The 54716-nt window shown below is 74.5% G+C and carries 50 protein-coding genes and 3 tRNA genes; 18 read left to right on the plus strand and 35 right to left on the minus strand.

Features of this window, described 5'->3' with window-relative positions; translation table 11 throughout:
* On the minus strand, positions 1–1774 hold a 1774-nt coding region (locus ABD220_RS13115), incomplete at its 3' end, for a chromosome segregation SMC family protein (protein ID WP_344123263.1).
* Between the two features lie 321 nt (positions 1775–2095).
* On the opposite strand from ABD220_RS13115, the gene ABD220_RS13120 reads away from it, so the two are divergent.
* The 3 genes from ABD220_RS13120 to ABD220_RS13130 all read left to right on the plus strand — a co-directional run bounded on the left by ABD220_RS13120 (position 2096) and on the right by ABD220_RS13130 (position 7122).
* Positions 2096–3121 (plus strand): 3-oxoacyl-ACP synthase III, encoded by a 1026-nt coding sequence (locus tag ABD220_RS13120; RefSeq protein WP_344123264.1) that lies wholly within the window; start codon positions 2096–2098, stop codon positions 3119–3121.
* Positions 3122–3256: 135 nt separating this feature from the next.
* Entirely contained in the window at positions 3257–5944 is a 2688-nt protein-coding gene (locus ABD220_RS13125) for an alpha/beta fold hydrolase (protein WP_344123370.1), read from the plus strand.
* Entirely contained in the window at positions 5941–7122 is a 1182-nt protein-coding gene (locus tag ABD220_RS13130) for an NAD-dependent epimerase/dehydratase family protein (protein WP_344123266.1), read from the plus strand. The genes ABD220_RS13125 and ABD220_RS13130 overlap by 4 nt, the downstream gene beginning before the upstream one ends.
* A gap of 22 nt (positions 7123–7144) precedes the next feature.
* On the opposite strand, the gene mutM is transcribed toward ABD220_RS13130, so the two are convergent.
* The 5 genes from mutM to coaD all read right to left on the minus strand — a co-directional run bounded on the left by mutM (position 7145) and on the right by coaD (position 10167).
* Entirely contained in the window at positions 7145–8086 is a 942-nt protein-coding gene (gene mutM, locus ABD220_RS13135; protein WP_344123268.1) for a bifunctional DNA-formamidopyrimidine glycosylase/DNA-(apurinic or apyrimidinic site) lyase, read from the minus strand.
* A 20-nt stretch (positions 8087–8106) separates the two neighbouring features.
* Positions 8107–8805 carry a ribonuclease III gene (gene rnc, locus ABD220_RS13140; protein WP_344123270.1) on the minus strand — a complete coding sequence of 233 codons (699 nt, stop codon included), beginning with the start codon at positions 8803–8805 and terminating at the stop codon, positions 8107–8109.
* A 5-nt stretch (positions 8806–8810) separates the two neighbouring features.
* Positions 8811–9014, minus strand: a complete 204-nt coding sequence (rpmF, locus tag ABD220_RS13145) for a 50S ribosomal protein L32 (RefSeq protein ID WP_344123271.1) — start codon at positions 9012–9014, stop codon at positions 8811–8813.
* 2 nt (positions 9015–9016) lie between these two features.
* Positions 9017–9529: a YceD family protein gene (locus ABD220_RS13150; RefSeq protein ID WP_344123272.1), complete on the minus strand. Its 513-nt coding sequence runs from the start codon at positions 9527–9529 to the stop codon at positions 9017–9019.
* A gap of 170 nt (positions 9530–9699) precedes the next feature.
* Positions 9700–10167 (minus strand): pantetheine-phosphate adenylyltransferase, encoded by a 468-nt coding sequence (coaD, locus tag ABD220_RS13155; protein ID WP_344123273.1) that lies wholly within the window; start codon positions 10165–10167, stop codon positions 9700–9702.
* A gap of 187 nt (positions 10168–10354) precedes the next feature.
* Here coaD and ABD220_RS13160 point away from each other — a divergent pair, with 187 nt between their 5' ends.
* Positions 10355–11587 (plus strand): aminotransferase class I/II-fold pyridoxal phosphate-dependent enzyme, encoded by a 1233-nt coding sequence (locus tag ABD220_RS13160; protein ID WP_344123275.1) that lies wholly within the window; start codon positions 10355–10357, stop codon positions 11585–11587.
* 220 nt (positions 11588–11807) lie between these two features.
* A complete protein-coding gene (locus ABD220_RS13165; protein WP_344123277.1) occupies positions 11808–12053 on the plus strand; it encodes a hypothetical protein in 246 nt (81 codons plus the stop codon).
* A gap of 88 nt (positions 12054–12141) precedes the next feature.
* Here ABD220_RS13165 and ABD220_RS13170 read toward each other — a convergent pair whose 3' ends face one another.
* From ABD220_RS13170 to thiL, 5 genes are all read right to left on the minus strand, one after another.
* Entirely contained in the window at positions 12142–13467 is a 1326-nt protein-coding gene (locus ABD220_RS13170) for a UDP-glucose dehydrogenase family protein (RefSeq protein ID WP_344123278.1), read from the minus strand.
* A gap of 89 nt (positions 13468–13556) precedes the next feature.
* Positions 13557–14156, minus strand: coding sequence for a 16S rRNA (guanine(966)-N(2))-methyltransferase RsmD (gene rsmD / locus ABD220_RS13175; protein WP_344123280.1), 600 nt, complete (start codon positions 14154–14156; stop codon positions 13557–13559).
* A 109-nt stretch (positions 14157–14265) separates the two neighbouring features.
* Positions 14266–16563 (minus strand): ATP-dependent DNA helicase RecG, encoded by a 2298-nt coding sequence (locus ABD220_RS13180; protein WP_344123282.1) that lies wholly within the window; start codon positions 16561–16563, stop codon positions 14266–14268.
* A gap of 12 nt (positions 16564–16575) precedes the next feature.
* Entirely contained in the window at positions 16576–17535 is a 960-nt protein-coding gene (locus ABD220_RS13185) for a DAK2 domain-containing protein (RefSeq protein ID WP_344123284.1), read from the minus strand.
* On the minus strand, positions 17525–18631 hold the full coding sequence (gene thiL, locus ABD220_RS13190) for a thiamine-phosphate kinase (RefSeq protein ID WP_344123285.1): 1107 nt from the start codon (positions 18629–18631) through the stop codon (positions 17525–17527). The genes ABD220_RS13185 and thiL overlap by 11 nt, the downstream gene beginning before the upstream one ends.
* Positions 18632–18695: 64 nt before the next feature.
* Here thiL and ABD220_RS13195 point away from each other — a divergent pair, with 64 nt between their 5' ends.
* Positions 18696–19187 carry a DUF3515 family protein gene (locus tag ABD220_RS13195; RefSeq protein WP_344123287.1) on the plus strand — a complete coding sequence of 164 codons (492 nt, stop codon included), beginning with the start codon at positions 18696–18698 and terminating at the stop codon, positions 19185–19187.
* Positions 19188–19318: 131 nt separating this feature from the next.
* A complete protein-coding gene (locus ABD220_RS13200) occupies positions 19319–19624 on the plus strand; it encodes a DUF4193 domain-containing protein (protein ID WP_344123289.1) in 306 nt (101 codons plus the stop codon).
* A gap of 24 nt (positions 19625–19648) precedes the next feature.
* Here the strand turns inward: ABD220_RS13200 and ABD220_RS13205 are convergent, their stop codons facing one another.
* Together ABD220_RS13205 and ABD220_RS13210 are read right to left on the minus strand one after the other, a co-directional pair.
* Positions 19649–20929: an ABC transporter permease gene (locus tag ABD220_RS13205; RefSeq protein ID WP_344123291.1), complete on the minus strand. Its 1281-nt coding sequence runs from the start codon at positions 20927–20929 to the stop codon at positions 19649–19651.
* Positions 20926–21702 (minus strand): ABC transporter ATP-binding protein, encoded by a 777-nt coding sequence (locus ABD220_RS13210; RefSeq protein WP_344123293.1) that lies wholly within the window; start codon positions 21700–21702, stop codon positions 20926–20928. Before ABD220_RS13210 ends, ABD220_RS13205 begins: the two co-directional genes overlap by 4 nt.
* A gap of 478 nt (positions 21703–22180) precedes the next feature.
* Between ABD220_RS13210 and ABD220_RS13215 the strand changes: the two genes are divergently transcribed.
* Both ABD220_RS13215 and ABD220_RS13220 read left to right on the plus strand, forming a co-directional pair.
* Positions 22181–22849, plus strand: a complete 669-nt coding sequence (locus ABD220_RS13215; protein ID WP_344123294.1) for a hypothetical protein — start codon at positions 22181–22183, stop codon at positions 22847–22849.
* Between the two features lie 208 nt (positions 22850–23057).
* Positions 23058–23660 (plus strand): class F sortase, encoded by a 603-nt coding sequence (locus tag ABD220_RS13220; protein ID WP_344123296.1) that lies wholly within the window; start codon positions 23058–23060, stop codon positions 23658–23660.
* A 39-nt stretch (positions 23661–23699) separates the two neighbouring features.
* Here ABD220_RS13220 and ABD220_RS13225 read toward each other — a convergent pair whose 3' ends face one another.
* The 6 genes from ABD220_RS13225 to leuC form a co-directional block, all read right to left on the minus strand.
* The gene (locus ABD220_RS13225; RefSeq protein WP_344123297.1) at positions 23700–24818 is read right to left on the minus strand and encodes a D-alanine--D-alanine ligase family protein; all 1119 of its coding nucleotides are present in this window, start codon (positions 24816–24818) and stop codon (positions 23700–23702) included.
* Positions 24815–25936 carry an NAD(P)H-dependent glycerol-3-phosphate dehydrogenase gene (locus ABD220_RS13230; protein ID WP_344123299.1) on the minus strand — a complete coding sequence of 374 codons (1122 nt, stop codon included), beginning with the start codon at positions 25934–25936 and terminating at the stop codon, positions 24815–24817. Before ABD220_RS13230 ends, ABD220_RS13225 begins: the two co-directional genes overlap by 4 nt.
* A complete protein-coding gene (locus ABD220_RS13235) occupies positions 25933–26682 on the minus strand; it encodes a lysophospholipid acyltransferase family protein (protein WP_344123301.1) in 750 nt (249 codons plus the stop codon). Before ABD220_RS13235 ends, ABD220_RS13230 begins: the two co-directional genes overlap by 4 nt.
* A 13-nt stretch (positions 26683–26695) precedes the next feature.
* Entirely contained in the window at positions 26696–28012 is a 1317-nt protein-coding gene (murA, locus tag ABD220_RS13240; RefSeq protein WP_344123303.1) for a UDP-N-acetylglucosamine 1-carboxyvinyltransferase, read from the minus strand.
* 171 nt (positions 28013–28183) lie between these two features.
* Positions 28184–28783: a 3-isopropylmalate dehydratase small subunit gene (gene leuD, locus ABD220_RS13245; RefSeq protein WP_344123305.1), complete on the minus strand. Its 600-nt coding sequence runs from the start codon at positions 28781–28783 to the stop codon at positions 28184–28186.
* Between the two features lie 32 nt (positions 28784–28815).
* Entirely contained in the window at positions 28816–30330 is a 1515-nt protein-coding gene (gene leuC, locus ABD220_RS13250; protein ID WP_344123306.1) for a 3-isopropylmalate dehydratase large subunit, read from the minus strand.
* Positions 30331–30444: 114 nt separating this feature from the next.
* On the opposite strand from leuC, the gene ABD220_RS13255 reads away from it, so the two are divergent.
* From ABD220_RS13255 to ABD220_RS13265, 3 genes are all read left to right on the plus strand, one after another.
* Positions 30445–31257, plus strand: a complete 813-nt coding sequence (locus ABD220_RS13255; RefSeq protein ID WP_344123307.1) for an IclR family transcriptional regulator — start codon at positions 30445–30447, stop codon at positions 31255–31257.
* Positions 31258–31487: 230 nt separating this feature from the next.
* Positions 31488–33254 (plus strand): NAD(P)/FAD-dependent oxidoreductase, encoded by a 1767-nt coding sequence (locus tag ABD220_RS13260; RefSeq protein WP_344123309.1) that lies wholly within the window; start codon positions 31488–31490, stop codon positions 33252–33254.
* The gene (locus ABD220_RS13265) at positions 33238–34092 is read left to right on the plus strand and encodes a hypothetical protein (protein WP_344123372.1); all 855 of its coding nucleotides are present in this window, start codon (positions 33238–33240) and stop codon (positions 34090–34092) included. Before ABD220_RS13260 ends, ABD220_RS13265 begins: the two co-directional genes overlap by 17 nt.
* A 40-nt stretch (positions 34093–34132) precedes the next feature.
* On the opposite strand, the gene ABD220_RS13270 is transcribed toward ABD220_RS13265, so the two are convergent.
* The 3 genes from ABD220_RS13270 to ABD220_RS13280 form a co-directional block, all read right to left on the minus strand.
* Positions 34133–35821, minus strand: a complete 1689-nt coding sequence (locus tag ABD220_RS13270; protein ID WP_344123310.1) for a GTPase — start codon at positions 35819–35821, stop codon at positions 34133–34135.
* Positions 35818–37581 (minus strand): dynamin family protein, encoded by a 1764-nt coding sequence (locus ABD220_RS13275; protein WP_344123312.1) that lies wholly within the window; start codon positions 37579–37581, stop codon positions 35818–35820. The genes ABD220_RS13270 and ABD220_RS13275 overlap by 4 nt, the downstream gene beginning before the upstream one ends.
* A 216-nt stretch (positions 37582–37797) precedes the next feature.
* On the minus strand, positions 37798–38673 hold the full coding sequence (locus tag ABD220_RS13280) for a potassium channel family protein (protein ID WP_344123313.1): 876 nt from the start codon (positions 38671–38673) through the stop codon (positions 37798–37800).
* A 159-nt stretch (positions 38674–38832) separates the two neighbouring features.
* Between ABD220_RS13280 and ABD220_RS13285 the strand changes: the two genes are divergently transcribed.
* The gene (locus ABD220_RS13285; protein WP_344123315.1) at positions 38833–40080 is read left to right on the plus strand and encodes a cation:proton antiporter domain-containing protein; all 1248 of its coding nucleotides are present in this window, start codon (positions 38833–38835) and stop codon (positions 40078–40080) included.
* Positions 40081–40134: 54 nt separating this feature from the next.
* Positions 40135–40686 carry a DUF421 domain-containing protein gene (locus tag ABD220_RS13290; protein ID WP_344123317.1) on the plus strand — a complete coding sequence of 184 codons (552 nt, stop codon included), beginning with the start codon at positions 40135–40137 and terminating at the stop codon, positions 40684–40686.
* 72 nt (positions 40687–40758) lie between these two features.
* Here ABD220_RS13290 and ABD220_RS13295 read toward each other — a convergent pair whose 3' ends face one another.
* The 7 genes from ABD220_RS13295 to ABD220_RS13325 form a co-directional block, all read right to left on the minus strand.
* Positions 40759–40953, minus strand: coding sequence for a DUF2795 domain-containing protein (locus ABD220_RS13295; RefSeq protein ID WP_344123319.1), 195 nt, complete (start codon positions 40951–40953; stop codon positions 40759–40761).
* Positions 40954–41089: 136 nt separating this feature from the next.
* Positions 41090–41365, minus strand: a complete 276-nt coding sequence (locus ABD220_RS13300) for an SHOCT domain-containing protein (RefSeq protein WP_344123321.1) — start codon at positions 41363–41365, stop codon at positions 41090–41092.
* Positions 41366–41515: 150 nt separating this feature from the next.
* Entirely contained in the window at positions 41516–42220 is a 705-nt protein-coding gene (locus tag ABD220_RS13305) for an esterase/lipase family protein (protein ID WP_344123322.1), read from the minus strand.
* Positions 42217–43008 (minus strand): alpha/beta fold hydrolase, encoded by a 792-nt coding sequence (locus ABD220_RS13310; RefSeq protein ID WP_344123324.1) that lies wholly within the window; start codon positions 43006–43008, stop codon positions 42217–42219. Before ABD220_RS13310 ends, ABD220_RS13305 begins: the two co-directional genes overlap by 4 nt.
* On the minus strand, positions 43005–44165 hold the full coding sequence (locus ABD220_RS13315; RefSeq protein WP_425552562.1) for a glutamate--cysteine ligase: 1161 nt from the start codon (positions 44163–44165) through the stop codon (positions 43005–43007). Before ABD220_RS13315 ends, ABD220_RS13310 begins: the two co-directional genes overlap by 4 nt.
* 336 nt (positions 44166–44501) lie before the next feature.
* The gene (locus ABD220_RS13320; RefSeq protein ID WP_344123328.1) at positions 44502–45167 is read right to left on the minus strand and encodes a DUF305 domain-containing protein; all 666 of its coding nucleotides are present in this window, start codon (positions 45165–45167) and stop codon (positions 44502–44504) included.
* 49 nt (positions 45168–45216) lie between these two features.
* Positions 45217–47325 (minus strand): heavy metal translocating P-type ATPase, encoded by a 2109-nt coding sequence (locus ABD220_RS13325; protein ID WP_344123329.1) that lies wholly within the window; start codon positions 47323–47325, stop codon positions 45217–45219.
* A 436-nt stretch (positions 47326–47761) separates the two neighbouring features.
* Here ABD220_RS13325 and ABD220_RS13330 point away from each other — a divergent pair, with 436 nt between their 5' ends.
* The 3 genes from ABD220_RS13330 (at position 47762) to ABD220_RS13340 (ending at position 50110) form a co-directional block, all read left to right on the plus strand.
* Positions 47762–48154: a hypothetical protein gene (locus tag ABD220_RS13330; protein ID WP_344123330.1), complete on the plus strand. Its 393-nt coding sequence runs from the start codon at positions 47762–47764 to the stop codon at positions 48152–48154.
* Between the two features lie 121 nt (positions 48155–48275).
* Positions 48276–49532 (plus strand): heparan-alpha-glucosaminide N-acetyltransferase domain-containing protein, encoded by a 1257-nt coding sequence (locus ABD220_RS13335; RefSeq protein WP_344123332.1) that lies wholly within the window; start codon positions 48276–48278, stop codon positions 49530–49532.
* Between the two features lie 146 nt (positions 49533–49678).
* Entirely contained in the window at positions 49679–50110 is a 432-nt protein-coding gene (locus ABD220_RS13340) for an OsmC family peroxiredoxin (RefSeq protein WP_344123334.1), read from the plus strand.
* Between the two features lie 340 nt (positions 50111–50450).
* Here ABD220_RS13340 and ABD220_RS13345 read toward each other — a convergent pair whose 3' ends face one another.
* Both ABD220_RS13345 and ABD220_RS13350 read right to left on the minus strand, forming a co-directional pair.
* The gene (locus ABD220_RS13345) at positions 50451–51425 is read right to left on the minus strand and encodes an NAD(P)/FAD-dependent oxidoreductase (protein WP_344123336.1); all 975 of its coding nucleotides are present in this window, start codon (positions 51423–51425) and stop codon (positions 50451–50453) included.
* Between the two features lie 52 nt (positions 51426–51477).
* Complete coding sequence (locus ABD220_RS13350; RefSeq protein WP_344123337.1) at positions 51478–51816, minus strand: DUF8129 domain-containing protein; 339 nt, start codon at positions 51814–51816, stop codon at positions 51478–51480.
* Positions 51817–52039: 223 nt separating this feature from the next.
* On the opposite strand from ABD220_RS13350, the gene ABD220_RS13355 reads away from it, so the two are divergent.
* Positions 52040–53491: an alkaline phosphatase PhoX gene (locus tag ABD220_RS13355; RefSeq protein WP_344123339.1), complete on the plus strand. Its 1452-nt coding sequence runs from the start codon at positions 52040–52042 to the stop codon at positions 53489–53491.
* Positions 53492–53569: 78 nt separating this feature from the next.
* Here ABD220_RS13355 and ABD220_RS13360 read toward each other — a convergent pair.
* From ABD220_RS13360 to ABD220_RS13375, 4 genes are all read right to left on the minus strand, one after another.
* Positions 53570–53645 (minus strand) — tRNA-Glu (locus ABD220_RS13360).
* Between the two features lie 135 nt (positions 53646–53780).
* Positions 53781–53856 (minus strand) — tRNA-Glu (locus tag ABD220_RS13365).
* 22 nt (positions 53857–53878) lie between these two features.
* Positions 53879–53950, minus strand: a tRNA-Gln gene (locus ABD220_RS13370).
* Between the two features lie 88 nt (positions 53951–54038).
* Positions 54039–54716: cupin domain-containing protein (locus ABD220_RS13375; RefSeq protein WP_344123341.1), on the minus strand; the 678-nt coding region annotated here is incomplete at its 5' end.

Genomic DNA, 54716 nt, shown 5'->3' on the forward strand with positions numbered 1-54716 from the left:
CGGCGGGCCGGGCCCCGGGCCGGTCGGGGGCCGCCGGGGGCGGGCCGGGCCGGTGCGGGGCGTCCGCGGCCACCAGCAGGTGCACCCGGCCCACGCCGTCGGCGCGCAGGGACTCGAAGACGGAGACGGCCGCGCCGTGGGAGCGCACGGCGAGGGCCTCGGCGAAGGGGCCCATGGCGGCGGTGACCGCCCGTTCCCACCCGGGCTCGACGTCGAGGAGATCGACCACGGCGCCGAGCACGGCGCCGGGGTGGCGCTCGAGGACGGCCGCGGAGCCGTCGGGCTGGCGCAGGGCGGCGCGCAGGGTCTCGGCGCGGGCGCGCTGGGCGTCGTGGGCGCGCAGCAGCTCCTGGGCCGCGGCCTCGGCCTCCCGTGCGGCGGCACGCGTCCGGGCGGCGGCCTCGGCGTGCTCCTCGTGCCGGGCGCGGGCCTGTTCGGCGGCGCCGGCCGCGTCCTGGGCCGCGAGCGCCAGGCTGTCGGCCTCGGTGCCGGCCTGCACCCGGCGCCGCCCGGCGTCGGCGTGGGTGGTGTGCAGGCGGGAGAGCTCGTTCTCCGCCGCCTCCACCCGCGAGCGGGCCGCCGCCACCGCACCGGTGAGCCGGGCCGTGCCCTCCCGGCGGTCGGCGGCGGCCCGCAACAGGCCGGTGACCACGCCGTCCTGATCCCGTGCCGCGGCCTCCGCGTCCTCGCGCTCCTGGATGGCCTCGGCGAGGGCGTCCACGGCGTGCTCGACCTGCTCGAGGAGCCGGTGCTGCTCCTCCCGGGTGCGGGCCGCCTGGGCGTCGAGCCGGTCGGGGTCCCGTGCCGGCTCCGCGGGCTCGGCCGTGGAGCCGAGCAGCCGCCGCCGTTCGGCCGCGAGGGAGGCGAGGGATCGGTAGCGCTCGTGCACCGCGGTGAGCTGGTACCACGTCTCCCGTGCGGCGTTGAGGGCGGGCGTCGCCTCGGCGGCGCGGGTCTCGACGTCGGCCTGGCGGGCTCGGCCGGCGTCGAGGGCCTGCTCGGCCTCGGCGCGCTCGGCGCGCAGCCGGCGCTCGACGTCCTCGTCGACCGCGAGGCTCGTGCGGGCCTGCACGAGGTCGTCGGCCAGCAGCCGGGCGCGGGCGTCGCGGACGTCGTGCTGGATCCGCTGGGCCCGGCGGGCCGTCCGGGCCTGCCGGCCCAGCGGGGTGAGCTGGCGGCGGATCTCGGCGGTGAGGTCCTCGAGCCGGTCGAGGTTGGCCTGCATCGCCTCGAGCTTGCGCAGCGTCCGCTCCTTGCGGCGGCGGTGCTTGAGGACACCTGCGGCCTCCTCGACGAAGCCGCGGCGCTCCTCCGGGGTGGCCTGCAGGATGCGGTCGAGCTGGCCCTGGCCCACGATGACGTGCATCTCCCGGCCGAGCCCCGAGTCGGAGAGCAGCTCCTGGATGTCGAGCAGCCGGCACGGCCGGCCGTTGATGGCGTACTCGGAGCCCCCGGAGCGGAAGAGCGTGCGCGAGATCGTGACCTCGGAGTACTCGATGGGCAGCGCGCCGTCGGTGTTGTCGATGGTCAGCGACACGTGGGCCCGCCCGAGCGGGGCCCGGCCGGCGGTGCCGGCGAAGATGACGTCCTCCATCTTCCCGCCGCGCAGGGACTTCGCGCCCTGCTCCCCCATCACCCACGCCAGGGCGTCCACCACATTGGACTTGCCCGAGCCGTTCGGGCCGACGACGGCGGTGACCCCGGGCTCGAACTCGAAGGTGGTGGCCGAGGCGAAGGACTTGAACCCCCGTACGGTCAGGGTCTTCAGGTGCACGGGGGTCCGGTCTCCTGGGGTGGGCGTGGCGGGCGGGGGTCGCCCCCACTGTACTCGCGGACCCGGACGGCCCCGCGGCCGCAGACGGGCGGCGCCGTCCGGGTCCGCGGGGCGGCCCGCACGCGGGGAGGTCCGGGCGGCGCAGACGGGCGCAGACGAGCGGAGAAGATGATCAGCCTACAGAGAAACGACCGGGCCCGGGCGGTCGCCGCGGGACCGGCCGGTAGACTGACGGCGACCAGCACGACCTGCCCTCCTTGCGACCGCGCCCTCCGTGGGCGGGCCGGAGCGGCGGCGAGACCCTAACGAAAGCCAGAGACCTTGACCGGTAATTCCTCGATCCGTCACCGCAACGCCGCCCTCCTGGCCATCACCAAGGTCGAGGCCGACGAGGCCGTGCCCTCGTCCCACGCCGACGAGGTCCTGGCGGAAACGTTCGCCCGGCTCAAGATGCCGAAGGGCCTGCTCGAACGGCTCGCGGGCGTGAACGAGCGGCGCGTCTGGGCCCCCGGACGCCACTTCACCGACGGCGCCGTGGAGGCGGGCGAGGCGGCCCTCGCCCGGGCGGGCGTGCGCCCGGACCAGGTGGGGCTGCTGATCAACGCCTCGGTGACCCGCGACGGCTACGAGCCCGCGGTCTCGGTGTCCGTGCACCACCGGCTCGGCCTGGCCCCCTCCGCCCTGAACTTCGACGTCACCAACGCCTGCCTGGGCTTCGTGAACGGGCTCACGATCGCCTCCACGATGATCGACTCGGGCGCGATCGACTACGCGGTCGTCGTCGCCGGCGAGGACCCGACCCCCTGGCACCGCGAGACGTACGAGCGGCTCCAGGCCCCGGGAGTGACCCGGGCGGACGTGGTGCGCGAGTTCGCCACCCTGACCCTCGGCTGCGGCGCGGCCGCCGCCGTGGTCGGCCCGGCCGAACGGCACCCGGAGGGCCACCGCATCGCCGGGTCCGTGACGCGTTCCGCGACCGAGCACCACGGGCTGTGCATCGGCGGCTTCGACGGCATGTACACCGACGCCACGGGGCTGCTCAAGCACGGCGTGGGGCTGCTCGCGGACGCCTGGCACGACGCGCACGAGGACGGCTGGGACTGGGCGGACATGGACCGCTACATCGGGCACCAGGTCTCCATGTCCCACACCAACAAGCTGTTCCAGGACGTCGGGATCGACCCGGAGAAGTTCCCGCTGACCTTCCCGTTCTGGGGCAACGTCGCGGCCGCGGCGCTGCCGATGACCCTCGCCCTGGAGGCCGAGCGGCTCCAGCCGCAGGAGCGGGTGCTGCTGCTCGGCGTGGGCTCCGGCCTCAACGCGACCTACATGGAGATCGACTGGTGAACCGCCGGCGCTGACGACGCGCCCGCACGAGACGCCCCCGCACGAGACGCACCCTCGAGGAGCCCCACGCCCATGGCACGCACACGACCGTCCACGACCCCGCAGCCCGGAGGGCCGGACGCGGCGCGGCTGCCCATGACGGAGGTGCCCCTGCCCGGGGTGGACCCGGCGTGGTCCCGCACGGTCACGGTGGCCTCGACCGCCCCCGTGGAGCCCGTCCCCGGCCGGCGGCGCCGCTGGCACGTCCTCGACAACGCGGCCTCCCTGGAGGCCGCCGGGCTCACCCCGCGGGGCACGGTCCTCGCCGTGCACGGCAACCCCACCTGGTCCTACCTGTGGCGCGACGTGCTCGCCGCCGGGACGGACCCCGCCAACCCCTGGCGGGTCGTGGCCGTGGACCAGCTCGACATGGGCTTCTCCGAGCGGACCGGGCTCTTCCGCCGCCTCGACGACCGGGTCCGGGACCTGGGCGACCTCACGGCCGAGCTCGGCCTGGACGCGAGCGACGGCCCCGTGGTCACCCTCGCCCACGACTGGGGCGGGCTCGTGTCCTCGGGCTGGGCCCTGGAGCACCAGGACGTCCACCGCGCCACGATCCTCACGAACACCGCCGTCCACCACGACAACGCCGAGCAGATCCCCGCCTCCCTGCGGCTGGCGCTGGCCCCGGCCGCGCACGGGCTGCTCACCGAGCGGACCACGAGCTTCCTCGACGTGGCCCTGGCCCTGGCCGACCCGTCCCTGCCCCGCGAGGTGCGCGCGGCCTACCGGGCGCCGTACACCACGCGCGCCCGGCGGGAGGCGATCCGCAACTTCGTGGCCGACATCCCCGTCGCCCCGGACCACCCCTCCCACGCCCGCTACGAGCAGATCGCCGCCGGCGTGGCGGCCCGCGACGTCCCCGCCCTGCTGCTCTGGGGCATCGGCGACCCCGTGTTCCAGGAGCGCTACCTGCAGGACCTCGTCCGCCGCCTGCCGCACGCCGACGTCCACCGCTACGAGGGCGCCCTGCACCTGCTGCCGGAGGACCGGGACGTCGCCACGCCGGTCATGGCCTGGCTCGCCGACCGCTTCGGTCCCGGCCCCCGCCGCCGCGAGCTGCACCTGCAGCGGCGCGCCACCTCCCGCGGCGACCACGTCCCGTTCTCCGCGGAGCTCGACGCGCGGCGGGCCGACCTCGGCCTCGCCGTCGTGGACATGGCGCCCAGCTCCGGTGACGCCGGCGCGGGGGCGCACGCGGCCCCGGTGCGGGCGAGCCTGAGCTGGGCCGAGCTGGCCGACCGCGTGGACCGCCTCGCCGCCGGGCTCACCGGCATCGGCGTGCGTCCCGGGGACCGGGTGAGCCTCATGGTGCCGCCGGGCTCGGACCTCACCGCGCTGCTCTACGCGTGCCTGCGCATCGGCGCCGTCGTCGTCGTGGCCGACTCCGGCCTCGGCCCCCGGGGCCTGACCCGCGCGCTGCGAGGGGCGGCCCCCGCCTGGCTCGTGGGCATCGGCAAGGCGCTGGCCGCGGGCCGGGCCCTCGGCTGGCCGGGCACCCGGATCTCCCTCGAGGCCCTCGACCCCGTGACCCGCCGCGCCCTCGGCGTCGCGCACGACGTCCCCGGGCTGCTGGCGTCCGCCCCGCGCCCGGACCTGCCCGCGCCGGACCCGGACGCGGACGCCGCGGTGCTGTTCACCTCCGGGTCCACGGGCCCGGCCAAGGGCGTCGTCTACACCCACCGGCAGCTCTGCGCCATGCGGGACGCCGTCCGCGGCACGTACGGCCTGACCGCCGGCACGGGGCTCGTCGCGGGCTTCGCCCCGTTCGCGCTGCTCGGGCCCGCCATGGGCGCCTCCTCGGTCACCCCCGACATGGACGTGACCGCCCCGAAGACCCTCACCGCCCGGGCCCTGGCCGACGCCGCCTCGGCCATCCAGGCCACGGCGGTGTTCCTTTCCCCCGCGGCGATCAGCAACGTCCTCGCCACCCGGCACGAGCTGGACGAGGGACAGCGGCCGGCCCTGGAGCTGGTGGAGCTCGTGCTCTCGGCCGGCGCCCCCCTCCCCGAGCCGCTGCTGGAGCAGCTGCAGGAGCTCGTGCCCGCGGCCACGCTGCACACCCCCTACGGGATGACCGAGGCGCTGCCCCTCACGGACGTGACCCTCGGGAGCATCCGGCAGGCCGGCCGGGACAGCGCGGGCTCCGCCGTGGCCGGCGCCGGCAACGGCGTGTGCGTGGGCACCGCCGTGCACGGCGCCGAGCTCGGGGTCACCGCGCTGCGCCCGGACGGCACCCCCGGCGACGAGATCACGACGGAGCCCGGGGTCACCGGCGAGATCGTCGCCCGCGCCCCGCACGTCAAGGACCGCTACGACCGGCTGTGGCACACGGAGCACCTCAGCACCCAGCTGCCCGGCTGGCACCGCACCGGCGACGTCGGCCACGTCGACGCCGCCGGGCGGCTGTGGGTCGAGGGCCGCCTCGCCCACGTCATCCTCGCCGACGGCGGCCTGCTGACGCCGGTCGCCGCGGAGCACGCGGCGCAGGCGACGCCCGGGGTCGGCCGCGCCGCCGTCGTGGGGGTCGGCCCGGCGGGCACGCAGGTGCCCGTGGCCGTCGTGGAGACCGTCCCCCCGGCCCAGCGCCCGGGCCCCGCCGACCCGCTGCTCTCCGGCGCGGTGCGCGCCGCCGTGCGCGAGGCCACGGGCCTGGACCTCGCGGCCGTGCTCGTGGTCCGCGAGCACCCCACCGACATCCGGCACAACTCCAAGATCGACCGAGCCCTGCTGGCCGGATGGGCGCAGGACGCCCTGGCCGGAGGAAGGATCAGGAACCCGTGAACGGCAAGCACCGCCAGGACGGCACGCACGACGAGAAGGTCCCCGCCTACGACGCCTCCGTGACGGAGGGCGCCCCGCGGGCCGGCACCGGCAGCCACGAGGTGGAGCGCGGGCGGCAGGAGCTCACGGGTGAAGGGCGCACGGTGCTCGTGACCGGTGCCTCCGGGATGCTCGGCGAGCACGTCGCCCGGCTGCTCGCCGCCCGGAACTGGACGGTCCGGCTGCTCCAGCGCCGGCACGCGCCGCTGGCCGACCAGCCGAACGTGGACGAGGTCCTGGGCTCCGTCGCGGACCCGGACGCCGTCGCGCGGGCCATGGAGGGCGTCGACGACGTCGTCCACCTCGCCGCCAAGGTCTCCTTCGCCGGGGACTGGGACGAGTTCGTGCGGACCAACGTCACCGGCACCCGCGTGGTCCTGGAGACCGCGCGGCGGTCCGGCGTGGACAACGTGGTGTTCGTCTCCTCGCCGTCGGTCGCCCACACGGGCGACCCCCTCGTGGGCGAGCCCGCCCGGACGGCGGACCCCGTGCGCGCCCGCGGCGACTACGCCCGGTCCAAGGCCGCCGCCGAACTGCTCGCCCTCGAGGCGGACGGCCGCGGGCTGCGCGTCACCGCCGTGCGCCCGCACATCGTGTGGGGCCCCGGGGACACCCAGCTGGTCGAGCGGATCGTCGACCGCGCGGCCAGGGGGCGGCTGCCGCTGCTGGACCACGGGGCGGCGCTGATCGACACCACCTACGTCGACAACGCGGCCGAGGCGATCGTGCGGGCCCTCGAGCGGATCGAGTGGGCGCACGGGCAGGCGCTGGTGGTCACGAACGGCCAGCCCCGCACCGTGGGCGAGCTCGTGGCGGGCTTCTGCCGGGCCGCCGGGGTGGCGCCGCCGGAACGCCGGGTCCCGGGCGCGGTGGCCCGCCTGGCGGGCCGGGTCATCGAGAAGGTGTGGGCGCTGCGGCCGGGGGCCGACGAGCCGCCGATGACGGCTTTCCTCGCCGAGCAGATGTCCACCGCGCACTGGTTCGAGCAGCGGACCACCCGCGAGGTGCTCGACTGGACGCCGGCCGTGACGGTCGAGGAGGGCATGGCCCGGCTGGCCGAGTACTACCGGACGCATCCGCTGGGCGCCGACGACGCCCCGATGCCCGCCACCGGGTCCACGGCCGCCGGGGGCTCCTGAGCACGCCCGCCGCGGGGCCCGGTCAGAAGCGGGCGTTGCGGGGCGTGCGCTGGCAGGCCGGGCAGCGGTAGGAGGAGCGGTTCATGAACTGCTCCCGCACGATCAGGGTGCTCCGTCCCGCCTCCGCACAGCGCGGGCAGGGCAGCGAAGCCCGGCCGTAGGCGGAGAGGGAGCGGGCGAAGTACCCGGACTCGCCGTTGACGTTGACGTACAGGGAGTCGAAGCTCGTCCCGCCCGCCGCCAGCGCCCGGTCCATGACCTCGCGCGCCGCCGCGAGGACGCGCAGCGTCTCGGGCCGCCGGAGCGTGTCCGTGGGCCGGGCCCAGTGCAGGCGCGCCTGCCACAGGGCCTCGTCCGCGTAGATGTTGCCGATCCCGGAGACCAGCGACTGGTCCAGCAGTGCGCGCTTGAGCCCGGTCCGGCGCCGGCGCAGCCGGTCGTGGAAGAGCCCCTCGTCGAAGGCGGGGTCCAGCGGGTCCCGCCCGATGTGGGCGGCCCTCACCGGCACCAGAGGGGCGCCCGTGGCCGAGCGGCCGCCCGGGGCGCCGTCGTCGGTGGGCACGAGCCGGTCGAGGAGCATGCCGCCGAAGATCCGCTGGTCCACGAAGCGCAGCTCCGCCGGGGTGCCGGGGCGCTCGGACAGGCCGAGCCGCACCTTCAGGTGCTTCTCGCCGGGCAGCTCGGCGTCCTTGACCAGCAGCTGCCCGCTCATCCCGAGGTGCACGAGCAGGGCCTCCCGCGGCGGGGCGCCGTCCGTGCCGGTCAGCGGCAGCCACAGGAACTTGCCGCGGCGCACCGCGTCGGCCACGACCGCGCCGTCGAGCTCGTCGGCGAAGGACACGGGGCCGGCCTCGTGGCGGCGCACCGAGCGCGGGTCCAGGACCTGCACGGACTCGATCCGGCGGCCCACCACCCAGCGCTCCACGCCGCGGCGGACCACCTCGACCTCGGGCAGCTCAGGCACGGGCGCTCCGGGGCGGGCGCTCAGCCACCGCGGCGGGCCACCAGGGTGGCGTAGGCCTGCGCCGCGGCGGAGCGCTCGGCCTCCTTCTTGGTGGTGCCGGTCCCCGTGCCGTGGTCCTGGCCCCCGACGAGCAGGTGCGCCTCGTAGCGGCGGTCGTGGTCGGGGCCCGTGCCCTCCACGGCGTAGCGGACGGGGCCCAGGCCGCGGGCCGCGGCGAGCTCCTGGATCTCGGTCTTCCAGTCGCGGCCCTCGCTCATCACGAAGCCGTCCTCCAGCAGGGGCACCACCAGCCGCAGCACGAAGGCCCGGGCCGCGTCGAGCCCGGAGCTCACGTACACGGCGCCGATCAGGGCTTCCATGGTGTCGGCGAGGATGGAGGCCTTCTCGTGCCCGTTCGTGCGCACCTCCCCCTTGCCCAGGCGGATGTGGGGACCCACGTCCAGGGACCGCGCGAGGTCGGCGAGCGTGCGGGTGCTCACCACGGCCGAGCGGATCTTCGCGAGGTTGCCCTCGGAGTCGTCGGGGTAGCGGTGGAAGATCTCGTCGGTGACCGCGAGGCCCAGCACGGAGTCCCCCAGGAACTCGAGCCGCTCGTTGTGGGCCTGCCCCTCGTGCTCGTACGCGTAGGACCGGTGGGTCAGGGCAAGACGAAGCGTCCCGGCGTCGATGTCGACGCCGAGACGCTCCAGCAGGTCCTGAGGTGTCGCGGTGGAGGTCACCGTGGTCAGGCGTCGGCCACCTTGCGGCCCTTGTACTCCAGGAACAGCGCGGTCCCGGCGGAGTCGGTCACGACCTTGGCCTGGTGCGGCAGGCTGTAGGTGACCTTGCCGTTCTCGACGGTCCTGACCAGCTTGGGCGCGGTCGCCTTCCACTGCGAACGGCGTGCACGGGTGTTGGCACGGGACATTTTCCGCTTCGGAACAGCCACGGCTATCTCTCTTCTCTCGGTTCGGTCGTCTGGGTCGAGGTGTCCTGCTCGAGCAGCCCGGACAGGGCGCTCCAGCGAGGATCGAGCACCTCGTGGTGGTGGCCCGGGTCGTCCTCCAGGCGCGCGCCGCACTGGGCGCACAACCCCTGGCAGTCCTCCCGGCACACCGGTTGGAACGGCAGCTGCGTGATCACTGCGTCCCGAAGCATGGGTTCGAGGTCGATGGTCTCGTCCTGAACTTCATACATCTGGTCGTCCTCGGACTCCTCCCCACCGTCGGCGGCGGGGTCGAAGACGTAGAGCTCCTGCACGTCGACGTCCAGATCGTAGTCGATCGGGTCGAGGCACCGGCTGCACTCGCCGTGGATGGCCACGACGGCCGTGCCGGAGACCAGGATCCCGTCGTGGACGGATTCCAGCCGGAGGTCCAGGTCGATGCCCGAGCCCTCCGGGGCGCCGATGAGTGCGTTGCCGAAGTTCTCCGGCGCGGGCACAACTTCCGCCAGGCGTCGCATCGTCCCCGGGCGGTGCTCGAGGTCCCGGACACCGATGGTGAGGGGCGAACTGTTCTCGCGACTGATGACTGACTCCTGGTGAAATTCCGACCGACAGACCATGTTAGCGTGCAGCGCCGCACGTTCTCAAACGGGCGCGGTCCGGGCGCGCCGGAAGGGGACGGGCTCCCTCAGCCCTGCAGGGCCCGCAGCACGGGTGCCGGCACGAACCCGGAGACGTCGCCGCCGAGGCCCTGGACCTCCTTCACGAGCGTGGAGGACAGGTGCAGGAACCGGGGGTCGCCGGGCAGGAAGACCGTCTCCACCCCCGTGAGGTGGCGGTTCATGGTGGCCATCGGCACCTCGTACTCGTAGTCCTCCCCCGAGCGCAGCCCCTTGACCAGGGCCACCGCCCCGCGCTGCGCCGCGTACTCCGCGAGCAGGTCTGCTCCCATGGGCTCGACGACGACGCCGGCGACACCGGCGAGGCTCTCCTCCGCCAGGGCCAGCCGCCGGTCCGCGTCGAAGCGGTAGCGCTTGTGCGGGTTGGTGGAGACCGCGACGACGACCTCGTCGAAGAGCGCCGCGGCGCGCGCGACGACCTCCACGTGGCCGTTGTGGAGGGGGTCGAAGGAGCCGGGGCAGATCGCGCGGTGCATGGCTGCCATCCTAGGGGCGCCCCGTCCCCCGGCGGCGCACGGCACGGGCCCCCGGGCGGCGTCGTGGTGGCCGCCGCCCGGTTGGTGCCGGGCCTCGCGGGGCCGTCGGGGCCGGCCGGGACCTTCGTGCGGCTCGGCGCCGGGCCGCCGCCCCTTGGTGCCGCCGCGGGACCCTAGACTGGCCGCCATGGATGCCACCGACGCCGCCGTCCCGTCCACGTCCCCGCCCGCCCCCCCGTGGGAGCGCATGGCCCGCGGGGGTGGCCTGCTGAGCGCCGACGGGGAGCTCACCGGGACCGTCTTCGAGGAGATGTCGCGGCTGGCGGCGCGCACGGGCGCCATCAACCTGGGCCAGGGCTTCCCGGACGTCGACGGGCCGCAGGAGATGCTCGGCGCCGCGGCGGCCGCGCTGCACGGCGGCGGCAACCAGTACTCCCCGGTCGCGGGGCTGCCGCTGCTGCAGGAGGCCGTCGCCGAGCACCAGCGCCGGTTCTACGGGATCGACCTGGACCCGGGCTCCGGGGTCGTCGTGACCGTGGGCGCGTCCGAGGGCCTGGCCGCGAGCCTGCTCGCGTTCCTGCGCCCCGGGGACGAGGTGGTGGTCTTCGAGCCGCACTACGACCTCTACGGCGCCGTCGCCGAGTTCGCGGGCGCCCGGCTGGTCACGGTCCCGCTCGAGCCGCCGCGCTTCGCCCCCGACCTCGACCGTCTCGCCGCGGCCTTCGGGCCCCGCACCCGCATGGTGATCCTCAACGACCCGCACAACCCGACCGGCACCGTGTTCGACGACGCCGTCCGGGCCCGCGTGGCCGCCCTCGCCGCCGAGCACGACTGCGTGGTGGTCACCGACGAGGTCTACGAGCACCTGCGCTACGCCGGCGGGCACCGTCCGCTCGCCGCGCTGCCGGAGGCCTTCGAGCGGACCCTCACCGTCTCCTCCGTGGGCAAGTCCTTCTCGGCCACGGGCTGGCGCGTGGGCTGGGTCAGCGGGCCGGCGCACCTGGTGGGCCCCGTGCGCGCCACGAAGGCCTATCTCACGCACAGCGCCGCCACGCCGCTGCAGATCGGGGCGGCCACCGCCCTGGGCCTGCCCGGCGGCTTCTTCGAGCAGCTCACGGAGGACTTCCGGCGGCGCCGCGACGTGCTCGTGCGGGGGCTGGCCGCGGCGGGCGCGGAGCCCTTCGAGCCGCAGGGCACGTTCTTCGTCGTGGCGGACGTGCGCCGGCTGTGCGAGCGGCACGGGGTCGAGGACGCCGAGCACCTGGCCCCGGTGCTGGCCGAGCGGGCCGGCGTGGTCGGCGTGCCCGTGCCGGCCCTGGCCTCCGCGGCGCACCGCGGGCTGTACGCGTCCTGGATGCGGTTCTCGTTCGGCAAGCGCCTGGACGTCCTGGAGCGGGCCGGGCGGCAGCTGGCCGGCTGAGCCGCTCCGCCGCAGGACCGTCACATCTGCTCAGCACCCTTGGCACCGCAGGAGCGGGTGGCTAGCGTGGAGCTGACGCGCGGCGCCCGCGGACACCGGGGGCACCGCGCGCCGGGCGGTCCGACGACGACCGCCGTCAGCGGGAGGCCGGACCGTCCCGCCGGATCCGCCCGCACGGGCCCACCGGTCTCCTTCCGAAGGACGTCTCCGAGGGGGAACCATGCCAGCAGGACAGGGCAAGAACATCCGGCGCGTGACCAGCGTCGACGTGATCCGCAGCACGCAAGGGGAAGGGAGCGCCGGCTCCTACACGTTCGAGCTGACCCTCGACGACGGCGTGGAGGAGTACCTGCTCGTCGTGCCCGAGGACGAGGCGAGCACGGTGGCCCGGCTCATCCAGCACAGCAGCTCGATGCAGCTGGACAAGAACACGGACGACCTGATCTTCGAGAAGTACGGGGACTGACCGCCCGCCCGCACGGTCACGGCCGCCGCGGCCGCGGCGGCCGTGACCGTGCGGCACAGAGCGCCCGGGGTCGTCCCGACGGGCGGGCTCAGACGGCGGCCGCCCGGCGGCCCAGGGCCCGGTAGGTGAAGCCCGCCGCGGTCCAGCGGTCGGGATCGAGCACGTTGCGGCCGTCGAGGATCTGCGGGACGGCGACCAGCGGGTCGAGCTGCTCCGGGGTCATCGTCTTGAACTCGGGCCACTCGGTCAGCAGCACCACGACCTCGGCCCCGGTGACGGCGGCCTCGAGGCAGTCCACGTAGTCCAGCCGGGGATAGCGCTTGGCGGCGTTGGCGTTGGCCTTGGGGTCGTAGACGGCCACCTCGGCGCCGATCGAGTGCAGCCGGGCGGCGATGTCCAGGGCCGGGGAGTCGCGCACGTCGTCGGAGTCCGGCTTGAAGGCCGCCCCGAGCACGGCGACCTGGCGGCCCACCACGGAGCCGCCGAGCATCTGGGTGACCGTCTCCACCGTGTGGCCGCGGCGGCGGACGTTGATGTCGTCGACCTCGGCGAGGAAGCGCACCGACTGCTCGACGCCCAGCTCCGCGGCCCTCGCCCGCAGGGCGCGGATGTCCTTCGGCAGGCAGCCGCCGCCGAAGCCCACGCCGGCGTTGAGGAACTTGCGCCCGATCCGCTCGTCGAGGCCGATCGCGTCGGCCAGGGTGCGGATGTCGCCGCCGACCGCCTCGGTGAGCTCGGACAGGGCGTTGATGAAGGAGATCTTGGTGGCCAGGAAGGCGTTGGCGGCGACCTTGACGAGCTCGGCCGTCTCGTAGTCGGTGACGATCAGCGGGACGCCGGCCTCCAGCTGCCGGGCGTAGACCCGGCGCATCACGGCCTCGGCGGCCGGGTCCTCGGCACCCAGCACCATCCGGTCCGGGGTCAGGGTGTCCTCCACGGCGTAGCCCTCGCGCAGGAACTCGGGGTTCCACACCAGCGCCACGTCCACCCCGTCGCGCGCGGAGGCCTTCGCCAGATCGGCCAGGCGGCGTGCGGAGCCCACGGGGACGGTGGACTTGCCCGCGATCACGCAGTCCTTCGTGGCGGCCGCGGCGATGGAGCCGACGGCGGCGTCGACGTAGCGCATGTCCGCCGCGAAGCTGCCGGGCCGCTGCGGGGTCCCGACCCCGACGAAGTGGACGTCGCCGAAGGCACCGGCCTCCTCGTAGCTCGTGGTGAAGCGCAGCCGGCCGGTGCCCACGTGCTTGCGCAGCAGCTCGCCCAGGCCCGGCTCGTGGAAGGGCAGCTCGCCGCGGGACAGGGCGTCGACCTTCTCCGGGTCCACGTCCAGTCCCAGCACCTCGAAGCCCATCTCCGCCATCGACGCGGCGTGCGTGGCCCCCAGGTAGCCCGTTCCCAGAACCGTGATCCTCATGGACGTCCTCCGTCTCTCCCGGGCCGGGGCCCGTGCTCGATGATGCCTGTCGAATCTTGTCAAAGCGCATGCGCCCAGCGGCGCAGGTGTCAGTCCGGCGCGCCGGTCGGCGGCGGGGATGTGACGTCCGTCTCGGCGAACCACAGGGTGGTCTCCCCGTGCCGCTTCTGCTCGAAGCGGCGCAGGCCGTCCGGCCAGGCGGGCTCCGGGGACCGGGTGGAGCGTTCGACCACCAGCACCCCGCCCTCCCGCAGCCGTCCCACCAGCGGCGCGAGGGCCGCGGCGAGCTCCGCGTCCGGGAGCGGGTAGGGCGGATCGGCCAGCACCAGGTCCCACGGCCCCTCGGCGGGATCCGCGAGGTAGGCGCCGACCGCCCCGTGCCGGACCTGGACGACGTCGTCGCGCCCGAGGGCCCGGTGGACCGTCCCGGCGTTCGCCCGGCAGACCCGTGCCGCCCCCGCGTGCCGCTCCACGAGGGTCACGGCGGCCGCGCCCCGGCTCGCGGCCTCGCAGCCGAGGGCGCCGGAGCCCGCGAAGAGGTCGAGGACCCTGGCGTCCCGGAGCATGCCCCACGCCTCGAGCCGCGCGAAGAGCGACTCCTTGACCCGGTCGGTCGTGGGCCGGGTGTCCCGGCCAGGCACGGACTGCAGGCGCAGTCCTCCGGCCGCCCCGGCGATGATCCTGCTCACGCGTGCTCCTCTCCTGCGCTCGACGGCCCTGCCGGCCGCGGCACAATGTTCTGCGGCACGGGCTCGGGCCGGTCCCGGCTCTGCGGGTCGTGGCTCTGCGGCACGGGGCTCAGCCCCGTTCCAGGAACGCCTCGGCGTCCGGGTCCAGGTAGCGCTCGATGGCCTCGGCCAGCTCCGGGTGCTCGAGCAGCTGCGGGTCCTCGCCGAGGATCGTCACGGCGTCCCGGCGGGCGCGCTCGATGAGCTCCGCGTCGTCGAGGGCCCGCAGCAGGCGCAGGGTCGAGCGGCCCCCGGACTGGGCGGCGCCGAGGATGTCGCCCTCGCGGCGCAGCTCGAGGTCCGCCCGGGCCAGCTCGAAGCCGTCCGTGGAACCGGCCACCACCTCGATCCGCTCCCGCGACGGGTGCTCGGCGGGGCGCCGGGTGACGAGCAGGCACGTCCCGGCGTGCCCACCGCGCCCGATCCGGCCGCGCAGCTGGTGCAGCTGGGAGATGCCGAACCGGTCGGCGTCGACGATGATCATCAGCGTGGCGTTGGGCACGTCCACGCCGACCTCGACCACGGTGGTGCACACCAGCAGCTGCACGCCCCCCGCCGCGAACTCCTCCATGATGCGGGACTTGCGGTCCGTCTCGAGCCGGCCGTGCAGCACCTCGGCGTGCACGCCCGCCAGGGCCGGCTCGGCGGCGACGAGCTCCGCTATCCAGGTGACGGACGCCATCGACGACTCCGACTCCTCGTCGTCGGCGGCCGCGGCGAGGGCCGACTCCGCGAGGGAGGCGTGGGGCGGGGGCTCGTCGTCGTCGCCGATCTTGGGCGCGACGACGTAGACCTGGCGGCCCGCGTCGATCTCCTCCCGGGCGCGCCGCCACAGGCGCCGTTCCCAGCCCGGGTGCTCCACGAGCCCCACGGTGTGGGTGGCGATCGGCTGCCGTCCCGCCGGCAGCTGGTTCAGCACGGAGACGTCCAGGTCCCCGAAGACGGTCATCGCCACGGTCCGCGGGATGGGGGTGGCGGTCATCACGAGCAGGTGCGGGGGCCGCCCGGCCTTGTCCCGCAGCCGGTCGCGCTGCTCGACGCCGAAACGGTGCTGCTCGTCCACCACCACCAGTCCGAGGTCGGCGAACTGGACGACCTCCGAGAGCAGGGCGTGGGTGCCGATGACGATCCCGGCCTCCCCCGACGCGATCCGCAGCAGGGCCCGCTTGCGCGCCGCGGCGCCCATCGACCCCGTGAGGAGCACGACCTGCGTGCCGTCCGGGTCCCCGCCGAGCTGGCCGGCCTGCGCGAGCGGGCCCAGGGAACGGACCACGGAGCCGTGGTGCTGGGCGGCGAGCACCTCCGTGGGGGCCAGCAGCGCGGCCTGCGCACCGGAGTCGACGACCTGCAGCATCGCGCGCAGGGCCACGAGCGTCTTGCCCGAGCCGACGTCGCCCTGGAGCAGGCGGTTCATGGGGTGGGTGCCGGCGAGCTCGGCGGCGAGCTCCTCCCCCACGGCGCGCTGCCCGGCGGTGAGCTCGAACGGCAGCCCGGCGTCGAACCGGGCGAGCATCCCGCCGGGAACGCCCGGGCGGGCGGTGGTGGGGTGCGCGGCGAGCTCGGCGCGGCGGCGGGCCAGGGCGCACTGGAGCAGGAACGCCTCCTGGTAGCGGAACCGGCGGCGCGCCTCCCCGTGGGCACGGGTGTCCCGGGGGCGGTGGACCTGCCAGTACGCCTCCTCGAGCCCCATGAGCCCCTCCCGCTCCCGGATCCCGTCCGGCAGCGGGTCGGGGACCGCCCCGAAGTCCACGACGGGCAGCAGCGAGTGCACGGCGCGGGCGATCTTGTCCGTGGTCAGCTTGGCCGTGGCCGGGTAGATGGGAATGGGCCGGCCCGCGCGCTCCTCGGCGGTCTCACCGGCCTCGGGGGCATCCGGGTCGAGGATCGCGTAGTGCGGGTTGGTCATGGTCACGGCGCCGTTGTACAGCCCGACCTTCCCGGAGAACAGGGCGTGCGTGCCCGGGGGCAGGTCCCGGGCGGCGGTCCAGGCGTTGAAGAAGCTCAGCCGCATCGTCCGGCCCGGGCCCGGGTCGTCGTCGGCGAAGAGCCGCTGCGGGTCGGAGGAGGCGCGGTCGGTGATCACCACGTCCGTGATGGACCCGCGGCGGGAGCGCATCTGCCGGGTGGAGGCGTGCACGACCTCGGCCACGATGGTCACCTGCTGGTCGATGCGCAGCTCCGAGAACGGGGTGAGCTCGCCCCGCGGCATGTACCGGCGGGGGAAGTGGTCGAGCAGCTGCCCGATCGTGGACACCGAGAGCTGCCGGGCCAGCTGGTCGGCCGTGGTGCGGCCCAGCAGCCGGGCCAGCGGCTGGTCGAGCTCGGGGACCGGGTCGGGGAACGCCCGGCCGCCGTGGGATCGGGTCATCTCAGGGGTGCCTCATCCGTCCGCCTCCGAGAGGGAGGTGACCGTGAGATTGACGGCCTTGCCGCGGGCGCCGATCACCGTGAGGGCGTCCTCGGGCCGCGGCACGTGGACGTGGACGCGCCACCGGTAGCCGTCCCCCGTCTCGGTCACCGCGCTCATGATCACGCTGGTGCCCACCTCGCTGAGCTCGTGGCGCAGCTCCGCGGCGTCCAGCGGAGTCAGCTCCACGGTGCACATCACCTCCACCCCGCCGTGCACGGCGTGCGGGGCGTCCTGGGCGCGGGCGGCCCGGGCCTCGGCGGCGTCGATCAGCGCGTCGAGGGCTTTCTCGTCGCCGGCGTCGTCACCGCCCACGGTGCGGGCCAGCGCGTCGAAGACCACCAGCATGCCGAGCGCGCCGGCGTCGACGGTGCCGGTCTCCCGGAGGATCTCGAGCTGGTCCGGGGTCACGAGGACCGCGGCGCGGGCGGCGGTGCTGACACCGGCCAGGAACTCCTTCAGCTGCTGGTTGGACCCCTCCTCCACGCCCTGCGGCACGGGCACGGCGGCGGCCGCCTCCAGGACGGAGAGCATGGTCCCGTCCACGGGGTCGGTCAGGACGCTCCAGGCGCGCACGTGACCGGCGTGGAGGGCCAGCCGCACGGACTCGGCGGTCATCCTCGTGCTCCCCTCGAGGGAGCGGCCCACGGCCGTGAGAAAGACGGAGAACAGGGTGCCCGAGTTGCCGCGGGCCTCCTCGAGGGCGGCCTGCCCGGCGAGGGAGAGCAGCTCCCCGACGTCGCCGGTCTCGAGCACGGCGGCGGCCTCGGCGGCGGCGCGCACGGTGGTGGCGAGGTTGGTCCCGGTGTCGGCGTCCGCGACCGGGAAGACGTTGAGGGCGTTCAGGACGGGGCTGTGGCGCACGAGATCACGGTGGGCCAGGTCGAGCCACCGCCGCATGACGGCCGCGTTCGATCCGATCCTATGGTTCAAAGTGATCCCATCCTTCGCCGACCGGGTGCCCGAGAGCGAGGTGCGGCGCTCGTCCGTCGACCAGCACCCGGGGCAGGGTGTCGTCGTGCGCGGGGGGTGCGGGCGCACACGAGCCTATCGCACGGAACATGCCGGGCAGCGGCGTGCCCCGGGGGAACACGGCGAGCAGCCCGTGGTCCTCGCCCCCGGTCAGCACCCAGTCGCGGGGGTCCGCCCCGAGGAGCCGGGCGGCCGGGCGGAGCGGCTGGGCGAGGTCGGCCACGGCCGCGCCGTCGAGGTCGACGACGACGCCGCTGGCGGCGGCGACCCTCCCGGCGTCGCGGAGCAGGCCGTCGGAGAGGTCGATCATCGCGGTGGCCCCGGCGCGGGCGGCCGCGGGCCCGGCGGGCACGGGCGCGCACGGCCGCAGCTGCGCGGCCGCGAGCCCGTCCAGGAGCTCGTCCTGGCCGGGCCGGTAGCGGCGGTCCTCGAGCAGCGCCACGCCCGCGGCCGCCCGCCCGGTGGTCCCGGCGAGCGCGACCGTGCCGCCTTCCCCCGCCCCGGACCGGCGCACCGGGTCCCGGCCCTCGAGGTCGCCCGTCACCGTGGCCGTGACCGACAGCTCCCGGCCGGCGCCCAGGTCCCCGCCGACCACGGCGCAGCGGTCCGCGCCCATGGCCTCGAACCCGTCGACGAGGCCGCGGGCGAAGTCCTGGGGCCAGGACACGGGCGTCCCGGGCGGCAGCGTGAGCGAGACGACGACGGCCGAGGGGACGGCGCCCATCGCGGCGACGTCGGCGAGGTTCTGCGCCGCGCACTTCACGCCGGTGTCGTAGCCGGTGGTGACCGCGCCGCCGGGCCAGGCGAGCCGGAAGTCCTGGTCCTGCACCTGGGTGTCCGTGGTGATCACGTACCGCCCGTCCGGGGCCGCGACCACGGCGCAGTCGTCGCCGGGGCCGAGCAGCACCTGGTCCGCCCCGGCAGGCGCGGCGGCGGGCCGCAGGAGCAGCGGGAGCACGCGCTCGAGCAGCTCGGCCTCGGAGAGCTCCCCGACGGTGGGCACCGGCCCAGGCGGGGCGTCGGGCACGAGGGGCTGCTCCGCTGGGGGTCGGGTCATGGCGCTCATCCTAACGAGGGCCCCGGACGCGGGAACGGAGCCGCCCGAGGATTACGCTGGGGGCATGCCCTCGTCCTCCCTGTCCCGATCCGCCCGTGCCGTGCTCGGGGCGGGCGCCCTGGTGGCGGTCCTGACGGGGTGCTCCCCCGCCGTCACCGTGGACCCCGCCGAGAACGCCGCCGACCCCGGGTGCGCCCCGGCGATGCTGGCCATGCCGGAGACCGTCGGCGAGCACGACCGGCGGGAGACCACGAGCCAGGCCACCACGGCCTACGGCGAGCCCACGGCGGCGGTCGTGCGGTGCGGGGTGACACCGCCGGGGCCCACCACGGACGCCTGCTCCTCCGTCAACGCCGTCGACTGGCTGATCCGCCAGGACGAGGACGGGAGCACGTGGACCGCCACGACCTACGGCCGGGACCCGGCGGTCGAGGTGGTCTTCGACAGCGCCGCCGTGGCCTCCTCCACCCTGCTCGTGGAGCTGGGCTCCGCGGTGGAGCAGATCCCCGCCGAGCGCCGCTGCCTGGACCTCCAGGACACCGTGGAGGGGCTCTGACCCGCAGGCGGGCCGGAGGCCGCCGTGACCTCCGCCGCGGCGGCCCGGGGGCTCGGGAATAGGCCCATGCCCCGCCGGGTTGTGGCGTGGACACGCACGCGACCGCACCACGCCCAGAAGGAGGCACATCCGTGGCAACCGATTACGACGAGCCCCGCGTCAAGCCCGAGGACGAGCCCGCCAACGAGTCCCTCGAGGTGATCCAGGCGCAGCGCAGCGCCACCGCGCAGAGCCCGGCGATCGACGTCGACGACTCGGACACGGCGGAGGGCATCGACCTGCCCGGGGCGGATCTGTCCCAGGAGGAGCTCCTGATCCAGGTGGTGCCCGAGCAGGACGACGAGTTCACCTGCATGTCCTGCTTCCTGGTCCGCCACCGCAGCCAGCTCGCCCGCGAGAAGGACGGCGTCCGGTACTGCATCGAGTGCGAGGGCTGAGACCTCCGGCCCGGGCGCGCCCGGTCACTCGTGGCGCAGGGAGGCGATGGGATCCTTCCGCGCGGCCCGGACGGCGGGGATCGTCCCGGCCAGGAACGCGATCCCCATCACCGAGAGCACGATCAGTGCCACCCGCCACGACTCGAACGCGAACAGCGACAGCCCCGGCAGCCCGGACAGGAACCCGTCGGCCAGCGCGCCGCTGAGGACCGACCCGCCGACGACACCCGTGACGGCGCCGACGACCGCCCCGAGGAACCCGATGAAGACGGCCTCGAGGGAGAACAGGCCGAAGACCCTGCCCCCGCTCATGCCCATGGCCTTCATCAGGCCGATCTCGCGGGTCCGCTCCTGCACCGACATGAGCAGGGTGTTGACGATGCCGAGCCCGGCGGCCACGAGCGCGATGACCGCGCAGGCGTTGAGGATCCACACGATGGCGTTGATGACGGTGCGGAACATGCCGAGCTGGTCCTCCACCGTCAGCCCGAGCATGTCCTGGTCCTCCAGGCGGGCCTGGATCCCGGGGGCCAGCGCCATGTCCTCGACCGTGACCGTGGCCATCGCGAAGCTCTCGGGGACCTCCTCGGGGGCGCCGCTGACCTGGTAGTCGTAGAGCCGCTCGTTGAAGGAGTCCGACGGGATGGGGTTCAGGGAGGTCCCGACGAGGCTGGCCTGAGTCACGCCGGAGATCGTGGCCGGGAACGCCCGGTCCTGCTCTGCCATGTTGGTCATCACCACGTCGACGCGGCCTCCGACGGCCTCTCCCGCGGAGGAGAAGCCCAGGTCGGCGACCCAGCTTTCGGGGACCGCGATCTCGTCCCGCCCGGTGGCCGGTGCTCCGCCGGCCACCATCTGCAGGCCCACGGCGTCCACGGGGATCCCCGGGGAGAGCTGGTAGCGGCCGCCGTCGGCGGCCTCCAGGTAGGTGGGGGCCACGGAGTACATGGGCTTCACCGACCGCACCCCGTCGATCTCCTCGATGGCCTCGATGTCCTCGGGCGTCAGCCCCTCGAAGGACACCCCGAACCCCGTCCGGATCCGGGTGGTGTCCGGATCGTACTCCCGGGGACCCGAGGTCGAGGACAGCTCGATGAGGGGCTGCGACTTCTGGACGTAGAGGGCGTCGGAGTCGCCGAACGCCGCCACGGTGTCGTCGATGTACCGGTTCACGCCCGTGCCCATGCCGGACGTGAGGGTCAGGGCGAACGCACCGATGAAGACGGCGAGCACGGTCAGGGTGGCGCGGATCCTGGCGCGCCGGGTGTTGGCGACCGCGGAGCCGAGCAGGTCGGGCCATCTCACCGGGCGCCCCCGGCCGCTGCGACGACGACCTCGTCGCCCGTCCCGCCGTCGCCCGTCCCGCCGTCACCCGTCCCGCCGTCGGCGGCAGGGGCGGGGGCGTCCACGACGAGACCGTCGTGCAGGTGCACCTGGCGGCCGCAGCGCCGGGCGAGGTCCTCGTCGTGGGTGACGACGACCAGGGTGATGCCGCGCTCCCGGTGGAGGTCGAACAGGAGGTCCTGGACCGCCGCACCGGTGGCCGAGTCGAGGTTGCCCGTCGGCTCGTCCGCGAAGATCACGCACGGGTCGTTGACCAGGGCGCGGGCGATCGCGACCCTCTGCTTCTGCCCGCCCGACAAGTCGGTGGCGCGGCTGGCGGCCTTCTCCGCCACGTCCAGGCGCTCCAGCACGTCCAGGGCCCGGCGCCGGCGCGCGGCCGGACGGACACCGGCAATCCGCAGGGGCAGGACCACGTTCTCCAGGACCGTCTGGTCCGGGGTCAGGTAGAACTGCTGGAACACGAAACCGAACGCGGCGTTGCGCGTCTCGTTGAGCTCACGGGCGGTCATCGACGCCGCCGGCCTGCCGTCCAGGGACACCGTGCCGTGGGTCGGCGCGTCGAGCAGCGCGAGCAGGTGCATCAGCGTCGACTTGCCGGAACCGGACTTCCCGACGACGGCCACGGACTCCCCGTGCCGGATCCGCAGATCCACGCCGCGCAGCGCGGCGAAGCGGGTGTCCCCCCGGCCATAGATCTTGATCAGGTTCTCGGCCTCGAGCACCGCGGACGTCATCGGATTCCCCCCTGTCGGAGCGCCCGTCCCCCCGGACGGCCGCCGCGGGACCACGTCCCTCCCCCATCATGTGCACCAGCTAACGGCAGTGGCGACCCGATCCGTGTCCCCACTAGTGCTGTCCCGCGGCGGCACGACCGGGGATCGTCCGGCGCCGGCATCCCCGGACCACCGGCCGGGACGGGCCCTGCGGAGGTCTCCGCGGCCGGCGCGGGGCGTCCGACTCCTCCCGTCACGTAGCAGTTCGCCCTTGCTAATGCCGGCTGGTGGACGATAGTTAACAGCACAGCTGTTCTTCGGCAGGGGTTCCGGCCCCGGGGGCGGACGCACGGTCCGTCCGGGCCGAACGACGAGCCGCACGGCGTGCCGGGGGTCCGTCCGCGCGGGGGCGCGGAAACGATCCCGGTGGGACCGTGCGGCGTGCTGGCGGTCCTGGGGTGGGCCCGGGCCGACGACGGGATACAGGAGACACATCGACATGACAACTACGAGAAGACTGGCTGTTGCCGGTGCCTCGGCGAGCGTGCTGGTGGGGGGCCTGTTCCTGGGCGTCCCGTCGGCCGTCGCCGCACCGGGCGACGCCCCGCCGGTCGACGCCCCACCGGGCGCGGCCGCATCCGCCGAGGGGGCCGGCGCCGTGGTGGAGCTGCCGGCCGCGGTGCCCGCGGACGTCCCGGCCGCCGCGCTCCTGGGCGCCGAGGCGGCTCCGCCGGCGGAGGCCCCGGTCCCCGGGCCGGCACCGGTCGTCGCCGACGTGGCCGCGCCCGACCTGCCGGCCCCGCCACCCGCGGACGTCCCGGCCGCCGCGCCTGCGGACGTCCCGGCGGCCGCGGTGGTCCCGCCGGCACCGGCGGAGGCCCCGGCCCCGTTCGTCGCCGACGTGGCGCCGGAGGCACCGGCGCCGGCCGACGCGGCACCCGTCGCGCCGGCCGGGTCCGCGGTCCAGCAGGCCGCGGTCCCCGAGCTCGCGCCCCAGGAGGTCGCGGGGGCCGCGAACCCGGGGCTCAACGTGGACACGCGCCTCACCGCCGCCCCGCTGGGGCAGTCGGCCGGGGCCGGGGTGATCGTGGGCCTGCTCGCGGTGGCCGTGGCCCTTCCCGGGGCGCTCGCGCTCCGGGCCCGGCGGCTCGGGCGCAGCACCACCTGAGCCGCGTGCCGTGCCGGTGGCGCCCACGGGGCGGCACCGGCACGGCACCGTGCCCGGTGCGACCGCACCGGGCGGCAGGACCCGGCCGAGCGGCCCGGGACGGGACGACAGGGCGGCGCCACCGGACATGGACCGGACAGGGCGGTCCAGGACGGGCCCGAGTTCCGGGACGGCCCCGGCGCACCCGGAACGAGGAGGACGGCACAGCATGGCAACGAGCACCGTGGCGGGACCACCGCGCTCCGGCCGGGCCCCGGAGCGGGATCCGCTGGCCCGGCGCGCGGCCGTGCTGACGCTGTGCGCCGCCCTGCTGTGGGTCGCGCTGATGAACCAGTGGTTCCTCGCGCAGACCTTCCTGGGGCACGTGCCCTCCGCGGCGTCGCCGCTGCGCCTGAGCATCGACTCGGCCGGCTTCGACGCCGACGTGCTGCCCTACGACCCGACGGACGAGGACCTCGCGGACGGCTCGCTCGTGCCGCCGCAGACCTACAGCGGCTACCGGCTCACGCCGTACGGGATGCCGGGCGAGGGGTCGACGAACACCACGTACATCGCCGGGCACAGCTACGACAAGGTGGAGCTGCCCTTCAACAAGCTGAGCGACCCCGCCCTGGTCGGCGAGGAGCTCGAGGTCGAGACCGTGGACGGGACCCTGGACTACGTGGTGGACTCGGTGACCACCTACGAGAAGGACACGCTCAAGGACAGCGACATCTGGCGGGTCGTGCCGAACCGCATCGTGCTCATCAGCTGCTACACCCAGGACGCGGTCGGCAAGAACGTCGTCGTCACCGCGTCGCCCGCTTCCTGAGCCGCGGGCACGCCTGCGCCCCCGGCTCGGGCCGGCGGCTCAGCGCAGCCCCACCGGCCGTTCCAGGGCGAGGCCCAGGAGCTCGTCGATCAGCTCCGCGTAGTCGAGGCCGGACGCAGCCCACATCCGCGGGTACATCGAGATCGGCGTGAACCCCGGCATCGTGTTGATCTCGTTGATGACCACCCGGCCGTCGGGGGTGTAGAAGAAGTCGGCGCGGCACAGGCCCTCCCCGTCCAGCGCCTCGAAGGCGGTCACGGCGTTGCGGCGGATCGTCCCGATCGCCTCCTGCGGCAGGTCCGCGGGGCAGCTGAGCCTCGCGGAGGCCTGCGAGACGTACTTCGCCTCGAAGTCGTAGAACGCGTGCTCGTCGACGATCTCGATCTCGCCCGGCATGGAGGTCCGGGCGGCGCCGGTCCCGCGGCCCTGGAGGACGGCGCACTCGATCTCCCGGCCCACGATCCCCGCCTCGACCACGAGCTTGCGGTCGTGCTCGCGGGCGGTCTCGATCGCGGCGTCCAGCTCCTCGGCGCAGTCCACCTTCGTGATGCCGAAGGAGGACCCCGCGCGGGCGGGCTTGACGAAGACGGGGAAGCCCAGCGCGGCGATGCGCTCGCGCACGCCCCGGGGGTCGAGGGCCCACTGCCGGTCGGTCACCACGGTGTAGGGGCCCACCGCCAGTCCCGCCGCCTCGAAGGCGAGCTTCATGAAGTGCTTGTCCATGCCCACCGCGGAGGCGGTGACGCCGCAGCCCACGTAGCGCAGGTCCGCGAGCTCGAGCAGGCCCTGCAGGGTGCCGTCCTCGCCGAACGGGCCGTGCAGCAGGGGCAGCACCACGTCGATGTGCCGGTCCCGGCTGACGGTCTGCCCGCAGGGGCCGTCCTGGCGCACGATGAGCTCGCTCTCCCCGACCTTCAGCGGCAGGCTCACGAGCTCGTCGCCCACGGGCAGCTCGGCGATCGGGTTCGCGTCCAGCAGGGCCTCCAGCTCCTCCTGCGGGCAGAGGAACCACTCGCCGGAGGTGGCGATGCCGACGGTCACCACGTCCCACTTCTCCCGGTCGATGGCGCGCAGCACCCCGCGCGCCGTGATGAGGGAGATGGAGTGCTCGCTGGAGCGTCCGCCGAACAGCACGGCGACGCAGGGGCGGGGGGTCATGGGGCGGTCCCTTCGGATTTGATCTCTCGGCCCAGCAGCAGCGGGGCGACGTCGTCGATGGTGATCTCCTCGCGGAGGATGTCCACGACGGCCCCGGTGATGGGCATGTCGACGCCGTGGCGGCGGGCCAGGGCGAGCACGGCCGGGGCGGACTTGATGCCCTCCGCGGTCTGCGTCATCTCCTCCTGGACCTCCCCGGGGGTGAGGCCCAGGCCGAGGAGCCGGCCCGCGGTGCGGTTGCGGGACAGCGGTGAGGAGCAGGTGGCCACGAGGTCCCCCAGCCCGGCGAGACCGGAGAGGGTCTCGAGCCGGCCGCCGAGGGCGAGCGCGAGCCGGGTGGTCTCGGCCAGCCCGCGGGTGATGATGGAGGCCTTCGAGTTCTCCCCGAAGTGGCGGCCGTCGGCGATGCCCACGCCGAGGGCGATGACGTTCTTGACGACGCCGCCGATCTCGGTGCCCACCACGTCCGTGTTCGTGTAGGGACGGAAGTAGCGGGTCCGGCAGGCGTGCGCCACCCAGGTGGCCAGCTCCGTGGCCGGACCGGCCACGACGGAGGCCGTGGGCTGCTCCTCGGCGATCTCCATGGCCAGGTTGGGCCCGGAGAGCACGCACGTGCGCTCCCGCCAGTGCTGGGAGCCCAGGCCGGTGTCCCGTCCCAGCTCCTCGGCGACCACCTCGCTCATCCGCATCCCCGTGTCCCGCTCGAGACCCTTGGCGAGGGACAGCACCACGGCGTCCCGTTCGAGGTGCCCTGCCACGGCGGCCAGCTGGGCCCGCAGCGACTGGGCGGGCAGGGCGAGGACCACGAGGTCCGCCCCGCGCACGGCGGCGACCAGGTCGGCGGTGATCTCGAGGCGCTCGGGCAGCCGGATGCCGGGGACGTAGCGGTCGTTGACGCGGGTGCGCGCGGTGTGGTCCATCGCGGTGGCGCTGCGTCCCCACAGCGCCACGGTCCGCCCGATCGGCTCGGCGCGGGCGTGCGCGGACTCCCGGGCGCTGTCGGCGAGGATCTTGGCGAAGGTCGTGCCCCAGGACCCGGCACCGAGGACGGCGATCCGGCGCGGCCCGGCCACGGGCAGGCCGCCGGGGAGCGCTGTGGTCGTCCCGGGCCGCGTCACAGGCCGACTCCTCGGCGGCGGTCCCGGAGGGCGGCGGGCGCGTCCGTCCCGCGCAGCACCGCGAGCTCCCGGGCCACGGCGTGCATGACGGCGTCGGTGGCCTCCTCGAGCCGTGCCGCGTGCCGGCCCACCGGGCGGGTCAGGTCGGGGACGTCGTCCCGCCACGGTGAGAGGTCCACCGGCGGCCCGATCCGCACGCGCACGTCCTTGCGGGGGAAGAGACTGACCGTGCGCCGGCCGGTGGAGCGGTCGTGGTCGAGGATCTCCTGGTCCCCCCAGTGCGCGACGGGGACCACCGGGACCCCGGTGGCCAGGGCCAGCCGCACGGCGCCGGTGTGCCCGGTCATCGGCCAGCGGTCGGGGTCGTGGGTGAGGGTCCCCTCGGGATAGATCACCACGGCGCCGCCCGAGGCGAGCTCCGCGCGGGCGGCCGTGAGCGCCGCCGCGGCGTCGGCCGTGCCGCGCAGCACGGGGACCTGGCCCGTGGCCCGGAGCACCGCCCCGACCCCGGGGGCGCGGAACAGCGACTCCTTCGCCAGGAACCGCGGCATGATCCCGTTGTCGTAGAGCGTGATGGCGACCGTCAGGGGATCGAGCTCGGTGAGGTGGTTGGGCACCACGATGAACCCTCCCCCGGGCGGCAGGTGCCGCTCCCCCGTCCAGCGCAGCCGGGCCACCAGCCGGTAGGCCGGCTTGACGGCGCCCGCGAGCACGCGGAACAGGCGGCGGTTCGAGGTGCGGCTCATCGGCGGGCCCGGCTCACTCGCCGTCGAGCTCGAACGAGGCCCCGAGCCCCGCCAGCTTGTCGGTGAAGTGCTCGTAGCCGCGCTTGATCAGCTCGACGCCCGTGACGTGGGAAACCCCCTCGGCCGCCATGGCGGCGATCAGGTGGGAGAAGCCGCCGCGCAGGTCGGGGATGTTGATCTCGGACGCCTGCAGCGGGGTCGGCCCGGAGATCACGGCCGAGTGCACGAAGTTGCGCTGCCCGAAGCGGCACGGCACGGAGCCCAGGCACTCGCGGTGCAGCTGGATCGTGGCCCCCATCCGGTTGAGGGCCCCGGTGAAGCCGAAGCGGTTCTCGTAGACGGTCTCGTGGACGATGGACACGCCCTTGGCCTGGGTGAGGGCGACGACGAGCGGCTGCTGCCAGTCGGTCATGAACCCCGGGTGGACGTCGGTCTCCACGATGAGCGGATTGAGGTCCCCGCCGGGGTGGTAGAAGCGGATGCCGTCCTCGGTGATGTCCAGGCCGCCGCCGATCTTCCGGAACGTGTTGAGGAACGTCATCATGTCGGACTGCCGGGCCCCGGCCACGAAGATGTCGCCGCCGGTGGCGAGCGCGGCCGAGCCCCAGGAGGCGGCCTCGATGCGGTCGGGCATGGCCCGGTGCCGGTAGCCGGTGAGCTCGGGAACGCCCTCGATGCGGATCACCCGGTCGGTCTGGACGGTGATGATGGCGCCCATCTTCTGCAGGATCGCGATCAGGTCCATGATCTCCGGCTCGGTGGCCGCGCCGCGCAGCTCGGTGTGACCGTCGGCCCGGGTGGCGGTGAGCAGCACCTGCTCGGTCGCGCCGACCGAGGGGTAGGGCAGCTCGACCTTGGCGCCGTGCAGGCCGTGCGGGGCGCTCATCCGGATCCCCGACTCGAGCTTCTCGACCCGGGCGCCGAAGTGGCGCAGCACGTCGAGGTGGTAGTTGATGGGCCGGTCACCGATCTTGCACCCGCCGAGGTCGGGGATGAACGCCTCGCCGATGGCGTGCAGCAGGGGCCCGCACAGCAGGATCGGGATCCGGGAGTCCCCGGCGTGGGCGTCGATGTCCGCGTGCCGCGCCGTGGTGACGTTGCTGGGGTCCAGGGCCAGCCGGCCGTCCTCGCGCCCCACGTCGACCCCATGCAGCGCCAGCAGGTTGGTGACGACCTGGACGTCCTTGATCTCGGGCACGTTCGCCAGGACGGACGGTGTCGAGCCCAGGAGGGCAGCCACCATGGCCTTGGGGACGAGGTTCTTGGCACCTCGCACGGTGACCTGCCCGGACAGGGGGATCCCGCCCGTGATGTGCAGTGCGCTGCTCATGACCTTCCGATCTGCTGTTGCCGGGCCGCCCCCGAGCGGGAGCGGCACCCGTACAGTGTAGGTTCCCCGGCGCGGGCCCTCGCACAGGGACGGGCGTCGTGCGTGTCCGGGACAGCACGACGGCCCGGCGGGCCGCAGGGGCTCCGCCGGGCCGTGCCGGGCGTGTCGGGGTCAGGTGCGGGCGGGCAGCGTGGTCGGCTTGAACGCGGGACGGGCGGCCTCGAACGCGACGATGTCCTCCTCGCGCTGGAGGGTGAGGCCGATGTCGTCCAGGCCCTCCATGAGCCGCCAGCGCGTGTAGTCGTCGATGGAGAACGGCACGGTGACCGTGTCGCATGTCACGGTGCGGGACTCGAGGTCGACCTCGATCTCGGTGCCGGGGTGCTCCTCGATCAGCTTCCACAGCAGCTCGACGTCCGCCTGGTCCACCTGCGCGGCGAGCAGGCCCTGCTTGCCCGAGTTGCCGCGGAAGATGTCCGCGAACCGCGAGGAGATGACGACCTGGAAGCCGTAGTCGCGCAGCGCCCACACCGCGTGCTCGCGGGAGGAGCCGGTGCCGAAGTCGGGCCCGGCCACCAGCACGGAGCCGTGCCGGTAGGGCTCCTGGTTGAGCACGAACTCCTCGTTCTTGCGCCAGGCGGCGAACAGGGCGTCCTCGAACCCGGTCTTGGTGATCCGCTTGAGGTAGACGGCCGGGATGATCTGGTCGGTGTCCACGTTGGACTGGCGCAGCGGGACGCCGACACCCCGGTGGGTGGTGAACTTCTCCATGGCAGGACCTTTCTGGGCTTCGGGTCGAGGGCTCAGGCGCCGGTGGACGCGAGGTCCGTGGCGGCGCCGGCGGGCTCGAGGTCGGACGGGGAGGACAGCGTGCCGCGCACGGCGGTCGCGGCGGCCACCACGGGCGAGACGAGGTGGGTGCGCCCGCCCTTGCCCTGCCGGCCCTCGAAGTTGCGGTTCGACGTCGAGGCGCACCGCTCGCCGGGGGCCAGCTGGTCCGGGTTCATCCCCAGGCACATGGAGCAGCCCGCGAAGCGCCAGTCCGCGCCGAACTCCTTGAACACCCGGTCCAGGCCCTCGGCCTCGGCCTGCAGCCGCACCTTCGCGGAGCCGGGCACCACCATCATCCGCACGTTCTCGGCCTTGGCGCGGCCCTTGACGATCTCCGCGGCCGCCCGAAGGTCCTCGATCCGGGAGTTGGTGCAGGAGCCCAGGAAGACGGTGTCCACCCGGATCTCCTTCATGGGGGTGCCGGCGGCCAGGCCCATGTACTCGAGGGCCCGGCGGGCGTTGGCCTTGTCGTTCTCGTCCCCGATGTCCTCGGGATCGGGGACGGACCGGGACAGCGGGACGCCCTGGCCGGGATTGGTGCCCCAGGTGACGAACGGCTCGAGCTCGTCCGCGTCGAGGAAGACCTCGGCGTCGAAGACGGCGTCCTCGTCGGTGCGCAAGGTCCGCCAGTACTCGACGGCCGCGTCCCAGTCGGCGCCCTCGGGCGCGTGCGGCCGGCCCTGGACGTAGGCGAACGTGGTCTCGTCGGGGGCGATCATGCCCGCGCGGGCCCCGGCCTCGATCGACATGTTGCAGATGGTCATCCTGGCCTCCATGGACAGGGCGCGGATGGCCGAGCCCCGGTACTCCAGGACGTAGCCCTGTCCGCCGCCGGTGCCGATCTTCGCGATCACGGCGAGGATGATGTCCTTGGCGGACACCCCCGGGCGCAGCGTGCCCTCGACGTTGATGGCCATGGTCCGGAACGGGGCCAGCGGCAGCGTCTGGGTGGCCATCACGTGCTCGACCTCGGAGGTGCCGATGCCGAAGGCCAGCGCGCCGAACGCGCCGTGGGTGGAGGTGTGGGAGTCACCGCAGACCACGGTCATCCCGGGCTGGGTGAGGCCCAGCTGGGGGCCCACCACGTGCACGATGCCCTGCTCGGCGTCCCCGAGCGGGTGCAGGCGCACGCCGAACTCGGCGCAGTTGGCCCGCAGGGTCTCGATCTGCTTGCGGGAGGTGTCGTCGGCGATGCGGGAGAAGATGTCCTGCGTCGGCGTGTTGTGATCCTCCGTGGCGATCGTGAGCTCGGGACGGCGCAGCGGACGGCCCGCCAGGCGCAGTCCCTCGAAGGCCTGCGGCGAGGTGACCTCGTGGAGCAGGTGCAGGTCGATGTAGAGCAGGTCCGGCCGCCCGTCCTCGCCCTGGCGCACGAGGTGGTCCGCCCAGACCTTCTCGGCGAGGGTGCGCCCGCCCGCGGCCCCGGAGGCCGTGGCGGGGGTCGTGGCGGGGGTCGTGGCGGGGGTCGAGGACTGGTAGTCCGGCATGGCGGATCCTTCCGTGCTGCCTGTGCGAGGTGTTCCCTCCATGGTCGGCGCCCCGGCCGCGCCGGGCCAGCTTTCCGGCTTGCTTCTCATATTCTGAGACGGCAGTATCAGTGCATGGACACATCTGGACACATGGACCCGTCCGGCGCCCCGCTGGGCACGCCGCTCGGCGGGCAGGGCACCGGGGAGGCGCTGGCCCTGGCCTCCACCACCGCGCCCAGCGGTGTGGGGGTGGTCGACAAGGCCGCCACGATCCTCGACGCCCTCGAGGCCGGCCCGGCCACGCTCGCGCAGCTGGTGAGCGCCACCGGACTCGCCCGTCCCACCGTGCACCGGCTGGCCGTGGCCCTGGCCCACCACCGGTTCGTGGGCCGGGACATCCAGGGCCGGTTCGTGCTCGGCTCCCGGCTCGTGGAGCTGGCGTCCGCGGCCGGCGAGGACCGCCTGATCGCCGCAGCCGGCCCTGTCCTGATGAACCTGCGGGACGCCACCGGGGAGTCCGCGCAGATCTTCCGCCGGCAGGGGGACTGGCGCGTGTGCGTGGCCTCGGCCGAGCGGCCGATCGGGCTACGGGACACGATCCCGGTGGGCACGCAGCTGTCGATGAAGGCGGGCTCCGCCGCGCAGGTGCTCGTCGCGTGGGAGGACCACGACCGCCTGCTGGAGGGCCTGCGCCACGCGCGGTTCTCCGCGACCGTGCTGGCCGGGGTGCGCCGCCGGGGCTGGGCGCAGTCGCTGGGCGAGCGCGAACCGGGGATCGCCTCCGTCTCGGCGCCGGTCCGCGGGCCCTCGGGCCGGGTCATCGCGGCGGTGTCGATCTCCGGGCCGATCGAACGGCTCACCCGGCAGCCGGGCCGGCTGCACGCCGAGGTCGTGGTGCAGGCCGCGCGCCAGCTCACGGAAGCGGTCCGGGCCACCACCCAGTAGCCGGGGCCCGCCCCGCCCTCGACCCGCGGCGGGGCGGGCTCCTGCGGTGGCCGGTCCCGGTGGAGGCCGCTGCCGCAGGACCGGGCCCCCGGGCGCCCCCGGCGTGCTCCGCGCCGCCCCCGGGCTGCGTGCCCCGGCCGCCGGGCCCGGGCGAGGAGCTCTTGTTCCCGCGGTGCGGCGCGAGTAGCCTGAGCGCCATCCGACCAGGGACCCACCAGGAGGTGGCGGCCATGGACGATTCGGCTCCGGTCATGCTGTTGGCAACCAAGGACCCGGTCTCCCGGAACATCCTGGGCAGCGAGCTGCGCCGGCGCTACGGTTCCGACTACGAGGTCGTGGTCTGCAACGACTACCCCCACGCCCGGGCGGTGCTCGCCGGCCTCCGGCACTGGAGACGCACGGTGGCCCTCATCGTCGGGTGCTACGGCCCGGCCGACCGCGCCGGGTTGGACTTCCTGCGCCGCGCCTACGCGGATCACCCGGCCGCCAAACGGGCTGTCGCGGTCGTCTGGGGCGACTTCGCCAGCGCCCCGGCCGTGTTCCGGGCCCTCGCCCAGGGCCACGCCGATCTGCTCGTGCTTCGTCCCGAGCAGCCGCGGGACGAGGAGTTCCACGGCGCCATCACCGACGCCCTCGACGACTGGCACCTCGGCCAGGGGGGAGGCTTCGAGGCGATCCGCCTGATCGGGGAGCAGCACGACGAACGCACCCACGCGCTGCGGGACATCCTCGGCCGCGACCACATCCCGGTGGGCTTCTACCCGGTCGCGTCCCCGGCGACGCAGCGGATGCTGGAGAGCCTGGGCCTGCACGACCCCCCGCTGCCGGTGCTGGTGCTGCAGTTCACCTCGCCGCCGACCGTCCTGGTGAATCCCGGCGACCCGGAGATCGCCGACGCGATCGGGGTGAACCGGCCACCGCCCACGGACAAGGTCTTCGACGTCGCCATCGTCGGGGCCGGCCCGGCCGGGCTCGCGGCGGCGGTGTACGCCTCGTCCGAGGGCCTCTCCACGATCGTCGTGGAGCAGCAGGCGGTGGGCGGTCAGGCAGGCACCAGTTCGCTCATCCGCAACTATCCCGGTTTCTCCCGCGGGGTGAGCGGCGCCCACCTCGCCTACCGCGCCTTCCAGCAGGCCTGGGTCTTCGGCACCTACTTCCTGTTCATGCGGCAGGTGCAGAGCCTCGGCGCGGACGGGGCCGTGCGCACGGTGGCGACGTCCGACGGCGGTGTCGTGCGGGCCCGTACGGTCGTGGTGGCCACCGGGGTGGACTACCGCCGCCTCGGCGTGCCTCAGTGCGAGGAACTGGTCGGCAGGGGCGTCTTCTACGGCGCCGCGGTCTCCGAGGCGCCGTCGCTGGTCGGGCAGGCGGCCTGCGTCGTGGGCGGCGGGAACTCGGCCGGTCAGGCGGCCCTGCACATCGCGAAGTACGCGAAGCACGTGACGCTGCTGGTGCGGGGACCGACCCTGGCCGCCAGCATGTCGAGCTATCTCATCGCCCAGCTCAGGGCGACCAGGAACGTGATGATCCGCTACGGAACCGAGGTCGTGGGCGCCCGCGAACGGGACGGGGGCCTCGCCGCCATCGAGGTCGCCGCCACGGGGCGCCCCGGCGGCGCGGCCCCCGAGGAGATCGAGGCGGCCGCGCTGTTCGTGCTGATCGGTTCGGTGCCGCGGACGTCGTGGCTGCCCGAGACGGTGCAGCGCGACCCCGCCGGGTTCCTGCGCACGGGCGGCACCCGGGAGATCGAGGACGCCGTCTCCGGCGGACCGGCGAGGCCGCCGCTGCTCCTGGAGACCAGCATGCCCGGGGTCTTCGCGATCGGCGACGTCCGGGCCGGCTCGATCAAGAGAGTGGCGACCGCCGTCGGGGACGGCGCCACGGTGATCTCGCTCCTGCACGGCTATCTGGCCCAGCACCCGCCGACCGCCCCGGCCCCGGCGGGGACCCCGCGGGCCGCGCCGCAGAAGCCGGCCGGTGATGCGCTCCCCGGCTGATGCCGCGCCGCTGGTCCCGTCCATGCGGCGCCTGCTCCGCACCGCCGCCTTCCTGGTGTTCCTCGCGGGGCTGCTGCTGTACGTGTTCCCGCTGCGCACGGCGGAGTGGTTCGCCTGGACGATCGACCCGCCCATGACCGCGGTCTTCCTGGGCGCGGCGTACTGGTCGAGCGCCGTCCTGGAGGTGGCCGGCGCGCGCTCCGCCGGCTGGGACCGGGCGAAACTGGCCGTCTGGCCCGTGTTCGTCTTCACGGCCCTGACCCTCGGCGTGACCCTGCTCCACCTCGAGCGGTTCCACCTCTCCCCCGACCACCCGTTCCTCGCCCGGGTCGCGACCTGGACCTGGCTGGTCGTCTACGCCGCCGTGCCCGTGGCGATGCTCGTCATCGGACGGGTGCAGGCGCGGTCCCGGCCGCCGGCCGCCGCTGCCGGGACGGAGGCCCGGGCCCCGCTGCCCACCGGGCTGCGGCTGCTCCTGGCGGGGGTCGCCGCCGTGCTGCTGCTCGCCGGGGCCGCGCTCCTGCTCCTGCCCGCGCAGGCCGCGACGCTGTGGCCGTGGACCCTGACCGCGCTGACGGCCCGAGCGGTCGGGGCCTGGCTGGTCGGCCTCGGGTGGGCGGCCGCGTACGCGCTGTCCAGGGGCGACGCGCGCACCGTCCGCCCCCTCGGCCTGAGCGCCCTGGCCTTCGCCCTGCTGCAGGTCGTGGCCCTGCTGCGCCACGGCGACGTCCTGGAGTGGGCGGGCGCGCCCGCCGCGGGCTTCGTGATCGTCCTGCTCGCCATCGGCGTCGCGGGCGGATGGATCCTCGCGCTCCGCCCGGCCGGCGGCCGCGGCTGAGAGCGACTCCCCCGGCACGGTGTGGGCGTCGATCCGCGGTTCAGCCGCGCAGGACGGCCAGGGCCCTCCGGAAGGCGGCGAAGGCCTCGAGCTCCGACCGCACGGGGTCGACGACCGTGCGCCGGCCCGCCTCGGCCACCGACGCCCGCAGCCGGCGCCGCACCGTGCGCTCCCGCATCCGGGCACCGAAGCCGGCGAGGACGCGGCCGGTCAGGGCCACGAAGATCCCGAGCACCACCCCGGCGAGGACGAGCAGCGTGGGCACGGGCAGCGGGAAGCCCTCGACGTACGGGGGCGGCGGGACGGGGATCTGGAACCACTCGAGCAGGAACAGCCCCAGCAGCCACACCAGGCCCGCGACCACCGCGAGCATCGCGAGCCACTGGACGACGTCGAAGACGAGCCACCACCAGGAGTTGCGCCCGGCCCGGAAGTCGGTGCGGGCCACGGCCTGGTCGATCGCGTCCGGCAGCTTCTGCTCGTGGGTGCGCGCGGCCTGCCGGACCGACCGGGTCCACGGCTCCGCGGCCCCGTCCGCGGCGTCGTGGGCGAAGGTGCGCACCGCGGAGTCGGCCGCCGCGCGCTGGGCGGCGCCCATGGGCGGCAGGGACGTCCGGTTGACCTCCGGGTTCACGGTCTCGCCCCGGTCGAGGTTCAGCCGACGCAGGGGGTCCTTGCGGAACTTCAGCAGCCACCGGGTGGCGATCCACCCGGTGTGGCCCGCGGCGTGCAGGGCGTAGGACCGCCCGGCGGCCCGGGCGATCCCGGGCACGTTGGCGGCCTGCGCCAGGCCGTCGGCGAGCCGCTCCTGGGCCGCCTCCGTGATCCCGGCCGGCTCCCCCTCGCCCGAGGCCTCGGCGAGCCGCTCGGCGGCGTCGTCGACGTCGGCGTCGAGCCGGGCGCCGGCCGCGGCCTTGCTGTCGGCCACCTGGCGGATCCGGGCGCGCAGCGCCTCGACGCCCTCGCCCGTCACCGCCGAGACGGCCACCGGCTTCGACAGCCCCGTGGTGGGCAGCCCGTCCTGGGCCACCAGCTCCTCGAGGGAGGCCATCACGGCGGGGACCTCTCCGGGCGGCAACCGGTCCACCTGGTTCATCACCACCATGGTGACAGCTCCGTGGCGGGCCAGCGGCGCGATGAACTCCTGGTGGATGACCGCGTCGGCGTACTTCTGCGGGTCCACCACCCACACCACGACGTCCACCATGCCGACGAGGCGCTGCACGATCGTGCGGTGGTGCAGGCTCACGGAGTCGAAGTCCGGCAGGTCCAGGAGGATCAGCCCGCCGGCTCCCCCGTCGACCGGCGCGCCCGCGAGCCGCTCCTTGACGCGCGCCCACCGGCCGGTGCCCCCGTGCTCGGCGGGCAGGGGCGTGTCGACGTGGTGGCGCTGGGAGACGCCGAGCCAGTCGAGCAGGGCCTCGCTGCCCGGTTCGCCCCAGACGGCGGCCAGGGGCTCCGAAGTGGTGGGGCGGCGGGCCGCGGCCCGGGCGATGTCCCGGCCCACCACCGCGTTGAACAGGGTGGACTTCCCGGACCCGGTCGCCCCGAAGAAGCCCACCACGGTGTGGTCGGCGGACAGGGAGCGCCGTTCGGCGGCGCGGTCCAGGACGGTGCGGGAGGCGGCCACGGCCTCCTCGTCGAGCCGACCGGAGGCCAGCTCCGTGGCGCGCGCGAGCGCCGTGAGCCGTTCGGAGAGGGTCGGGGCCGCCTGCCGGGAGGGGCTCACCGGCCCTCCCCCAGCGTCCGCCCCGCGGTGCGGATGCGCTCGGCCACGGCGGCGAGCTCGCCGGCCTCCGGGTGCCCGTCCAGGACGTCGAGGCGCCGCAGGAACACGGACGCCTGCTGGTCCATGACCGTGTGGATCCGCGACTCGAGGTTCTTGCGGGCCTCCTCGGCCATCCGCCGCACGGCGTCCTCCCCGAAGACCGCCTCGAGCAGCTTGGTGCCCACCACGCCGGAGCCGCCGGCGATGCCGACCTCCAGCCCGGTGAGCCCGCCCGTCATGGAGAACACGCCGATCATGAGGATCACCGTCAGGGCGTTGACGCCCAGGGACATGGCCCGCGCCTTGGTCCGCTTGTCCGCGCCCTCGCGCTGGATCAGCTCCATGAGGTCGCCCTGCCAGGCGCGCACCTGCTCGGCCGTGCGCTCGCGGAAGTCCGGGGGCAACGAGCCGAGGTCGGACCCGCCGAGCAGGACCCGGCCGGCGGGCTCGTCCTGCCAGCGGCGCTCCGCGGTCTCGGAGGCCCGCGCGGCCTCCTCGACGATCACGGTCTGCAGACCGGTCTCGATGGCCTCCTCGACCTGGACCTCGGGCGCCGGCCTCCCGCTGAGGAAGGCGGTGAGCCGGTCCCGCATCCGGCCGATCCCCGCCTCGAGGTTGCGGAAGAACTCGCCGGTGCCCACGAAGTCCTGCCAGCGGGCGAGCACCTCTCCGCGCAGCAGGGCCCCGTCGCGGGTCGACTCGATGACGGCGGCGAGCGCCTCGTCGAAGGCGCGGTCCACGTCGTTGCGCAGCTGCGCCTCGACGCGCTGCTGGGAGAGCACCGCGGTCGCGGCCGCGCCCGTGCGCTCGGCGATGGAGCGCACCGCGCCGCCGAGGGTCCGGCGGGCGATCTCCGAGCGGGAGGCGGCGTCGCGCCCCAGCTCGGCCAGGAAGTCCACGACGGGGTCGACGACGTGCGGCGGGAGCATGCCCATCTCGTTGAGCGGTGACTCCGGGACGGTGAACAACGGGGCGTCGCCCAGGCCCTGCTCGGCGAGCATCCGCCGGAGGTCCTCCTCGATCTCGACCTCGAGCCCGCGCGGGACCCGGTCGAGGACCACGGCCACCGTGATGTCCCGCTGGGCGGCCTCGACGAGCAGCCGCCACGGCACCGCGTCGGCGTAGCGGTTCGCGGTGGTCACGAACAGCCACAGGTCGGCGGCGGCGAGCAGCTGCCCCGCGAGCCGGCGGTTCTCGTCGGAGATCGAGTCGACGTCCGGGGCGTCGAGCAGGGCCACGCCCTCGGGGATGCGCGGATCGGCGAGCAGCACGAGGGCCTGGCCGTCGGCGGTGCCGGGCAGCGCGGACGGGGAGGCGGTGTCCGCGGCGGTCGAGCCGGCGGGGGTGACCTTCTGCGCGTGGATCCTGCTCAGGTGCGGGAGCACCCGCTGGGTCGCGAACGCGTCGGCGTCGCGCGGGTGGTGGATGAGGATGGGCTGCCGGGTGGTCGGTCGGATGGCGCCGGCCCGGGTCACGGGGTGGCCCACGACCGCGTTCACCAGGGTCGACTTGCCGGCACCCGTGGACCCGCCGACCACCGCGAGCAGCGGCGCGTCGAGCGAGCGCACCCGGGGCAGCACGTAGTCGTCGAGCTGGGCGACGGCGCGGTCGATGTCCTGCCGCTCGCGCAGCACGTCGGTCGTGGACAGCGGGAGGGTCGACGCCGCGAGCAGCGCCCGCGCGTCCTCGAGGGCGCTCAGGATCTCGGTCTGGTCGGTCACAGGCCCATTGTGCCAGTAAGCCTGCTGTGCACCTACGGCCCGCCGGGTGCGCACGCCCTCCGGACGGCCATCCGGCCACGGACGGGTCGCTCCCCGCGGGGCCGGTGCGCTCGAGGGCGCCGGGGCCGCCCGCAGCGGGTGCCCGCAGCGGGTGCACGCCGCGGCCGTCCTGGACCGCGCCACCGGCCCAGCGGGGGCCTGCATCCCGGCCGCGGGTCAGCGGCGCGGGGCCCGCAGGTGGTCCGCGGCGTAGGCGGCGAAGATTTCCCCGGGTGCCTGTCCCGTGTGCAGGAAGTCCTCCCGCAGCTTCAGCCCGAGCTGCTCCAGGGCCAGGTCCAGCCGCTGGGCGCTGCGGCGCAGCTGCACGCTGTCGGCCTGCGCGGCGCGGTCCCGCAGCACGAGGGCGTACGGCAGGTGGCGGGCCAGGGAGAGATCCGGGTCCTCCTCCTGGAAGTAGTACGTCTCGCTGTGCTGGGTGAGGTCGACCCTGGCCCGCAGCACCTCGGCGGTGAGCGCGTCGAGCGCCAGCGCGGAGGCGCTCGGGTCCTCCTCGCCGATGCCGTCGGCGTAGCCGACGTCGGCGAAGGACTTCAGCTGGAGGGCCAGGGCGCGGCGGCGGGACAGCGGCGGATAGATCTGGGTGAACCACGTCAGGGCCGCCGTCAGCAGGGCGAACCCGGTCAGCGCCTCGAGCGGGGTGGCCAGGCGGATCCAGGGGTCGGTGGCCACGACGTCCCCGAAGCCCAGCGTCGCGAGCGTCACCAGGGAGATGTAGAGGGCGCCCACGACGTCGGGGTAGTCGCCCGGGTCGACCCCGGGCGAGTACGTGAAGCCGGCGGGAACGTGCGGCAGGTAGACCAGCGCCCAGCCGACCCCCTGCAGCAGCACCCACAGGACGACCACCGTGATCATCGACCCCGGGCCCACGGCGGAGCCGAAGCGGTGCCCGGTGCGCTTGGACATCCGCCAGACGGCGGCCTGCACCCGGCCACCGAGGGCGCCCGTGCCGCTGGGGTGCAGCAGGCTGTGGTACATGTCCCACAGCCCGAGCAGGACGACCGCGATCCCCAGCAGCGTCATCAGCACGTCCACGTCGTCGCTCCGTTCCCGTTCGCGCCGGCTCCTCCCCGTGACCCTACCCGGTGGCACCGGTCGCGGTCGGCGCTTGCCCGGTAGACCGTCAGCAGGTTTACGGTAGGGCCACACGGGCCCGGAACGCCACCGAGCCCCGGCCGCAGCGGAAGGACGGACATGGACATCAACCTGGTGCTGGCGCTCTTCGCCGGAGCCGTCCTGCTGATCTCGGCGTTCTCGACGCTATTGCAGCGGATGAGCCTGCCCGGACCTGTGCTCGCCCTCGCGTTCGGGGCGCTGATCGGCCCGTTCGCGCTGGACCTCGTGCGGATCGAGGACTTCGGCCTGCCTCCCGGCACGCTGCTGGAGCAGGCCTCACGGATCACCCTGGCGGTGGGACTGGCCGGAGTCGCCCTGCGCCTGCCGCACGGCTACTGGCGGCGCGACGCCCGCTGGATCGCCGTCATCATCGGCCTCGGCATGGCCCTGATGCTGGCCGTGGCCACGGGTGTGCTGTGGGCGGCGCTCGGCGTGCCGTTCCTGCTGGCCCTGCTGCTGGGGGCCGTGGTCACCCCGACCGACCCGGTGGTCACCACCCCCATCGTCACGGGATCCCTGGCCGAGGAGAGGATCCCCGAGCGGGTCCGGCACAATCTCTCGGCCGAGAGCGGGCTCAACGACGGGCTGGCCTACCTCTTCGTCCTCCTGCCGGTGCTGCTCCTGACGGAACCGGACCGGGCGTGGCACGAGCTGCTGACCAGGGTCCTGCTGTGGGAGGTGCTCGGCGCCGCCGCCTTCGGGGCGCTGTCCGGTTACCTGCTGGGCAAGCTCTTCGTCCTCGTGCGCCGGCACGGGCTCATGGAGGAGAGCTCCTACCTGGCGTTCATCGTGCCGCTGGCCCTGGTCCTGCTCGGGACCGGCAAGCTGCTGGGCACCGACGCCCTGCTGGCCGTCTTCGTGGGCGTCGCCGTCTTCGGTCAGGTGATCCCCCAGCGGGACGAGGCGCAGGAGGACAAGGTGCAGGACGCGGTCGCCCGGCTGTTCCTGCTGCCGGTGTTCGTCCTCCTCGGCATGGCCCTGCCCATCCAGGAGTGGGCGCGGCTGGGCTGGGTGGCCCCCGCGGTCGTCGGTGCCGCGCTGCTGTTGCGCCGCCTCGTCGCCCTGTGGGCGCTCCGGCCGCTGCTGCGAGGCGTGCACGACCGCTCCGAGACGTTCTTCCTGAGCTGGTTCGGGCCCATCGGCGTCTCCGCCCTGTTCTACGCCACGCTGGCCGAGCGGCACACGGGCGAGCACGAGATCTTCGTCCACACGACCCTGGCGATCACCCTGTCCGTGCTGGTCCACGGGCTGTCCACCGCCCCGCTGAGCGCGTGGCTCCGGCGCCGGGAGCCGGAGCGCAAACAAGAAGAGGAGACCCCCGCATGAGCCCGCAGCAGCACTGCCCCGGGACCCCCGCGACGGACGGACGGAGGTCCTGCCGTGTGGTTTGACTCCTGGGCCGACGTCCTCCGGATCCTTCTCGTGGGCGCGGCCTCCTACGCGACGCTGGTGGTGATCCTGCGCCTGTCCGGCAAGCGCACCCTCGGTCAGCTCAACGTCTTCGACTTCGTGGTCACGGTCGCCCTCGGCTCGACCCTCGCCACGATCTTCCTCAGCACGGACGTCTCCTGGACCGAGGGGTTCACCGCCCTGGCCCTGCTCGCCGGTCTCCAGCTGCTCGTCGCCTGGATCTCGGCCCGCTGGCCGCGGGCACGGCGGTTCTTCACCTCGGAGCCCGCGCTGCTGCTCGCCGACGGCAGGATCCGGCACGACGCCCTGCACCGCAACCGGCTCACCGAGTCGGAGCTCCGCCAGGCGGTGCGCATGCAGGGCACCGGGGACCTCTCCCAGGTCAAGGCGGTCGTGCTGGAGACCAACGGCAAGCTCAGCGTGATCACCTCCGAGAAGTACGGTGACGGCTCGGCCCTGGAGAACGTGCGCGGCACCGACCGTGCTCGGGGAAACGGGGCGGGCGCCGGGCCCCAGGAGTGAGCGCGGGCGGTCCCCGGTGGTCCCGCAGCGCCCGCGGCGCCGCGGGACCACCGCAGGAGCGGGCCGCGCGGACTACTCGCCGAAGACGGCCTCGGTCACGTGCGTGGGCTTCTCGTACTGCTGGTCCGGGAGCTGCCGCAGCGCCTCGAGGATCGAGCCGTCCGCGCCGGAGTCCTCTGCCTTCCGCACGATCTCGTCCTTGCCGACCGGGTAGTCCAGGCCGCTGAGGTGCTTCTGCAGCTCGATGGGGTTGGGTTTGTCGGACATGGCAGTCTCCTCGTCGTCGCCGGGTCTCGTCCCGCCGGTGCGGCGGGCCACGGGCGACTCCAGTCTGTCAGCCTGCTTGCCGTTCGTCAGCCCCGCGCGCATCGCGGCCGGGCGGAGAGGGCGCGGGCCGTCGCCCTCACGGACCGGAGCGGCCCTCCTGCTCGAGCAGCCGCAGCCGCTCCCGGTACTCCTCCTCGGTGAGCTCTCCGGCGGCGTGGCGCTCCAGCAGGCCGTCCCGGGCCCGGCGCAGGCCGAGCCGGGTGCGCGCCCTGCGGCCCCAGCGCGTGTTCTGCCCGTAGCGTCCCACGAGCCATCGGACGCCCCGCACCGCGGCCCACGCCGCGGCGGCGGCCAGCACGGCCCAGGACATCACCTCCCAGCCCTGGAAGGGCGTCAGTCCCAGTACGACCACGGTCCCACCCGCTCCTCCGACGTCGTCCCTGTCCCCGGCGCCCCTCACGGTTGCGCTCGGTGGCCGGAGACTAGCAGCCGCCTCCGACACCGGTACGTCCCCGGCCACGACAGGGCTCCTCCTCCCCCGCGTTCGGTGCCGCCGGGGAGGTCAGCGGGTGAGGGTGCCGATCCCGTCGAGGATCGCCCCGTGCACGCGCGGGTCGCCCAGCGGCAGGAAGTGCCCGCGCGTGCCGAGCTGGACGTTGCGCGCCCCCTCGAGGCGGCTGCCGCCCGGGATGTGGGGGTCGAACAGTCCGTAGACGGAGACGATGTGCTGGTTGACGTCCCGGCTGGTGGTCAGGGCCGTGAGCTCCGGGGAGTGCGGGAGGAACACCCGGATCGTCGGGAGGGGCAGGAGCCGGGCCAGCTCGGACCCGGCGAAGGGCGTGTTGACGGCCACGAGGCCCTGGATCACGGTGCGCTCGTTGTGGTGGGCCAGGAGGTACTTGCCGATGAGCCCGCCCTTGCTGTGGGCCACCAGCACGCAGCGCTCGAGCCCCTCCCGCCGGATGTGCTCGTCCACCAGCGCCGCCATGTCCTCGATGGTCCCGGTGTTGAACCTCAGGTCCTCCACCACGTGGACGTCGTGGCCGTGCTCCCGCAGCAGTCCGGCCACCGGCAGCAGGAACGTCCACGACTCGTAGATGCCGGGGATCAGCACGACCGGCGTGCTCCCCGGCTCCCCCGGGCCCCGGTAGTGGGCGGGGTCCCAGCGGCCGAGGAGACCGGCTGCCTGCCACCGGACCGCGTAGACGTAGTCCCGCGCCCACGCCGCGAGATTGACCCCCGTCTCGCCCAGCCGGCGCGGGATCACTCCGGGCCCCCGGGACGGGAGCCGGGGCGGCAGGTGTCGAAGAAGGGTGCACATGCGGCGGCGAGCTCCTGGGGATCGGTGTGCTGGACGTTGTGCGGGGCGCCGGGGATCTCGAGGAGACGGGCGTCGGGTGCCGCTCGGACCAGGCTGCGCGCCCAGTCCCGCTGGGCGATGGGATCGCGGGAGCCGCGCACGACCAGGCCCGGGGGCGTGCAGCCCCGGATGTCGTGCTCGATCCGGTCGCGGAGCATGTACCGGGCGGTGCGCAGGTAGCGGATCGGGCCCATCCGCAGGTAGTCCAGGACCACCACGGCGTTGGTGCGCGCCGGCTCGCGCAGGCTGTCTCGCAGCAGCCGCCACCCCTGGCCGAGCAGGCTGCGGGCGGAAGGGTCGACGGTCGGTCCCACCAGCACGTACCCGGCCCACAGCCCGGGATGGTCCTTGACGGCGTCCACGACGACCTGGCAGCCCATGGAGTGGCCGACGACGACGGGATCGGCCAGTCCCAGCGCCCCGACCGCCTCCGCGACCACGTGCCCGAGCTCGGGCACCGTCAGCGGGCGCGAGGGGCGGGGCGCGGTGCCGTAGCCGGGCAGGTCGAGGGCGTACACGTCGTGGGTGGCCGCGAGCGCGCCGGCGAAGCGCAGGAAGTAGTGGCTCGACATGCCGACGCCGTGCACGAGGACCACCGGGGGCCGGGCCGGGTCGAAGGTCCCGCGCACGTCCACCGGGTGGGTCCCCGCGACGACGCGCCGCCGCTCGAGCTCGGGGTGCCGCCGCCTCCTCACCGGTGGGTCTCCTCGAGCGCCAGCCGCACGACGTCGAGCGGGTCCCGCCGCGCGGCGAAGGCCGTGCGCTGCCGCCGGGCCCCGGAGCCGTGGCGCAGCACGCCGGCCGCCACGGACTCCACCTGCTCGGCCTCGCCCCACTCCGCGAGCACGGGATGCACGACGGCGAGCAGCTCGGCCACGACGTCCCCGGCCGGGGCCGGCGCGGCGGAGGACGGGCTGACCAGGGGTCCTTCGGCACCGGCCCTGCTCGCCTGCCAGGACCAGGCCCGCAGCTGCGCCCCGCTCACCGCCGGCGCCGGGAGGCCCGCCCGCCACTGGCGGGAGGCCGTCTTGACCAGCGCGCGGGCGAGGGCGGCCAGCACCCCGGCCTGCTCCGCGTCCAGGCACACGTCCGCGATCCGGATCTCCACGGTGGGATAGCGGGCCGAGAGCCGGGCGTCGGAGTAGATCATGCCGAGGTCGAGGAGCACCCCGGAGCGCGGCAGGGCCTCGCGCTGACGGTCGTGCTCGTCGACCGAGCCGAAAACCTCGCCGGGCCCGGCAGCGGGCCAGCGGACCCAGGCCTGGTAGCGGTGGCTGCTGAACCCGGTCTCCCGGCCGTACCAGAACGGGGAGTTGCCGCTCAGGGCCAGCAGGACGGGCAGCCACCCGCGGATGCGGTCCAGCACGGCCACGCCCTCCTCGCGGCTGCCGATGCCCACGTGGACGTGCAGGCCACAGGTCAGCTGCTCGTCGGCCACCAGGCCGAAGCGCTCCCGGAGCCACCGGAAGCGCGGCGTGGGCACGAGGTGCGGGGCACCCGCCGCGACCGGTGCGGCGAGGGCGACGGCGCGAGCCCCCACCGCACGGGCCGCGGCGTCGGCCAGGCCGCGTCCGCGCCGGATGGCGGCGATCTGGTCGGCGAGGCCGGTCAGCGGAGGGCCCGCGACCTCGATCTGCTCCTGCTGCAGCTCGGTGGTGACCTGGTGGGACGGCGCCGCCGCCGGGGCGGAGCGGACGGCTGCGGCGTGCGCGCGCACGGCGTCCACGCCGGCGGCGGCGGGCTCCAGCGTCACGGCGTCCACGAGGAGCAGTTCCTCCTCCACGCCGAAGGTGCGGGTGGGACCGGTGGTCCCTGTGGGGGTCGGGTGCGGGAAAACGGTGATCACCACCATCCGGGACGGGCTGGAGCGGTGCGGAGGCGCGGCGGGAGGACCCGCTGCCGTCGCCGGGGATCCCCGGGCTCACTGCGGAGCGTAGCACCGGGGGCCTGACCGCCGCCGCAGCTCAACGGCGCTCGACGGCGCCCGTCGTGCCGGGGTCCTCGCGGCCGAGGATGCGGCAGTGGTGGACGGAGCGGCCGGCGATGTCCGCGAGGGCGATCCGGACGGTGACCCGGTCGAGGGCCGGGACGTCGACGACGCCCTTCCGCCCCGGTCCGGGAGGCTCCCGGTCCCCGCACCGTCCCGGGTGAGGTCCGGTCCTCGGCGACGAGGGTGCCGCCGGGACGCTCAGGTACCGTCCGGCAGCTCCCGGAGCATCCGCTCCATCTCGGCGATCTCCGCTTCCTGGTCCGCGGCCACGTGGCGGGCCAGCTCGACGGCCTGCGGGTTCTGCCCCCGCTCGGCCTGGTCGCGCGCCATCTCGACCGCGCCCTCGTGATGGACGGTCATCTGCTCCAGGTACAGCCGGGCCGCGTCCTGGCCCTGGGCTGTCTCGAGGGCCTGCATGTCCTCCGCCGTCATCATGCCGCCCATGCCGCCCATGCCGGCGTCGGAGCCGTGCTCCGTCCCGTGCACGTCCCCGGCCGACGGCTCGGCGCCCCAGGCGGCGAGCATCGCGTTCAGGTGCTCGATCTCCGGGCCCTGGGCGTCGATGACGCGCTGGGCGAAGTCGGCGACCTCGGCCCGGACGCCCTCCTCGGCCAGCAGCATCTCGCTCATCCGCACGGCCTGCTCGTGGTGCGGCAGCATCATCTGAGCGAACAGCACGTCCGCGTCGTTGTGCTCGGCGGAGACGGCCCCGTCGGCGGCCGCGCCCGTGGTCGTGGCCCCGGGGGCGGAGGTGGCCGGGGCGGTCCCCGGGCCCGCGCCGGTGTCCTGCTCCGAGCTGCCGGCGCCGCAGCCGGTCAGGGCCAGGGCGAGGGCGAGGGCGGGGAGGGTGGTGGAACGGTTCACGAGATGTCCTTCTCTTCTGGTCGGTCTTGACGGGGCAGGGATCCCGGGGTCAGGAGCTGGGGGCGGTGGCGGTCCGCTCGACAGGACGGCCTTCCTCGGTGCCGGTCGCGGCCAGGCGCGCCGGATCCAGGGCGAGCCGGCGCAGCAGCTGGGCGTTCAGCGCCACCACGATCGTGGACACCGACATCAGCACCGCCCCGACGGCCGGGGACAGCACGATCCCGACCGGGGCCAGCACGCCCGCCGCGAGGGGCACGGCGATCACGTTGTAGCCCGTGGCCCACACGAGGTTCTGGACCATCTTGGTGTAGCTGGCCCGCGACAGGTCGATCATCGTCAGCACCGACCGGGGGTCGTTGCCGGCCAGGACGACGCCGGCCGACTCCATGGCCACGTCGGTGCCGGCCCCGATGGCGATGCCGACCTCGGCCCGCGCCAGGGCCGGGGCGTCGTTGACGCCGTCGCCGACCATGGCCACGGCCAGGCCGCGGGACTGGAGCTCGACGACCTTGGTGTCCTTGTCCTGGGGCAGGACCTCGGCGAAGACCTCGTCGATGCCCAGCTCGGCGCCCACGGCCTCGGCGACCTGTCGGGCGTCGCCGGTGATCATGGCGACCTTCACCCCCCGGGCCTGCAGGGCGGCCACCGCGGCCCGGGACTCCGGGCGGATGCGGTCCTCCAGCGCCACGGCGCCGATGACCCGCCCGTCGCGCAGGACGTGCAGCACGCCGGCACCGCGCCGGGCCCACTCCTCGGCCGGTCCGGCGACCTCGGCCGGGACGGGCGCCCCGAGCTCCCGCAGCATGTTCGGCCCGCCCACGGCGATCTCGGCGCCGTCGACGGCAGCGCGCACCCCGCGCCCCGTCGCGGAGCGGAACTGCGTCGCGCGCCGCGCCGGACGGTCGCGCTCCGGGTGCTGCGCGGCTGCGGTCACGATGGCCCGGGCCACGGGGTGCTCGCTGTCGGACTCGGCGGCCGCCGCCAGGCCCAGCAGCTCCGCCGCCGAGACCCCCGCCGCGGGGACGGCGCCCGTGACGGCGTGGGCGCCCTCGGTGAGGGTGCCCGTCTTGTCGAAGAGCACCACGTCGACGGTGCGCATCCGTTCGAGGGCCATCCGGTTCTTGATCAGGACGCCGGAGCGGGCCGCGCGCTCGGTGGAGATGGCGATGACGAGCGGGATCGCCAGACCGAGGGCGTGGGGGCAGGCGATGACCAGCACGGTGACGGTGCGGACGACGGCGTCGCCCGGGCTGCCCAGCAGCGTCCAGGCGGCTGCGGTGAGGACGCCGGCGCCCAGCGCGAACCAGAAGAGCAGGGCCGCAGCACGGTCGGCCAGCGCCTGGGCGCGGGAGGAGGACTCCTGGGCCTCGGCCACCATCCGTTGGATGCCGGCCAGGGTCGTGTCCTCGCCCACGGCGCCGATGCGCACGCGCACGGCGCTGTCCGTGGCCACGGTCCCGGCCACCACCGTGTCACCGGCGCGGCGGCCCACGGTCCTCGACTCGCCGGTGATCATGGACTCGTCGAACGCGGCCGCGCCGTCGACGATGGTCCCGTCGGCGGGGACACGGGCCCCGGAGCGCACCAGCACGACGTCGCCGACCGCCAGCTCGGCGACCGGGACGGTTCGGACCTCGTCGCCGGTGACCTTCTCCGCCTCGTCGGGCAGGAGGGCGGCCAGGGCGTCCAGGGCGGAGGACGCCGCTCCGAGGGCGCGCATCTCCGTCCAGTGGCCCAGCAGCATGATGACCACCAGCAGGGCCAGCTCCCACCAGAAGTCGAGGTCGAACCCGCCGATCCCCAGGGTGGTGACCCAGGAGGCCGCGAAGGCGACGGTGATGGCCATGGCGATCAGCAGCATCATCCCCGGCTGCCTCGACCGCAGTTCGGTGAGCCCGCCCCGGAGGAAGGGGGCCCCGCCCCAGAGGAAGATCACCGTGCCCAGCACCGGAGGGATCCAGGACGAACCGGGGAACGCGGGGACGTGGTAGCCCAGCAGGTGCCCGACCATCGGGCTGAAGACCACCACGGGGACTGCGAGCACGAGAGCGAGCCAGAACCTGTTCCGGAACATCGCCGTGGAGTGCCCGGCGTGCTCCCCGTGGGCGTGCACCACGTGGTCCTCGTCCACGGCGGAGTGGGCGTGGCCACGGGGCATGGCCTGTCCGTGGGTGCCGGTGCCGGCCTGGTGACGGGCGCGGGTGTCGTCCGGCGCGGCCTGGCGGCCGCGCGACTGACGGGTGCTCAGGGTGCTCCTTTCCGCGGCGACCGGGTGCCGCGGGGATCGGCAGCACCCAGGAAGAGCCCTCACTGTATACCCGGCGGGGGTATGGAACAGGAGGGCTGCGACGCCCTGCACCGCACCCCCGGACCACCCTGCGCGGCGCCGCACCCGGCACTGGGCCCCGCGTGGCCGAACTCGCGGCCGCGGCGCGGCGGGGCGGCCGTCAGGGCGCCCGGACCGGCGTGCACCCGACCGGAACTTGCAGACCGACCATAAGGACGCTTAGGGTTTGTCGGCGACCGGAACAACAGCGTGCTTATTGTCGATCGGGCGGAGCGGCGGTCCGCCGCCCCGTGAAGGAGCGAACACCGTGCAGCGAAAGATCTCCGCCCTCGTCGAGGTGGACCTCGACGGCCGGTACGTCCGGGTCAGCGTGACCGGCGCCCTGACCCGCGCGAACCAGCAGGCTCTCCATCCCGTCCTGCGGCGGGCCCGGGCGACGCTCCCCGCGGCGACGGTGAGCGTGGACCTCACCTGCGTGCACGAGCTGGAGCCGGCCGCGGCGGACCTGCTCCGCCGGGCGGTCGAGCACGACGAGGACCTGCCCGAGGAAGTGGAGATCCTCGTGCCCGAGGCGGAGCCGGCCGAACCGGCCGCAGCCGCCCTGGACGCCCGGCGCCGGATGCGCGCCAGCATCCTGCACCGCCGCCGCGCCGGGCTGCCCGTGCCGCCGCCCGGGTCGCAGCTGCACGCGGCCTCCTGAGCCTTCCGGCGCAACGTTGCCGCGACCAGCGGCTCGGATGCGAAGATTGGCGGCAGTGCACATGACATCCTGAGCGCGGCCCACCGTGGTCCCGGGGATGAGGAACAGGACGGCGGGACCCATGAACGACCACCCCACGAGAGACCGGACCGCGGAGACCGCCGGCGAGCTCGACCCCCGCCGGTCGGCCGGGCGCCTGGTCGCCGTGGACGCCGCTCGAGGGCTGGCACTCGTCGGGCTGACGGCCGTCCACTTCCTGCCGCAGTCCTACCCTGACAACGACCGGCCCACCCTGTCCTGGCTGCTGTTCGCCGGGGACTCCGCCGCGCTGTTCGCCCTCCTCGCCGGCGTCGGCCTCGCCTACTCCACCGGCGGGCGCAGACCCCGCAAGGGCCGCGACCTCGCCGCCGCCCGGGCCGGGATCGTGGTGCGTGCGCTGCTGATCATGGCGGTCGGGCTGATCGTCGGCTACCTGATGCCGCCGGACCCCCCGGCCGTCGGCATCCTGGTCCACTACGGGCTCTTCTTCCTGCTCGCCCTGCCCTTCCTCGGGCTGCGGGCGCGGACCCTGTTGCTGTGCTCGGGCGCGTTCCTGCTCCTCGGGCCCTTCCTGATCCACTGGCTGGGCGACGTGGTGCCCGAGCACAGCGCCGCCAACCCGACCTTCGCGCACCTCGTCACCGAACCGCTCGCGTTGTTCTGGCAGCTCACGCTGACCGGGACGTACCCGGCCGTGACGTACATGGCGTACCTGCTCGCCGGACTGGCCCTCGGCCGGCTCAACCTCAAGGGCCTGCGTCTGCAGACCCGCCTCCTGGCCGTGGGGCTCGGCCTCGCGGCCCTCGCCAAGCTCGTCTCCTGGGTGCTGCTCTACGGCCTGGACGGCTACAACGTCCTGCTCTACAGCATCGTGTCGTTGACCCGGGCGGACCTGGACCACATCATCGTGTTCGGCGCCGGCGGGCCGCTGCCGACCTCCTCGCTGTGGTGGCAGGCGCTCTCCGCCCCGCACACCAACACGCCCCTCTCGGTGGCGTGGAGCCTCGGGGTGAGCGCGGCCGTGCTCGGCGCCTTCCTGCTCGCCGGGCGCGAGTTCGGCAGGTGGCTGCTGCCGCTCACGGCCATGGGTGCCATGACCCTGACCCTGTACACGGGACAGCTGGTCCTGCTCGCCTCCGAGGTCCACTACAGCAGCCCTCTGCTCTGGTTCGTCGCCTGCCTCCTGCTCTCCGCCCTCGTGGCGCTCGCCTGGCGGCACGCGTTCGGGCGGGGTCCGCTGGAACGGGTCGTGTCCGCCGCCGCGCACGCGACCGCCCGCGCCGTCGCCGACCGCGGGACCTCGCGCGGCCCGGACACGCCCAGGAAGCCCCTGGGATAGCTCGCGCCCCGCGGACCGGGCACGCGCTCACGGCTGAATCGCGGCCCCGCCCGGTCCCCCGACGCAGGTGATCGGCTAGCGTGACAGCAGCGCCGCCCGGCGCCGGCATGCGGAGCGCCCGCCTGCCGTGGATCCGAGGAGGAACTATGCCGAAACCTGTCGTCAGCAAGGCCAGCACCGTCTGGACCGGCGATCTCTTCAACGGCTCGGGCACCACCAGCCTGAGCGGTTCGGGCCTGGGCCCCTTCGACGTGGACTGGGACACGCGCGCGGAGAGCGGCGCCGGCCCCCGGACGAGCCCCGAGGAGCTCCTGGCCTCCGCGCACGCCACCTGCTACTCCATGGCCTTCTCCAACATGCTCGCCCAGAACGACACCCCGCCCACCCGGCTGGACTCCACCGCCGAGGTGACCTTCGTGGCGGGCGAGGGCATCAAGGGGGTCAGGCTGACCGTCGAGGCGCAGGTGGAGAACATCTCCCCCGAGGACTTCGCGCGCATCGCCGAGGAGGCCAAGGCCGGCTGCCCGGTCTCGCAGGCACTGTCCGTGGACATCACCCTGGACGCCTCGCTGGCCTGATCCCGTCCCCGGCTCCACCGGCGCGGGCCCTGTCCGGGCCGGTGGAGCCCACCTCCTCCGACCTCGTGCTTCCGGCCGGCCCGGACCGGGGCGGGTCGGGTCGCCGGCCGCGCGGCCGAGGAGCCGCGGACCGGTGCCCAGGCCTGAGGAGCGGACCGCCGAGCCGTCGTCCTGGACCGCCTGCTGCCCGTCGGCGGCGACGCACGGTCCCGCCGCCCGGGGCGTCCGGCGCGCCGTCCGACGCGGTCGCGCGGACCGGACGGGCGGGGTGGACCCAACGCGCGTGCTCCGGCTCCTCGTGGATCCGCTCCCGCTCCGAGCAGTCCCGCCGCGCCGGGGTTCAGCTCCCGGGCTGCACGGCCGAGGCCCGCGCCCGCTCCCGGTCCTCGGCCAGCAGGTCGGTGTTGACGGCCGTGCCGGTCTTGAGCCCGGCCGCCGCCGCGGCGAGGACCTGGGCGTGGAGGTCTGTCACGTTGCCCGCCACGTAGATCCCCGGCACGTCCGTGCCACCCGTGGGCGCCGAGGGCACGTAGGTGCCGACGGCATGGCCCTTCTCCTCCTCCTCGGCTGTGCTCAGCCCGAGGGAGTCGATGAGACCGGAGCGGACGGTGAAGCGCGGCACCACGACCACGGCACGGCACGGCACGAGCTCGCCGGAGACCAGCCGCAGACCGGTGATCCGGTCCCCGGCCACCTCGACGCGCGAGACCTCGCCCGTCACGCAGGCGACGCCGAGGGCCGCCAGCTCCGCGCGCTCCTCGTCCTGCGGGGCGGGGGCGGTGTGCTGCACGAACGTGATGTCGTCGCTCCACTGCCGGAACAGCTGCGCCTGCTGCACGCCCAGGGGGCCCGTGGCCAGCACCGCCAGCGGCTCGTCCCGCCACTCCCAGCCGTGACAGTAGGGGCAGTGGATGACGTCGCGCCCCCAGCGCTGGGCGACGCCGGGGACGTCCGGCAGCTCGTCGGTCAGTCCGGTGGTGATCAGCACGCGACGCGCCCGCACCGACCGGCCGTCCTCGAGCGCCAGGAGGAACCGGACGTCGCCGCCGTCCTCCCCGATGGAGCGCGCGGAGACCACCGTGCCGGCGACGACGTCCGCTCCGTAGCCGGTGACCTCGGCACGCCCGTCCGCGAGCAGCGCGCCCGGGGCGTCACCGTCCCGGCCGAGGTAGTTGTGGAGGTGCTCGGCGGGATCGTTGCGCGGGGATCCGGCGTCCACCACGAGCACCGTGCGCCGGGCACGGGCCAGGCACAGCGCCCCGGCGAGGCCTGCGGGCCCGCCTCCGACGACGACCACGTCGTAGCTCTCGTTCATGATGCGCTCCTTCGCGCGGTTGGATGTCCTCCCCGGCCGGGTCCGCGGAGGCTCAGCGGGGCTGCGCCGGGTTGAAGGGCGTGCCCTGCGACGGGGGGTTGATCGGAGGTCCGGTCGTCTCCGGCGAGACCGGCGACCCGCCACTGGTCTCGGACACCTCGGGGGCCGCCGCGGGCACCGCGCCGCTGGGCTCGGCCCCCTGGCGCAGCGCCTCGAGGCGGCGCTCCAGGACCTGCACGACGGGCAGCCTGTTGCCGTGCGCTCGCTCGTAGTCCAGCAGCTTCTGGAGTCCGCCCTCGTCGAGGCCCGTGATCTTCGAGGCGAGCACCCCCACGGGGAGGTGGTCGTAGTCGGGCAGCGGGAGGTCGTCGTGCTGAGGGATGTCGTTCACGTCTGCTCCTTGGCTCGTGGTCGCCGACCTGGACTTCCGCGGCGACGGTCCTGCCAACGTAACAGTCCCGCGGGCAAAATGTAAGTGTACTTAGTGCCCGGCGGGGCGCAGGGGCCCGTCATCCGACGTCAAAGGGTGCGGGCTCGCCACGACCGTCACTAGGGTGGCGATTGCCGTGTAGCTGCACCCGGCATTCATCCGTTCCTGCGTGAGGAGCCTCTCCGTGCCACCTCGTCTCTCCCGCCGTGGATTTCTGGGCGCCGGCGCCCTGGGCCTCGCCGTGGCCGGCCTCGGGGGTCTGACGTCGTGCGGCCGCATCGACCACCCCACGACGCGCGAGGCCGTCGGCTACGGCCGGCTGCTGGACGACCCCGACGGCATCCTCGCGCTGCCGAGCGGGTTCACCTACACGGTGCTGGCCCGGTCCGGCGAGACCTCGACGTCCGACGGCACCCATCCGTCCGACCCGGACGGCATGGGGGTCTTCGACGCCGGGAACGGCGGAACCGTCCTGATCTGCAACCACGAGAACGACGGCACCGAACTGCATCCGGTTCCTGCGGTCGAGGGGCTCACCTACGATCCGGGCGCGTCGGGGGGCACCTCCACGCTGGTCGTCGACGCCGAGGGCAACCGGGTGTCGCAGTACACGTCGCTGGCCGGGACCGTCAACAACTGTGCCGGCGGGGTCACGCCCTGGGGCACCTGGTTGAGCTGCGAGGAGACCAGCGTGCGAGCCGGCGAGGAAGACTTCACCAAGGATCACGGCTACGTGTTCGAGGTGGACCCGGAGAGCCGTGATGCCAACCTCGACAGGTCCCCTGTCCCCCTGAAGTTCCTGGGGCGCTATTCGCACGAGGCCGTGGCCATCGACCCGTCGACCGCACAGATCTATCTGACGGAGGACGCCGGGGGTCCCAGCGGCCTCTACTACCGCTGGACCCCTCCGCCCGGCTTCGTCCCCGGTCGCGGCGCGCTGCGCGAGCTCGCCGAGTCGGAGGGCGGCGACGTCGCCGGTGTGCTGCACGCCATGCGCTGCCTCGAGGACGGGACGGTTGTCCAGGACCTCGCGGAGGCGACCAGCGTGGGGACCCGCTACGAGGTGCAGTGGCTCGACGTCCCCGACCGCGACGGTCAGGACGAGTCCGTGCGCCGGCAGTTCGACGACGATGCCATCACCCGCGCCCACAAGCTCGAGGGGCAGTGGTGGGGCGACGACGGCGTGTACTTCGTCTCCAGCTACGCAGATGCTCCGGACGAGTTGGAGGAGGCAGAGGGTTATGGGAAGCAGAGCCTGCGCCTGGCCCTGCATCACCACAACGGCCAGGTCTGGTTCTACGACCCGGCCGCCGAGACGGTCACGCTGACCGTGCTCTTCGGGGTCAGGGAGGACCCGGACCCCGAGATGCGCTTCGAGCGGCCGGACAACATCACGATCTCCCCGCAGGGCGGTCTCGTCCTCGCCGAGGACGGGGACGGAACCAGCCACCTGGTGGGAGTGACCGAGCGGGGTCGCGCCTATGCCCTGGCCCGCAACGACCACAACGACTCGGAGTTCTGCGGCCCCACGTTCTCCAAGGACGGGAAGTACTTGTTCGTCAACATCCAGCAACCCGGATTCACCGTGGCCATCACGGGCCCGTGGACGCGTCCGTCCCACGAACCGGTCGGCTGAAGCGCACCTGGCGCCCGCCCCGGTCGGGCGGAAAACGGCGAAGTCCCCCGGACCGTCTGGTCCGGGGGACTTCCTGCGTGGTGACCCCAGCGGGATTCGAACCCGCGTTACCGCCGTGAGAGGGCGGCGTACTAGGCCGCTATACGATGGGGCCGCACCGATCCGGTCGGCGGTTTCCCGCGACCGGCCTCGTACACTGTACCAGGTTCCGAGGCCTGCCCCGGACGCGGGCGCCGGGGCCCGGACACGGGAACACCCCCGGACCGTGTGGTCCGGGGGTGTTCCGCGGTGGTGACCCCAGCGGGATTCGAACCCGCGTTACCGCCGTGAGAGGGCGGCGTACTAGGCCGCTATACGATGGGGCCGTACTGATCCGATGGAGCAGCGCTGGGATACCAGGACTCGAACCTAGAATGACGGTACCAGAAACCGTAGTGTTGCCAATTACACCATATCCCACTGTCGCCCCCGGCCCGGCGGTTTCCCGCGACGACCGGCGCAACGCAAAAGAACTATACCGGCCTTCCGGCGGTGCGGCAAATCGTACTCAGCCGCAGTAGCGGTCCTCGAGCTCACGGTCGATCCCGCGGCGGCGGGCGATCCCCGCCAGCACCCGCAGGACCGGCCCGAGCCAGCGGTAGATCCCCGGCAGGTTGATGTCGGTCCACTGGATGAGCAGGGCGGTGCGCAGCAGGCTCCTCGGCCGTCCGTCCCGGCGGGTGCGCCCGTCCCGCGCGAGCCCGTACAGGGCCACGAGCCCCTTCTCGAAGCCCTCGTGGGCGGGCCGCACCTCGACCACGAACCGGGCCGGCGTCCCGGCGGGGTTCTTCCAGCGGAACAGGTGTTCCGGGGGCACCTCCACCTCTGCGCCCGTGCCGAGGTCCCGCACGACGTGCCCGACCTGGACCCGCAGCACGCCCTCCAGGACGCGCAGGCGCAGCCCGAACCGGCGGTGGTAGTGGGCGATCACCTCTCCCCCGGGCTCCACCTCGACGTGCAGCAGGGCGTGCTCACCCCCCGTCACGGCCCCGGTCCGCAGCCACGTGATGGTGTCGCCCTGCACGGGATTGCGGTGCTGCGGGCGCCCCGCGCGCATCGTCTCGATCTGGTCGTCGGTCCGGTCCATGGTGATCGCCCCCGTCACCCAGGCTACGCCGGAGAGTCCGGGCGCGTGCAGATGACGTCCCCGCCGACGACGGTCCGGCCCGCCGTCCGGGGACGACGG

Origin of the sequence: Kocuria aegyptia, from assembly GCF_039530085.1 — a bacterium.
GTDB lineage: Bacteria > Actinomycetota > Actinomycetes > Actinomycetales > Micrococcaceae > Kocuria > Kocuria aegyptia.

What these genes read in the sequence shown, in the direction of transcription:
- ABD220_RS13345 (WP_344123336.1), bottom strand. Translation starts at nt 51,425, where the DNA reads ATGAACGAGAGCTACGACGTGGTCGTCGTCGGAGGCGGGCCCGCAGGC.
- thiL (WP_344123285.1), bottom strand. Translation starts at nt 18,631, where the DNA reads ATGACCCGACCCCCAGCGGAGCAGCCCCTCGTGCCCGACGCCCCGCCT.
- ABD220_RS13235 (WP_344123301.1), bottom strand. Translation starts at nt 26,682, where the DNA reads ATGAGCCGCACCTCGAACCGCCGCCTGTTCCGCGTGCTCGCGGGCGCC.
- ABD220_RS13340 (WP_344123334.1), top strand. Translation starts at nt 49,679, where the DNA reads ATGCCGAAACCTGTCGTCAGCAAGGCCAGCACCGTCTGGACCGGCGAT.
- ABD220_RS13125 (WP_344123370.1), top strand. Translation starts at nt 3,257, where the DNA reads ATGACGGAGGTGCCCCTGCCCGGGGTGGACCCGGCGTGGTCCCGCACG.
- ABD220_RS13255 (WP_344123307.1), top strand. Translation starts at nt 30,445, where the DNA reads ATGGACACATCTGGACACATGGACCCGTCCGGCGCCCCGCTGGGCACG.
- ABD220_RS13215 (WP_344123294.1), top strand. Translation starts at nt 22,181, where the DNA reads ATGACAACTACGAGAAGACTGGCTGTTGCCGGTGCCTCGGCGAGCGTG.
- ABD220_RS13295 (WP_344123319.1), bottom strand. Translation starts at nt 40,953, where the DNA reads ATGTCCGACAAACCCAACCCCATCGAGCTGCAGAAGCACCTCAGCGGC.
- ABD220_RS13220 (WP_344123296.1), top strand. Translation starts at nt 23,058, where the DNA reads ATGGCAACGAGCACCGTGGCGGGACCACCGCGCTCCGGCCGGGCCCCG.
- ABD220_RS13165 (WP_344123277.1), top strand. Translation starts at nt 11,808, where the DNA reads ATGCCAGCAGGACAGGGCAAGAACATCCGGCGCGTGACCAGCGTCGAC.
- leuD (WP_344123305.1), bottom strand. Translation starts at nt 28,783, where the DNA reads ATGGAGAAGTTCACCACCCACCGGGGTGTCGGCGTCCCGCTGCGCCAG.
- coaD (WP_344123273.1), bottom strand. Translation starts at nt 10,167, where the DNA reads ATGCACCGCGCGATCTGCCCCGGCTCCTTCGACCCCCTCCACAACGGC.
- ABD220_RS13180 (WP_344123282.1), bottom strand. Translation starts at nt 16,563, where the DNA reads ATGACCCGATCCCACGGCGGCCGGGCGTTCCCCGACCCGGTCCCCGAG.
- leuC (WP_344123306.1), bottom strand. Translation starts at nt 30,330, where the DNA reads ATGCCGGACTACCAGTCCTCGACCCCCGCCACGACCCCCGCCACGACC.
- ABD220_RS13170 (WP_344123278.1), bottom strand. Translation starts at nt 13,467, where the DNA reads ATGAGGATCACGGTTCTGGGAACGGGCTACCTGGGGGCCACGCACGCC.
- ABD220_RS13225 (WP_344123297.1), bottom strand. Translation starts at nt 24,818, where the DNA reads ATGACCCCCCGCCCCTGCGTCGCCGTGCTGTTCGGCGGACGCTCCAGC.
- ABD220_RS13325 (WP_344123329.1), bottom strand. Translation starts at nt 47,325, where the DNA reads ATGCCCCGTGGCCACGCCCACTCCGCCGTGGACGAGGACCACGTGGTG.
- ABD220_RS13260 (WP_344123309.1), top strand. Translation starts at nt 31,488, where the DNA reads ATGGACGATTCGGCTCCGGTCATGCTGTTGGCAACCAAGGACCCGGTC.
- ABD220_RS13285 (WP_344123315.1), top strand. Translation starts at nt 38,833, where the DNA reads ATGGACATCAACCTGGTGCTGGCGCTCTTCGCCGGAGCCGTCCTGCTG.
- ABD220_RS13265 (WP_344123372.1), top strand. Translation starts at nt 33,238, where the DNA reads ATGCGCTCCCCGGCTGATGCCGCGCCGCTGGTCCCGTCCATGCGGCGC.
- ABD220_RS13315 (WP_425552562.1), bottom strand. Translation starts at nt 44,165, where the DNA reads ATGGTGGTGATCACCGTTTTCCCGCACCCGACCCCCACAGGGACCACC.
- ABD220_RS13195 (WP_344123287.1), top strand. Translation starts at nt 18,696, where the DNA reads ATGCCCTCGTCCTCCCTGTCCCGATCCGCCCGTGCCGTGCTCGGGGCG.
- ABD220_RS13150 (WP_344123272.1), bottom strand. Translation starts at nt 9,529, where the DNA reads ATGCGACGCCTGGCGGAAGTTGTGCCCGCGCCGGAGAACTTCGGCAAC.
- murA (WP_344123303.1), bottom strand. Translation starts at nt 28,012, where the DNA reads ATGAGCAGCGCACTGCACATCACGGGCGGGATCCCCCTGTCCGGGCAG.
- ABD220_RS13210 (WP_344123293.1), bottom strand. Translation starts at nt 21,702, where the DNA reads ATGACGTCCGCGGTGCTCGAGGCCGAGAACCTGATCAAGATCTATGGC.
- ABD220_RS13335 (WP_344123332.1), top strand. Translation starts at nt 48,276, where the DNA reads ATGAACGACCACCCCACGAGAGACCGGACCGCGGAGACCGCCGGCGAG.
- ABD220_RS13160 (WP_344123275.1), top strand. Translation starts at nt 10,355, where the DNA reads ATGGATGCCACCGACGCCGCCGTCCCGTCCACGTCCCCGCCCGCCCCC.